Origin of the sequence: Streptomyces smyrnaeus (genome assembly GCF_017676345.1) — a bacterium.
GTDB classification, from domain to species: Bacteria; Actinomycetota; Actinomycetes; order Streptomycetales; family Streptomycetaceae; genus Streptomyces; species Streptomyces smyrnaeus.
In genome coordinates, this window is sequence record NZ_JAFFZM010000036.1 from 1 (window position 1) to 53,081 (window position 53,081).

Consider the following 53,081-nt stretch of genomic DNA (forward strand, 5'->3'; position numbering starts at 1 on the left):
ACTGTTCACAGCACTGTGGCCCCCGCAGGAGGCGGTACAGGAACTGTCCCGTGCCGTCGACGCCCTTGAGGAGCCGCCCGGCGCGGAAGCGCTCCGCTGGACCCGGCCGGAGGCCTGGCACTTCACGCTGAGCTTCTACGGGGAGGTGACCGAGGACCAGGCAGCAGACCTTCGAGCGCGGCTGGTCCGGGCGGCGCGGCGGGCGCCGGGCCCCCTCCCGATGCGCCTCCACCGCGCCGGCCGCTTCGGCGACCGCACGCTGTGGGTGGGGCTCCAGCAGGAGGAACCCCACCGTCAGGCCCTCAAGAAGCTGGCGGCGGCCACCACGGCGGCGGGCCGCCGCGCCGGTCTGCTCCCCGACGACAAGCACCCGTCGTTCCATCCGCATCTGACGCTGGCCCGGGCGAAGGGGCGGCGGACGGCCGACCTGCGCCCGTACGTCGAGCAGCTGGAGTCCTTCCAGGGGACCCCGTGGAGCGCCCGGGAGCTGCTGCTGGTCCGCAGTGTGCCGCCGCGCAGCGGCGTACCGGGGGAGCAGCCCCGGTACGAGCCGTTGGAGCGCTGGCCCCTGGGCCCGTGACGGAGCCGTTCCGGGTCCCGGCTACCGTTGTCGGCGTGAACGCCAAGACCAGAATGCGCATTGTGACCGGTGTGCTGGTGGTGCTCTTCCTCGTGGTCGTCCTGGCCTCGGCCCTCGGCGGCAGCTGACCGGGGGCCGGGCGCCGGCCGACGCCTACCAGGCGAAGGCCTCGGGCGACGGCCCGGGGCCGGGGAAGATCTCCTCCAGCGAGGCGAGCAGCTCGTCGCCGAGCTTCAGCTCGACGGCGCGCAGCGCGGAGTCGAGCTGGCCGGCCGTCCGGGGCCCGACGATGGGCCCGGTCACGCCCGGCCGGGACAGCAGCCAGGCGAGGGCGACCTCGCCGGGCTCCAGGCCGCGCTCGGCGACGAGGTTCTCGTACGCCTCGATCTGCCCGCGCACCGTCGGGTCCTCCAGCGCGGTGGCCGCGCGCCCGGAGGACGTACGGCCGCCGCCGCCCTCCCGGGCCTTCCGCAGCGCGCCGCCCAGCAGTCCGCCGTGCAGCGGGGACCAGGGGATGACCCCGAGCCCGTAGGCCTCGGCCGCCGGGACGACCTCCATCTCGGCGCGCCGCTCGGCCAGGTTGTAGAGGCACTGCTCGCTCACCAGTCCGAGCGAGCCACGGCGTGCGGCGGTCTCGTTGGCCTGGGCGATGTGCCAGCCGGCGTGGTTGCTGGAGCCGACGTAGAGCACCTTGCCCTGCTGCACGAGGACGTCCATGGCCTGCCAGATCTCGTCCCAGGGCGTGGCCCGGTCGACGTGGTGGAACTGGTACAGGTCGATGTGGTCGGTGCCCAGGCGGCGCAGGCTGGCCTCCACGGAGCGGCGGATGTTGAGCGCGGAGAGCTTGTCGTGGTTGGGCCAGGGCGTCTCACCGTCGGGGGCCATGTTGGCGTAGCCCTTGGTGGCCAGGACGGTCTTGTCGCGCCGCCCGTCGCCCTTGGCGAACCAGCTGCCGATGATCTCCTCGGTGCGGCCCTTGTTGACGCCCCAGCCGTAGGCGTTGGCGGTGTCGAAGAAGTTGACGCCTGCCGCCAGTGCGGCGTCCATGATCGCGTGGCTGTCGGCCTCGTCCGTCTGCGGGCCGAAGTTCATCGTTCCGAGGACGAGCCTGCTGACCTTCAGTCCTGTGCGTCCGAGCTGCGTGTACTCCATGCCGCCACGCTAGGCGGCTGGAGTGCACTCGAAGCAACCCGTCGTGCCGGTGGCGGGATCCGCGGGGCAAGCCCTACTCGGGGGCCGTCCCGGTGCGGAAGACGCCCTCGACCGCCCCGAGGTAGGCGGACTCGGCGCTGATGTGGGCGAGTCGGGAGTCGATGGGGCGGCGCGTGATCAGCAGTCGGTAGTAGAACGGTGCGCCGATGGCCGCGATGACCTCCTCCGCGTCCGTGTCGGAGGGGATCTCCCCCCGCTCGACGGCCCGTTCCAGCAGTACGGCGACCCGTCGGATGCGGTTCTTGAACACGGCGCGCATCACCTCGGCCGCTCCCGGCTCGCGTGCCGCGGAGGTGACGACGGCTTCGACCAGGCGCCGGTTGCGGGCGGAGGCGTAGAAGTCGGCGATGGACCGTGTCACCGTGTGCAGGTCCTGGCGCAGACTGCCGGTGTCCGGAATGGGGATCGTCCCGCTGTGCTGGCCCAGCATGTCGATGATGACGCCCTCGACCGTGCGCCAGCGGCGCCGGATCGTCGCGGCGTGCACCCCCGACCGGCGGGCGATCAGGTCGATGGTGAGTGCGGCGAAGTCCTGGCTGCCCAGTTCCTCCCAGGCCGCTCGCAGTACGGCGGCGCGGGTGCGTGCGGTCCGCCCGCCGGGCCGGGTCGCTCCGTGCGGTCGGTCGGATCCCTGCGGTCGGTCGGATTCGTGCGGTGGTGGCGCAGTCATGGTCCCGCGTTGCGTCGAGGCTCAGGTTCCGATTACTGTTCCCACACTTAGTGCGCGCACGCGCGCATTAGTCGGGGGATGCCGTGAGCGCCCCGCAGCGCGGTTGTCAACCGTGGTGAGCGGGGCGTTCGCGGCACAAGGCGACAGTCTGGCCCAGTGGCGTCCCCCCGCGGCAACTCCGGGCCGTGTTCCGGCGGGAAAAAGTCGGGACCTGGCCGGATCTGTTCATACTCGTCACACCTGAACCCCTTTGTGCGCCTCATCGCTCATGTCGGGTTCACCCTCCGGCCCGCCGACCGCGCTCACCCGCCGACGCGCTCATCGGCCGGCTCCGTCGGTACGGTCCGCCCACGCCCCACGCCTGATGCAGGGCGTCGGCGAAGGCGGCGGCCATCCGGTGCTCGCCCTCGGCCGAGGGATGGGTGCCGTCGTAGGTGTCCCGCTCCGGCGACCAGTCGTGCGGTACCGAGGCCAGCAGCAGCGGCGAACGCGGCTGGGACAGCTCGGCCACCGCCTTGGCCAGCAGGGTGTTGAACCGCGCGCACGCGTCGGCGAACGCCGGGTCGGTCACCGCGCGGATGTTGGGCATGACGGGCAGCAGCACCGCACGCAGCGTCGGGTTGCCGGCCCGCGCCTCCGCCAGGAAGAGCTCCACGTTCGCGAGCGTCTGCTCGGGATCGGTGTAGAAGCCGAGGTCTATCAGCCCCAGCGAGACCAGCAGCGTGTCCGCCCGGTACGACGCGACCGTCTCGCGGACGAGTGGCGCCATGTGCAGCCACCCCGCGCCCCAACCCGCCAGGTGCGCCCGCGCATGGTGGGGGAAGTGCGGGTCGGCGTAGGCGTGGCTGCCCTCGTGCAGTGCCGTGCGGGGGCCGACGATCTGCCAGTCCTCGTCGTCCGGAACGGTACGGCACAGGTGCTGCCACATCCGGTAGCGCCAGGTGTGATCTCCCCCGGCCCGGGGCCCGGAGCTCCCCCCACCAGCCGCTCCGATCGTCATGGAGTCGCCGACGAAGAGAACGCGCATCCGCACATCCTCGGGTATCCCGCGTTGAGCTGCACCGTGATGCTGGACACTGGAGCCTATGTCTGTGCGTACGCGTGGAGTCGGGGTCGGGGTCGGAGCGGTTGCCGTGATGCTGGGAGCGATGACGGCTGCCCCGCCCGCCGCCGTCGCCGAGGACGGCCCGGAGGGCTTCACCATCCGCGACTCCCGGATCACCGAGTCCAGCGGACTGGCCGCCTCCCGCGCCCACAAGGGCGTCTACTGGACGCACAACGACTCCGACGACGGCCCGTACGTCTACGCCGTCGACAGCCGCACCGGAAAGACCGTCAGCCGTGTGACGCTGAGCGGTATCGAGCCGCGGGATGTCGAAGGGATCTCCGTCGGCCCGGACGGCAACGTCTACGTCGGCGACATCGGCGACAACCTGGACGGCTCCTGGCCCGAGGTGTGGATCTACCGCTTCCCCGAACCGAAGCAGCTGCGCGGCGACGTCACCGTGACCCCCACCCGCTACACCGTCCGCTACGCCGACGGCCCGCGGAACGCCGAGTCGCTGATGGTGCACCCCAGGACCGGCCGGGTCTACATCGCCAGCAAGAGCTCCCAGGGGAAGGGCGGCCTGTACGCGGGTCCCCGGAAGTTGGATCCGGGCGGCGTCAACACCTTCTCGCGCGTCGCCGAGGTGGACTTCGAGGCGACCGACGGCGCGTTCTCGCCGGACGGCTCCCGACTGGTGCTGCGGGCCTACTTCGGCGCGACGGCGTACACCTGGCAGGACGGCGAGCCGAAGAAGATCGGCTCCGTTCCCGTACCGCTGCAACGGCAGGGCGAGTCGGTCACGTTCGCCCCCGACGGGCGGACACTGATGTACGGCTCCGAGGGGTCCGGCAGCGGTGTGGAGCCGACCCGGCTGAAGGGCGAGGCGGTACCCGACTCCGCGCGCGACAACGGCTCGGGCTCCTCGGACTCCGAGTCCTCCGACGACGGCGCCGGCGACAGCTCGTCCGAGGACGACAACCGGAACCTCACCCTGGGCGCCGGCACGTTCATCGCCGCCCTGGTCGTCTGGTTCGGTCTGCGCCGACTGTTCGCGCGGCGCCGGGACTGAGCCGGCCGTCGGAGCGCCGACGGGCCGCCGGCATCTCCCCCCTCCGTCCAGGGCCGGCTGTACGCCTGCGCATCACGGTGATCGGTAGGCGGCCCGGATCGTCTCCTTGCCGTCGTGCCGGGAGTCGTCGCTGACGGCCGGCGCGGTGCTCTCCGTGGCGCTCAGCTCCTGGGTCCCCACGACGGACAGCAGCTCCAGCTGCTCGGCTCCCCGGCTTCCGGGCGGCGCGGTGAACCACAGCAGGCGCTGGCGTCCGTCCTCGCTCAGGAGGTTGAAGCAGTCGAGTTCGATGACGCCGAGCAGCGGGTGGACGATCCTCTTGTGGTCCATGCGGCGCACCGCGACGTCGTGGGTGTCCCAGAGGGTCGCGAACTCCTGGCTGCGGCGGCGCAGTACGGCGACCATCTTCGTGACCTCCGCGTCCCGGCCGCGCCGGGCGGCTGCTGCCTGGAGGTCGGCAACGAACACCCGGGAGTGCTGCGGGCGGTCCTCGGCCGGGTAGATCTCGCGGGCCCGCGGGTCGGTGAACCAGCGGTACACGAAGCTCGCCGCCGGGCCGCGGTGTGCCGGGGACCTGCCCAGCAGGGTGCGGGCCAGATCGTTTTCGACCAGGGTCTCGTGCAGGTCGGTGATGACGCGCGCGGGAGTGTTGGACAGCCGATCCAGCAGTCCGAGGAGCGCGGGCTGCACATGGGCCGACGGTCCGCGTGCTGACGGCGGTATCGGCCGTTCGGCCAGGTGGAACAGGTGGTCGCGCTCGTCGCCGTTCAGCCGCAGGGCCCGGGCGAGGGCGGCCAGGGTCTGGGACGAGGGCTGTACGCCGTTCTTCGCTCCGCCGCGTTCCAACTCGGTGTAGTAGTCGGCCGACAGCCCGGCCAGCTGGGCGACCTCCTCGCGGCGCAGCCCGGGGACCCGCCGGCGCGGGCCCGAGGGGAGACCGACATCGGCGGGGCGGATGCGGTCGCGGCGTGTCCTGAGGAAGGCACCGAGTTGTGGAAGGTTCACCCCTCCATCGTCGCTCGCGCGCCGGGGCGTAGCCAGGGGGTGGCAACCCCTGGGTGGACGCAGCCCTGGCTAGGGGTGGCAGACCGGCCGACCGTTGAGGACGCAGCAGGGCGACGGCGAGGCCGCGGCCCGACCCGCAACCACCACAGGAGTCAGCAATGCCCCACACGTCCCCCGACCGGATGGCTGCCCCGGCCCAGCCCTCCGCCTCACCCCGGGTCGCGGTCGTCACCGGCGGCTCGCGCGGCATCGGCCGCCGGACCGTCGGCCGGCTGGCCGCCGACGGGTACGCCGTCGTGGTCGGCTACGGCGGCAACCGGAAGGAGGCCGAAGCCGCCGTCGAGGAGGCCGTCGCCGGCGGTGGCCGGGCCCTCGCCGTGCGCGCGGACGTCGCCGACGAACACGCGGTCGCGACCCTGTTCGACGCGGCCGAGGCGGAGTTCGGCGGCCTCGATGTCGTCGTGCACGCGGCCGGGCGGGCACACACGGCGCCGATCGCCGACCTGGACCTGAACCTCCTGGACGACCTGCACCGCACCAATATCCGCGGCACTTTTGTCGTCGTTCAGCAGGCCGCCCGGCGGGTGCGCCCCGGCGGGGCGATCGTGACGTTCTCCTCGTCGGTGGTGGGGCTGGCCTTCCCGGGCTACGGCGCGTACTCCGCCGGCAAGGGCGCGGTCGAGGCGCTGACGCTGATCCTGGCCAGGGAGCTGCGGGGCCGGGACGTGACCGCCAACGCGGTCGCGCCCGGCCCCACGGCCACCGACCTGTTCCTGGACGGCAAGGACGAGGAGACCATCGGCCGGCTGGCCGCCCAGCCCCCGCTGGAGCGACTCGGTACCCCGGCCGACATCGCCGAGGTCGTCGCGTTCCTCGCCTCCCCGGCCGGCCACTGGATCAACGGACAGGTCCTGCGCGCCAACGGCGGAATCATCTGAACCGTCGGCAGACACCCCCTCGTTCGACACGAAAGGCCTCGTCATGAGGAACGACGACACCGGGCAGGTCGTCCTGGTCACGGGCGCCTCCAGCGGCATCGGGGCGCTGTCCGTGCGCGCTCTGGCCCGCGCCGGGCACACCGTGTACGCGGGCATCCGCCGAACCGCGACCCGCAACGCGACCGCGGTGGCCGAGCTGACGCGCTACGGCACCGACCACCAGGTCGACGTGCACGCCGTCGAGCTGGATGTCACCTCCCAGGACTCCGTCGACGCCGCGGTCGACCGGGTCTTCGCCGAGCGCGGCCGACTGGACGTGGTCGTGCACAACGCCGGGCACATGGTCCTGGGCGCCGCCGAGGCGTTCACCGCCGAGCAGTTCGCGGACCTGTACGACGTGAACGTCCTGGGTACCCAGCGCGTCAACCGCGCCGCCCTGCCGAAGTTGCGCGAGCGGGGCTCGGGGCTGCTGGTGTGGATCGGCAGCTCCAGCACCCGCGGCGGCTGCCCCCCGTTCCTGGCCCCGTACTTCGCCGCCAAGGCCGCGATGGACGCTGTGGCCGTCAGCTACGCCGCCGAGGTGCTTCCGTTCGGCATCGACACCGCGATCGTGGTGCCCGGCGCGTTCACCACCGGCACCAACCACTTCGCCAACGCCGGCGCCCCCGCCGACACCGACCGTGCGGAGGCCTACGACCGGCGTCACCAACCCCTGAGGGACGATCTGGGCAGGCGCCTGGCCGCGCTCGTCCCTTCGGACGCCGATGTGTCCGAGGTCGCTGAAGCCGTCGCGCGCCTGGTCGCGATGGAGCACGGCACTCGGCCGCTGCGCACCCACATAGACCCCAGCCGGGACGGCAGCGAAGTCGTCTCCGCGGTCGCCGACCGCGTCCGCGCCGACTTCTTCCGTCGCATCGGACTGGACAGCCTGCTGACCGCGGGCAGCTCTCTGTAACTCCCACCGAGCAAAGGAACACTCAGCCATGCCCTTCGCGAACTTCAAGGTCCCCGAGAAGACCCTCACCCCGAAGCAGAAGGAGGAGATCGTCGCCCGCACCACCGAGTTGTACGTCGAGATCTACGGCGAGCGTGCCCGCGGCAACACCATGGTCCTGGTCGAAGAGGTCGCCGACGGCGGCTGGGGCGTCTCCGGCAATGTGCTGACCCTCGCCATGCTCGGTGAGGCGGCACCGGCCGACGCCGGCGACGCCTGAGCGCACCGGCCGTCGTCCGGCCGGGGCGGCACCGTACGGCCGAGAGCCGACGCCGCTCGCGCCCGGCGGTGCAGCGCCCGTGGCACGGCCCCCCGGGTCAGGGCGACGGCCGGCGCTCGTCCAGCAGGCGTTGGAGGCCGTCCAGAAGGGCGCGGACGGCGAAGCGGGTGCTCTCGGCGGGATCGGCGGCGAAGGCGTCGTCGGGGAGGGCGGCCAGGCGGGCGAGGCCGCCCTCTTCCATGCCGCGCACGATGTAGGGCTCTTGGGTGCGCCAGAACTCCTCGTCGCTGACGCCCGATTGCTGGGCCGCCTGCTGGTACAGGACGACGGAGCGGGCGGCGCCCATGACGAGGTTGTCGAGCGCGATCAGGATGGTCATCTTCTCCTGGCCGGTGAAGGGGAGGTCCTCCAGCGCTCCCAGTGCGAAGTCGAGGTTGGCCATGGAGTTGGGGCCCAGGACCGGGCGGGCCTGGTTGACCTGGAGCAGCCAGGTGTGGGTGGTGTAGAGCTCCCACGACGCCTCGGTGATCAGTTCCAGCGTCTCGCGCCAGCTCTTGCCGCGCCACTGCTCCAGGTCGCCCGGCGGCAGGGCGACCTGGTCGCACATCAGGGCGATGAGCTCGTCCTTGCCCGGTACGTAGCGGTACAGGGACATGGTGCCGACACCCAGTTCGGTGGCGACGCGGCGCATGGACAGGGCGGCCAGGCCCTCGCGGTCGGCGAGGTCGACGGCGGCGGCCACGATCTGCGCAAGGGTCAGCCCGGGTTTGGGTCCGCGCGCGGGGCGGTGCCGCCCGGTGCGGCCCCACAGCAGGTCGAGGCTGCGGACGAGGCGGGTGAGGCCTTCGCCGCCGTGGTCCGCCGGGTCCGTGCTCCGGTGCTTGGTCGTCATGGTCGGGCCATCGTAGGAAATCCCCTTGCAAACATCTGCGTAGGCTGTACGCTTTTCGATCTGGGTACACCGTACCCAGATTCGAGGAGGGGATGTATGTTCGCACCACCACCGGACCAGTGCTCCGTCGTCGCCGAGGGGCTCCGCAAGACGTACGGCGACAAACACGCGCTCGACGGCCTCGATCTGGCCGTGCCGCGCGGCACCGTCTTCGGACTGCTGGGACCGAACGGGGCCGGCAAGACCACCGCCGTACGCGCCCTGTCCACCCTCGTCCGGCTCGACTCCGGCCGCGCCACCGTCGGCGGATACGACGTGCGCCGCGACCCGCGCGCCGTGCGCCGCAGGATCGGTCTCACCGGTCAGCACGCCGCCGTGGACGAGATCATCACGGCACGGCAGAACCTGGAGATGTTCGGCCGCCTCTTCCACCTCGGTGCGGCCCACGCCCGGCGCCGGGCGTCCGAACTGCTCGACCAGTTCGGGCTCAGCGAAGCGGCGGACAAGCAACCGCAGGGCTTCAGCGGCGGGATGCGCCGCCGTCTCGACCTGGCCTCCAGCATGATCCTCGCCCCGGAGGTGCTCTTCCTGGACGAGCCGACCACCGGGCTCGACCCGCGCGGGCGCAGCGAGGTGTGGGACGCGGTGCGCGGACTGACCCGGCAGGGCACCACCGTCGTCCTGACGACCCACTACCTGGACGAGGCCGACAAGCTCTCCGACCGGATCGCCGTCATCGACCAGGGCCGCAACGTCACCGAGGACACCCCGGCCGGACTCAAGCGGGCCATCGGTGGCGACCGTATCGAGGTCGTCGCCGCCGAGGCCCGTGATCTGCCCGTCGTGACCGCCGCCGTCGCCCGCGTCGCGATGCAAGGTGCCGAGCCGGAGACCGACGCCGCCGAACTGCGCGTCCACGCGCCCGTCTCGGCGGGGGTTCCCGCGCTCACCGAGGTGGCGCGCGGCCTCCAGGACGAGGGCGTGATGGTGGCCGACATCGGCCTGCGCCGCCCCACGCTGGACGAGGTCTTCCTCGCCCTCACCGGCAGTCGCACGCAGCCGCCCGCAGCCGCGCAGGACATGGACCGTACCCAGCACGCGGAGGTCACCGCATGAACGCCGTGGAGACCGTGCGGAGCGCGGACCCGGAGCAGCAGAACGCCGGGCAGCGGCTGTACTGGGCGGTGGCCGACTGCTGGACGATCGTCCGCCGCGACCTGACCCACCTGGTGAAGCAGCCGTCCATCATCGCCTGGCAGCTCGGCTTCCCCATCGTGTCCGTGCTGCTGTTCGTCTATGTCTTCGGCAGCGCGATGGATGTCGGCGAGGGGGTGGATTACAAGGACTACGCCATGCCGGGGATGTTCGCCATGACCATGGCGTTCGGCTTCATGAACACGGCGATGGCCGTCGTCGTGGACAAGGAGCGCGGTGTCACCGACCGCTTCCGCTCCATGCCGATGGCGCCCTCCGCCGTGGTGACCGGGCGCGGGGTCTCCGACGTACTGCACGCGGCGCTCGACCTGGCCGTGATGGCGGTGATCGCGCTGGTCATCGGCTGGCGTTCGGACGGCAGCCTGCTCAGTACGCTCTGGGCGTTCGCGCTGCTGCTCCTGCTGCGCTTCTCACTCATCTGGATCGGTGTGCTGCTCGGCCTGCTCGCCAAGAACCAGGAGTCGGCGGGCAACCTGTTCGCCGTCGCCTTCCCCTTCGGCATGGTCTCCAGCGTCTTCACCCCGCCCTCGGTGATGCCGGACTGGCTGGGCACGGTCGCCATGTGGAACCCCGTCTCGGCCACCGCGAACGCCATCCGCGAGCTGTACGGCAACCCGCTGCCCACCGGAGGCAGCTGGATCGAGGAGCACTCGGAGCTGATGGCGGTGGTGTGGCCGCTGGTGCTGACGGCCATCTTCCTGCCGCTGGCCGTACGCAAGTTCCAGAACCTCAGCAAGTGACGGCTGCGCCGCTCATTCGCCGACCAACCGCAGCTCGTAGTGGACCGGCCGGTCGAACATCAACCGGTAGCCGAGCGGCACCAGGAAGCCCTGGGTCAGCGGGTGTCTGCGGGCCAGTCGCGCGGCGGCGTGCCGCGCCTCGCGGTCCCGCAGCTCCCGCACCCGCGCCTTCATCGGCGCCCCGTTCGGGGTGCCGGTGAGGGTGGCGGCCGAGAGTTCCACTTCCGGGTAGCGCTCGATGTGCTCCCGCTGCCTGGCGCGCGCATGGGTGCGTACGTACGCGCGGTCGCCCTCCACGGCGATCCGGGCGCCGTGCCCCACGGGAGTGCCTTCCCGCTCGTACGTCGTCAGCCGCACTCGGCGCTCCCGCGCGAACAGCTGCAAGCCAGTGGTGGGGGTGCTCATACGAGTGCCCGTACCCGGCTGGGCGGGACCGGATGCTACCCCGCATGGGGGGCTGCGCTTGCCCACCCTGCTCCCCCAGCCTCCGGCCGGGAGGTGCCCCCAAAGCCACAACGCGCCCGCAGCCTGCGGACGGCGGACCGGGGCACCCCCTCCCCAGCGTCAAGGCCTCACAGGCGCTCGATCACCCAGTCGATGCAACCCGTCAGCGCCTCGACGTCCGCCGGCTCGACGGCCGGGAACATGGCGACCCGCAACTGATTGCGCCCCAGCTTCCGATAGGGCTCGGTGTCCACGACACCGTTGGCCCGCAGCACCTTGGCCACGGCGGCGGCGTCCACCTCGTCGGCGAAGTCGATGGTGCCCACCACCTGCGAGCGCTGCGCCGGGTCGGCGACGAACGGCGACGCGTAGGACGCCTTCTCCGCCCAGCCGTAAAGCCTCCCGGAGGAGTCCGCGGTCCGGGAGACGGCCCACTCCAGCCCGCCCTGCCCGTTGATCCACTCCAGCTGGTCGTTGAGCAGGAAGAGCGTGGCCAGCGCCGGGGTGTTGTACGTCTGGTTCTTGCGCGAATTGTCGATCGCCGTCTGCAGGTCGAAGAAGGCCGGGACGTGGCGGTCCGAGGCGGCGATGCGCTCCGCGCGCTCGACGGCGGCGGGGGAGAAGACCGCGATCCACAGCCCGCCGTCGGCGGCGAACGACTTCTGCGGGGCGAAGTAGTAGACGTCCGTCTCGGTGATGTCGACCGGCAGCCCGCCGGCGCCCGAGGTGGCGTCCACCAGGACGAGTGCGCCGTCGTCGGAGCCCGGCACGCGCCGCAGCGGCATGGCGACACCGGTCGAGGTCTCGTTGTGGGTCAGCGCGTAGACGTCGATGCCCTGCTCGCCGCGCGCCTCGGGGTGGGTGCCCGGGTCGCTCTTGATGATGCTGGGGTCGCCGAGCCACGGCGCCTGCCCCGCTGCCTTGGCGAACTTGGAGGAGAACTCGCCGAAGGACAGATGCTGGGACCTGCTCTCGATCAGGCCGTGGGTCGCCACGTCCCAGAACGCGGTGGAGCCGCCGTTGCCGAGTACGACCTCGTACCCCTCGGGCAGCGAGAAGAGGCTCCGTACGCCCTCGCGCACCTTTCCGACCAGGTTTTTGACGGGCGCCTGCCGGTGGGAGGTGCCCATGAGAGAGGTACCGGTCGCAGCCAGGGCGCTGAGCGCCTCCGGACGCACCTTGCTGGGGCCCGAGCCGAAGCGACCGTCGGCGGGCTTGAGGTCAGCGGGAATCTGGAGATCAGCCACGGGGTCAGCCTAGTGCCGCCGTCCAGAGCGCCCCCGGAGCCGTCCAGCGCCTGAGACGAACGGTGGACACGCGGCTGTCGGTCCCGGTCCATAAGCTGGCCGTATGACAGCAGGTCACAGACGCGGTCACGGGCCCGGTCACCGTCCCGGCCCGGATGACGTACGGCGCCTCGCGCTCGCCCTCCCCGAGACCAAGGAGGTGGAGGCGTGGGCCATGCCCACCTTCCGGGTCGCGGGAAAGATGTTCCTCACCATGCCGGACGACCAGTCCTCGTTCGCGGTGCGCTGCCCGCGCCTGGAACGCGGAGAGCTGATCGCCGCCGAACCGGAGAAATTCTGGGTGCCGCCGCACGAGGCGGGCTCCAACTGGGTGCGGGCGCGGCTGGCGGCGCTGGAGGACATGACGGAGCTGCGGGACATCGTCGTCGACAGCTGGCAGCAGGCCGCGCCACCCCGGCTGCTGGAGACGTTCGCGGCGCCCGATCCGTACGCGGAGTGATCCGGGAGCGAAGGGCGCGGCAGCCGGCTGTTCAATGGCCGGGGTGGACAGCTCGGTGGGCCGTTGAGTCCAGATCGGCGGGCTGACAAAAAACCGTCTATCCGCAGGTAGGGCGCTTACGGATGGCCGATCGGCAGCGTGACGCGGACCACAGACACGAAAGATCTCGCAAGGGCAGCGGACGGCCCGGGTGAGCGTGCACCCTGTGCGCATGGGAGACGCACGTAGGGCAGACGCACGGGAGCTTCAGCGGGCACTGCGGGCCGCCGTGCCCGGTGGCGAGGTGGAGTTCGGGGCCCAGGACAGAGCGCTGATGACGATGGACGCCTCCAACTACCGGCGGGTTCCGCTGGGCGTGGTGGCGCCGAAGGACGACGACGATGTGGCGGCCGTGCTGGCCGTCTGCCGCGAGCGGGGTGTCCCCGTGGTGGCGCGGGGGGCCGGGACCTCCATCGCGGGACAGGCCACCGGGCTCGGTGTCGTCCTGGACTTCACCCGGCACCAGCGCACCATCGAGTATCTGGACCCGGACAGCCGTACCGCGGTCGTACGTCCCGGCGTCATCCTGGACGATCTGCGCAACGCCGCCGGTGCCTTCGGGCTCACGTTCGGGCCCGACCCCTCCACCCACGCCCGCTGCACCCTCGGCGGGATGATCGGCAACAACTCCTGCGGTTCCCACTCGGTCGCCTGGGGCACCACCGCCGACAATGTGCACGAGCTGGAGGTCCTCACCTACGGCGGCGAACGGGCGCGCCTGGCACGGGGCGGCTCCGGGGTGCCCGAGCGGCTGCGCAGCGGCGTCTCCTCCCTCGTCCAGGGCGAACTGGCCCGGCTGCGCACGGGGTTCCCCGAGCTGCCCCGGCGGATCTCCGGATACGCGCTGGATGAGCTTCTTCCCGAGAAGGGCGAGGACTGGGCGCGCGCCTTCACCGGCAGCGAGGGCACCCTGGGCGTGCTGACCCGTGCCACCGTCAAGCTGGTGCCCACCCCGGTCGCCCGGGTGCTGGCCGTACTCGGCTACGCGGACGAGTCCACGGCGGCCGAGGCGGCGGCGGGGCTGCTCCAGTACCGTCCGCTCACCGTCGAGGGCATGGCCAACGACCTGGTGGGCGATGCCGCACGCGCCTCCCTCCCCAAGGGCGGCGCCTGGCTGTTCGTGGAGGTCGGCGGCGACGACCCGGCGCAGGCCAGGGCCAACGCCGAACAGCTGTGCCGCGCGGCCCGCGAGGGCACCACCGACCATGCGCTGGTCACCGAACCGGCCGGGCAGCGCGCCCTGTGGCGGGTCCGCGAGGACGCCTCCGGCACGGCCACCCGCATGCCCGACGGCGCGGAGGCGTGGCCCGGCTGGGAGGACTGCGCCGTGCCACCGGCCCGGCTCGGCGCCTATCTGCGCGACTTCCGCAAGCTGCTGCGCGAGTACGGGCTGCGCGGGCTCCCGTACGGGCACTTCGGGGACGGCTGCATCCACGTACGGATCGACTTCGACCTGCTGGGCGAGGCGGGCATCGCCAAGTTCCGGGACTTCTCCACGGCGCTGGCCGATGTCGTCGTCGCCCACGGCGGCTCCCTCTCCGGCGAGCACGGCGACGGGCTGGCCCGCGCCGAGCTGCTGACCCGGATGTACGGCGAGGAGATGGTCGGTCTCTTCGGCCGGTTCAAGGATCTGTGGGACCCGGCCGACGGCCTCAACCCCGGCGTCCTTGTGCGGCCCGATCCGCTGGACGCCAACCTGCGCTTCGCGCCGCTGCCGCGCAAGCCGGTCGACGTGGAGTTCGGCTACCCGCACGACGGGGGCGACTTCTCCGCCGCCGTACGCCGCTGTGTGGGCGTCGCCAAGTGCCGCAACGAGACGGCCGGGGCGAGCGTCATGTGCCCGTCCTTCCGCGCCACCGGCGAGGAGAAGCACTCCACACGCGGACGCGCCCGGCTGCTGCACGAGATGCTCGCCGGCGAGGTCGTCACCGACGGCTGGCAGTCCGAGGAGGTGCACGACGCGCTCGATCTGTGCCTGTCGTGCAAGGGCTGCCGCAGCGACTGCCCGGTCGGGGTGGACATGGCCACCTACAAGGCCGAGTTCATGCACCACTACTACGAGGGGGACGCCGAGAGCGGCACTCCGGGCAAGCGCCGCCCGATGGCGCACTACTCGATGGGCTGGCTGCCGCGCTGGCTGCGGCTGGCGGCCGCCACCCGTACGGTGCCGCTGCTGAACGCGGGTGCCAAGGTGCCCCCGCTCGCGGCGCTCGCCAAGCGGCTGGGCGGGCTGGCCCCCGAGCGGGACATCCCGGCGCTGCCCCGCACCCCCTTCACCCACTGGTGGCGCAAGCAGCCCGGCCGCGCCTCCGCCACCGGCAAGCCGGTCGTCCTGTGGCCGGACACCTTCACCAACTACCTCTCTCCCGAAGCCGGGTCGGCGGCGGTGCGGGTCTTCCAGGATGCGGGGCTGAAGCCGGTCGTACCGCCGAAGCAGGTGTGCTGCGGCCTCACCTACGTCTCCACGGGCCAGCTCGACCGGGCCCGTACGGTGATGCGGCGCACGCTCGATGTGATGGAACCGGCCCTGGACGCGGGCCTGCCCGTCTCCGTCCTGGAGCCCCCGTGCGCCGCCGCGCTCCAGACGGACGTTCCCGAACTGCTGAGCGACGACCCGCGCGCGAAGCGGCTCGCCCAGGCCGTCCGCACCTTCGCGCAGACCTTGGAGGAGCATGCCCCCGACTGGGAGCCGCCCCGCATCGACCGCCCGGTCGCCGGCCAGACCCACTGCCACCAGCACGCCGTCATCGGGGACGCCGCCGAGCGCCGGCTGCGCGAGCGCGCCGGACTCACCGGAGACCTCAGCGGCGGCTGCTGCGGGCTGGCCGGCAACTTCGGCTTCGAGAAGGGCCACTACGAGGTCTCCGCCGCCTGCGCCGAGGACCAGCTGCTGCCGGCCCTGCGGGAGGCGGAGCCGGGCACCGAGCTGCTGGCCGACGGCTACTCGTGCCGTACCCAGATGGATCAGCTGGGCGGCTACCAGAGCCGGCATCTGGCGGAGGTGCTGGCGGAGGGCCTGGACCCGCGCAAGTGAGGGCCCCGGCGGGCCGGGCGGCAGGTGCGGCAGGCGCACCCGTGCCTCCCGGTCCCGCCGGACCCCGCGCGCTACACGTTCAGTACGAAGTCGAAGGAGCCGGCCTGTCCGCCTCCTTCCGGCCGTACGTTCATCAGCAGCCGCGCGTCGAAGATCGGGTCGGTCCGGTTGCGCGGCTCACCCGGGAAGTACAGCTGGGTGGTGAGCACGCGGCTGTAGGGCGCCTGCACCTTGACGTGCAGGTGCCGGGTGCGGCCCGGGTACAGCCCCGGCCGCAGGGTGGCCAGCCGGAAGGCGCCCTGCGCGTCGGTGTACTGGTGGCCGCGGAACCGGTACCCCGCGTTGTCGTAGGCGCCGTTGGGGTCGGCCTGCCACCAGTCCAGCAGTACATGCGCCAGCGGTGTGCAGTCCCGTCCGAAGACGAATCCGCTGACGGCCAGCGGCGTTCCCCAGGTGCCGGGCGGCACGATGGAGTCGCGTTCGGGCGAGTTGGGCTTGAAGTAGGGCCCCTCGGTCTGCGGAGGTGTCGGGTCGTCGCCGTCGTCGCAGGAGGGCGTCAACGCCGGCCGCTCCCCGCTTCCGCGCCGGTCGCGGGCGAGCGCCGGGGCCGCGCCGCTCGCACCGGTGCCCAGCAGGACCGCGGCGGGTCCAGCGGCCATCGCGGCGCGCAGCACGCTCTTGCGGCTCGGGCCCTGGCGCCGCCGGGCGGTGGGCTGTTCGTCGTCCGTTGCAGCCATCTGTCTGTGCCTCGCTCTCCAAAGGTGGGGGAAGTGCGGGGACGGACGCGTCCGGCCCTGGTCGGCCGAGTGGGGATGACGCTACGGGCCGGACGAGGGGGCGTCGATGGACGGATCTACCGGACCGTGGTGCTTTCGTCACCGTCCGGCAGTTCGTGCGCCTCCCGCCGGAACTCCCCGGGGCTGGCGCCGGTCTCGCGCCGGAAGAAGCGGCAGAAGTAGGCCGGGTCGGCGAACCCCACCTCCCTCGCCACCTGCCGCACCGTCATACCGGTGCCGCCCAGCAGCCGCTTGGCCTCCAGCACCTGTGCGTGCCGGATCAGCTGTCCGGGCGTACGCCCGGTGGCCGCGCGGACGGCGGCGGTCAGATAGCCGGTGGAGACGCCGAGTTCACCGGCGCACGCCGAGACGGTGCGCGCGGCGGCGGCGCCCGGCCGCTCCAGCAGGCGGACGAACTGTCCGGCCACAGCGGCGGGACGGGAGCAGGCGGCCTCCGGGTGTGGCATGCCGTCGGGGGGTTCCTGGGCCGGGAGGCGGTCGGCGTGCACGAGCAGGATGTGCACATAGGCCTGCAGCACCGAGCGCATCCCGCGCTGCGCCTCGCCGTACTCGGTCCGCATGGCGGACAGCAGGCCGTCGACGCGGGTTGCCGCCGGGCCGGACAGCGGAAGGGAGGGGTGCGTGCTCAACCGGCGCAGCAGCTCCCGGTCCTCCGGGTGGGCGAGCAGGAACGCCTCGTCGAAGAGGACCACGCAGCCGTGTACTTGTCGGCGCTGCTGCCAGTGGTGGGACTGGCCCGGGGCGATGAAGCACAGGTGCGGTGGCCGCAGCGGCCAGCGCCGTAGGTCGATCACATGGGTGCCGCTGCCGCGGGTGACGTAGGCGATCTCGTAGAAGGTGTGCCGGTGGGGGTAGGCGGCGCGGGAGAGCGGTCCGATCGTGTCGAACGTCCCGATGGCGAAGGGGAGCCGGCGGGGCGCCGGCACGTCCAGGCGGTGCAGCGGCATGGTGCGGGGCCCCTGCCGAGAGCTGTGTCCCGTCTCCACGCGCCGCTCCTCTCCCGTGGGTGCCGCCCGAGTCCCGTGGGCGTCCGCCCGAGGAGTTACCCGGGGCGGTGGACCGGGCACCGGGAAAAAGTCATGCAAGCACGCTTGCTTGTTTTTACCGAGGCTGCCACTCTCGGTGCGACGGACGGCGGTCGGGGCCTGCTGGGCGCGCACCGGCCCGCCGACGCCGCGACACAGGGGAGGGGCGGACGGTGGCCGTATCGCAGGGCGTGCTCGGCGAGTTGCTGGCGGAGCTGCGGGCCGAGAGCGCGGAGGTGGAGCGGCTGGTCGTCGATCTGCCGCCGGCCGCCTGGGCCGCGCCCACACCCGCGGCCGGATGGACCGTCGCACACCAGATCGCCCACCTGGCGTGGACCGACGAGCGGGCGCTGCTCGCCGCGACCGACGCGGAGGCCTTCCGCCGCGAGACCGAGGCGTACGCGGCCCGGCCCGAAGCGGCCGACTTCGTCGACGACGGCGCCGAGGCGGGCGCCCGGCTGCCGCACGGCGAGTCGCTGGAGCGCTGGCGGGCGGGGCGCGAGGCGCTGCAGGGAGCGCTGGCCGGGCTGGCCCCTGGTGTGCGGCTGCCCTGGTACGGCACGTCGATGAGCGCGGCGAGCATGGCGACGGCGCGGCTCATGGAGACCTGGGTGCACGGGACGGATGTCGCCGACGCCCTCGGCCTCGTACGGGAGCCGACCGCTCGGCTGCGGCACATAGTCCGCCTCGGCGTCCGTGCCCGTGACTTCGCGTACCTGGTGCACGGACTGGAGCCGCCCGCCGAAGCCTTCCGGGTGGAGACGACGGGCCCCGGCGGCGAACTGTGGACCCACGGCCCCGAGGAGGCGGCCCAGCGGGTGACCGGGGGCGCTGTCGACTTCTGCCGGCTGGTCACCCAGCGGGTGCACCGGGACGACACCGACCTGCGCGCCGAGGGGGCCGAGGCCGAGCGCTGGCTGAGCATCGCGCAGGCCTTCGCGGGCCCGCCCGGGAAGGGGCGGGCGCCGTCCCGCGGCCGTCAACCAGAGGTGTCCTCGGGCCGGATGCTGCGCGAGGGGGAGGCGTGAGCGTGCCCGGCCCCGCCACGGGCCGCCCCCGCGAACCCCTGCGGGTCGGGAACGCCTCCGGCTTCTACGGCGACCGCTTCGACGCGCTCACCGAGATGCTGACCGGCGGCCCGCTGGACGTCCTCACCGGCGACTACCTCGCCGAACTGACCATGCTCATCCTCGGCCGCGACCGGCTGAAGGACCCCGGGCGTGGCTGGGCCAAGACCTTTCTGCGGCAGCTGGAGGACGGCCTCGGGCTGGCACGGGAGCGCGGCGTCACCCTCGTCACCAACGCGGGCGGCCTCAACCCGGCCGCTCTCGCCGACGCCGTGCGGGAGTTGAGCGAGCGCGTCGGAGTCCCCGCGCGGGTCGCCCACGTGGAGGGCGACGACCTGCTCGGACGCGGGGGCTGGGGCGAGGGCGTGCTGACCGCCAACGCGTATCTGGGCGGCGCCGGGATCGCCGCCTGCCTGCGCGCCGGCGCCGATGTCGTGGTCACCGGGCGGGTGGCCGACGCGGCGCTGGTCAGCGGCTGCGCCGCCGCGCACTTCGGCTGGACCGACGACGACCGGGACCGGCTCGCCGGTGCCGTCGTCGCCGGGCACGTACTGGAGTGCGGGACGCAGGCGACGGGCGGCAACTACGCCTTCTTCGTCCGCGACGGCATCGATGTGCGCCACCCCGGGTTCCCCCTCGCCGAGATCGCGGCGGACGGCTCGTCGGTGGTGACCAAGCACCCGGGGACCGGCGGCGCGGTGACCGTGGGCACCGTCACGGCGCAGCTCCTCTACGAGACCGCCGGGCCGCGCTACCCGGGCCCCGATGTCACCGCCCGCCTGGACACCGTGCGGCTCGCACAGGAGGGCCCCGACCGGGTCCGGATCGAGGGGGCCCGCGGAGAGCCCCGCCCCGGCACCCTCAAGGTGGGGCTCACCCGGCTCGGCGGCTTCCGCAACGCGGTCACCTTCGTGCTGACCGGCCTCGATGTGGAGGCCAAGGCGGCCCTTGTACGGGAGCAGATGGAGGCCGCCTTCGCACGGGCCGGGACACGGCGCCCGCGAGAGGTGAGCTGGAATCTGGTCCGCACCGGCCGGCCGGACGCCGATGTGCAGGAGGAAGCCGGCGCGCTGCTGCGGCTGGTGGTGCGCGACGCGGACGAGAACGTCGTCGGCCGCGCCGTCTCCGCGCCCGCCGTCGAACTGGCCCTCGCGAGCTACCCGGGATTCCATGTGACGGCGCCACCCGCACGACCGGCGCCCTACGGGGTGTTCGAGGCGGCGTACGTACCCGCCGAGGGGGTGCCGCATGTCGCGGTGCTGCCGGACGGCACCCGGGCCGATGTCTCCTTCGCGGCCTGTGCGCCCACCACGGCCCCGGTGGACAGCACACCGGCCCCGCTGGCCAGCACACCGCGGGCCGGGCCGGGGTCCGGTCCCGGCCCGCACCTCGTCCCGTCGCCCACCCGGCGCGCCCCGCTCGGTCTCGTCGCCGGGGCCCGCAGCGGGGACAAGGGCGCAAGCGCCAACATCGGCGTATGGGCCCGCGACGCGGACCCGGAGATCCACGACTGGCTCCGCGCCACCCTCACCGTCGCCAGGCTGCGCCAACTCCTCCCCGAGACCGCCGGGCTGGAGATCACCCGGCACGAACTCCCCAACCTCGCGGCCCTCAACTTCATCGTCGACGGCATCCTCGGCGAAGGCGTGGCGTCGCAGCACCGGTTCGACCCGCAGGCCAAGGCGCTCGGCGAATGGCTGCGCTCGCGCCACCTCGACATACCGGAGGTGTTCCTCCCATGAGCGCCCTCAACAGCTCCCTCGATGTGGCGGCCCCCGAGTACGCGGACAACCGCGCCGCGATGCTCGGCAAGCTCGAAGAGCTGGACGCCGAGCAGGCCAAGGCCCTCGCGGGCGGCGGCGAGAAGTATCTGGCGCGGCACCGCTCACGCGGCAAGCTGCCGGCCCGGGAGCGGATCGAACTGCTCCTCGATCCGGACACCCCGTTCCTGGAGCTGTCCCCGCTCGCCGCGTGGGGCAGCGACTACACCACCGGGGCCTCGCTGGTGGCCGGTATCGGTGTCATCGAGGGCGTCGAGTGCCTGATCACCGCGAACGACCCCACCGTACGCGGCGGCGCCAGCAACCCGTGGACGCTGAAGAAGGCACTGCGGGCCAACGAGATCGCCTACGCCAACCGGCTGCCCTGTGTGAGCCTGGTGGAGAGCGGCGGCGCCGATCTGCCCAGCCAGAAGGAGATCTTCATTCCCGGAGGCGCTCTCTTCCGGGACATCACCAGGCTCTCGGAAGCGGGCATCCCGACCATCGCCGTCGTCTTCGGCAACTCGACGGCCGGCGGTGCCTACATCCCCGGGATGTCGGACCACGTGATCATGGTCAAGGAGCGCGCCAAGGTGTTCCTCGGCGGGCCGCCGCTGGTGAAGATGGCCACCGGCGAGGAGGCCGGCGACGAGGAGCTGGGCGGCGCCGACATGCATGCCCGCGTCTCGGGGCTCGCCGACCACTACGCGCTGGACGAACCCGACGCGCTGCGCCGGGCCCGCCGGGTGGTCGCCCGCCTCAACTGGCGCAAGGCGCACCCGGACCCGACCTGCGAGGTACGGGAGCCGCTGTACGACCCGGAGGAACTTCTCGGCATCGTCCCCGACGATCTGAAGGTGCCGTTCGATCCGCGCGAGGTGATCGCCCGGATCGTCGACGGCTCCGAGTTCGACGAGTTCAAGCCGCTGTACGGAGCCAGCCTGGTGACCGGGTGGGCGCGACTGCACGGCTACCCCGTCGGCATCCTCGCCAATGCGCAAGGCGTGTTGTTCAGCGAGGAGTCGCAGAAGGCCACCCAGTTCATCCAGCTCGCCAACCAGCGCGACATCCCGCTGCTGTTCCTGCACAACACCACCGGTTACATGGTCGGCAAGGAGTACGAGCAGGGCGGCATCGTCAAGCACGGCTCCATGATGATCAACGCCGTCTCCAACTCGAAGGTCCCGCACCTGTCCGTGCTGCTGGGCGCCAGCTACGGCGCCGGGCACTACGGGATGTGCGGCCGCGCCTACGAGCCCCGGTTCCTGTTCGCCTGGCCCAGCGCCAAGTCGGCCGTCATGGGACCGCAGCAGCTCGCCGGGGTGCTGTCGATGGTGATGCGCGAGTCGGCCGCCGCCAAGGGCAAGCCGTTCGACGAGGAGGCGGACGCCGGGCTGCGGGCCATGGTCGAGCAGCAGATCGAGAGCGAGTCGCTGCCGATGTTCCTGTCCGGGCGGCTCTACGACGACGGCGTCATCGACCCGCGCGACACCCGCACCGTCCTCGGCATCTGCCTGTCCGCCGTCCACACCGCGCCGGTACGCGGGGCCCGCGGTGGCTTCGGCATCTTCCGGATGTGAGCCGCGAACAGCGGGAGAGGGAGCAGCGAATGATCCGTTCCGTACTGGTCGCCAACCGCGGTGAGATCGCCCGGCGCGTCTTTCGCACCTGCCGGGAACTGGGCATCAGCACCGTCGCCGTGCACTCCGAGGCGGACGCCGGGCAGCCGCACGCCCACGAGGCCGACGCCGCCGTGCTGCTGCCGGGCAGCACACCCGCCGACACCTATCTGCGCGGGGACCTCGTGGTGCGGGCCGCGCTGGCGGCGGGTGCCGACGCCGTCCACCCCGGTTACGGCTTCCTCTCCGAGAACGCCGGCTTCGCCCGCGCCGTCCAGGCCGCGGGGCTGACCTGGATCGGGCCGCCGCCGGCCGCGATCGAGGCGATGGCCTCCAAGACCGCCGCCAAGAAGCTGCTGGCCGGGGCCGGGGTGCCGCTGCCCGAGTCGCTGGAGCCGCACCGGGTACGGGAGGCGGACCTGCCCGTGCTGGTCAAGGCGGCGGCCGGCGGCGGCGGACGCGGCATGCGCATCGTGCGCGACGTGGCGGCGCTGGACGGTGAACTCGCCGCCGCGCGGGCCGAGGCGACAGCCGCCTTCGGCGACGGGGAGGTGTTCGTCGAGCCGTACATCGAACGGGGACGACACGTCGAGGTGCAGGTGCTCGCGGACACCCGGGGCGCGGTCTGGGCGCTCGGCACCCGGGACTGCTCGCTGCAGCGGCGGCACCAGAAGGTCGTCGAGGAGGCACCGGCGCCGGGGCTGGACGCTCAGCTGCGGGACACGCTGGAGCGGGCCGCCGTGGCGGCGGCCCGCGCCGTGGACTACGTGGGCGCGGGCACCGTCGAGTTCCTCGTCTCGGCCGAGGGCCGGCCCTTCTTCCTGGAGATGAACACCCGCCTGCAGGTCGAGCACCCGGTCACCGAACTCGTCCACGGCCTGGACCTGGTCGCGCACCAGATCGCCGTCGCCGAAGGCGCCCCGCTGCCGTCCGAGGCACCACCCGCCGCCCAGGGCCACGCCGTGGAGGCCCGCCTCTACGCGGAGGACCCCGCCCGCGACTGGCAGCCGCAGACCGGTCGGCTGTGGCGGTTCCAGGTGCCGGGGGAGGTACGCGTGGACGCCGGTGTCACGGACGGCTGCGAGATCGGGATGCACTACGACCCGATGCTCGCCAAGGTCGTCGCCTGGGCGCCGACCCGTGCGGGTGCGATCCGGAAGCTGGCCCGCGCACTGGAGACCGCCACCGTGCACGGGCCGGTCACCAACCGGGACCTGCTGGTGCGCTCGCTGCGCCATCGCGACTTCTGCGACCTCGACGCGGGGCGCCTGGACACCGGGTTCTACGAACGGAACCTGGCGGAGCTGACCGCCCCCGAGGCCGCCCCCGACCGGGAGTCCGAGGGCGCTCGGTACGCGCTGGTGGCCGCCGCGCTGGCCGAGGCGGTGCGCGACGAGCCGGGTCAGGGGCGGCCCTCTCGGCCACGGGTCGCGGCCCGGTCGGGCGGCTGGCGCAATGTGCCCTCGGCGCCCGCGAGCCGGCGGTACGTGGCCGGGGACGGCACCGAGCACGAGGTGCGGTACGTCTGGACGCGGGGCGGCGTCGCCCCCGAGCCCGCCGCGTACCCGGGGCTGCGGGCCGTCGACGTGCGGCCCGACGCGGTGGTCCTGGAGGTGGCGGGGGTCCGGCGGCGGTTCCCGGTCGCCGTCTACGGCGACCGCGTCTTCGTCGGCCGGCACGCCTTCACGGCCCAGCCGCGCCTCGCCGAGCCCGAGGCCGCCGCCGCGCCGGGATCGCTGCTCGCCCCGATGCCGGGCACGGTGGTACGGCTGGGCCGGGGCGTCGCGGAGGGGGCCGAAGTCGTCGCGGGCCAGCCGCTGTTGTGGCTGGAGGCGATGAAGATGGAGCACCGCGTGGTGGCCCCCACCGACGGGAGGGTCACCGCCTTGCACGTCGCCGCCGGACACCAGGTGGAGGTGGGTGCGGTCCTGGCGGTGGTCACCGCCTGAACGCTCCGGGGGTGGCCCCGGCGCACAGCGTGAGCAGGGGCCTGAGGCCCGAGAAGTCGGAAGGGGACATCCATGACCGCGCTCATCGAGACCGACGAACAGACGGCGCTGCGCACCTCGGTCGCGGCACTGGGCAAACGCTACGGACGCGACTACTTCGCACAGGTCGTCGCGGACGGCACCCACACGGACGCCCTGTGGGAGGAGGCCGCGAAGCTCGGCTACCTCGGGGTCAACCTCCCGGAGGCCTACGGCGGTGGAGGCTCCGGCATCGCCGAGCTGTCCATCGTGCTGGAGGAACTCGGCGCAGCCGGCTGCCCCCTCCTGATGCTGGTGGTCTCACCGGCGATCTGCGGCACGGTGATAGCCCGCTTCGGTACGCAGGAGCAGAAGCGGACCTGGCTCCCCGGGCTGGCGGACGGCACCCGCAAGATGGCGTTCGGCATCACGGAGCCCGACGCCGGGTCCAACTCGCACCGCATCACGACGACGGCGCGTCGGGACCCGGCCACCGGCGAGTGGCTGCTGACCGGCCGGAAGGTCTTCATCTCGGGGGTCGACATCGCGGATGCGACCTTGATCGTGGGCCGTACCCAGGACGCCCGTACGGGAAAGCTGAAGCCCTGCCTGTTCATCGTCCCCCGCGACGCCCCCGGGTTCTCGCGCAACCCGATCGACATGGAGATCGACGCTCCGGAGAAGCAGTTCGAGCTGGTGCTGGACGAGGTGCGGCTGCCCGCCGACGCCCTCGTCGGGGAGGAGGACGCGGGGCTCCTGCAGCTGTTCGCCGGGCTGAATCCGGAGCGCATCATGACGGCGGCGTTCGCGCTCGGGATGGCGCGCTACGCGATCGGGCGGGCGCTGGAGTACGCGCGTACCCGGCAGGTGTGGAAGGAGGCGATCGGCGCCCACCAGGCGATCGCGCACCCGCTGGCCCAGGCGCACATCGAGGTGGAGTGCGCGCGGCTGATGACGCAGAAGGCGGCGCGGCTCTACGACGCGGGGGACGACGTCGGCGCGGGCGAGGCGGCGAACATGGCCAAGTACGCGGCGGGGGAGGCGTGCGTGCGTGCGGTGGACCAGTCGGTGCACACGCTGGGCGGCAACGGCCTCACCCGGGAGTACGGGCTGGCGGCGCTGATCACCGCCTCCCGGGTGGCGCGGATCGCCCCGGTGAGCCGGGAGATGATCCTCAACTACGTCTCCCACCAGACCCTCGGCCTCCCGAAGTCCTACTGATGGGCGGGGCGAAGAGGCTGCTGTCCACCGCGACCGGGGCGGGCGTGCGCACCCTCACCCTCGACTCCCCGCACAACCGCAACGCGCTCTCCGCCGACCTGGTGGGCCGGATGTACGCGGAGCTGGAACGCGCCCGTGCGGACAGCGACGTGCGGGCGGTGCTGCTCACCCACACCGGCAACACCTTCTGCGCGGGTGCGGATCTGAGCGAGGCGAGCGCGCACGACGCGCCGAGCGACGGGCCCCGGGAGCTGGCGCGGCTGCTGCGTACGCTCGTCGCCTTCCCCAAGCCGGTCGTCGCGCGGGTCACCGGGCACGTCCGCGCGGGCGGCACCGGGCTGCTGGCGGCCTGCGACATCTCCGTCGCGGGCCCGGAGGCGACCTTCGCCTTCACGGAGGCGCGGATCGGGGTGGCTCCGGCGGTCGTCTCGATGCCGGTGCTGCCCCGGACGGACCCCCGGGCGATGGCCCGGTACTACCTGACGGGCGAGCGGTTCGGTGCTCAGGAGGCGGCCCGGATCGGGCTGGTGACGCTGGCCGCCGACGATCCGGACGAGGTGCTGGCGCCGGTGCTCGACGGGCTGCGACGCGGCTCCCCGCAAGGGCTGGCGGAGTCGAAGCGGCTGGTCACCCGGGAGGTGCTGGCCGCGTTCGACCGGGACACCGGTACGCTCGCTGAACTGTCGGCGCGGCTGTTCGCGTCGGACGAGGCCCGCGAGGGCATGACGGCCTTCCTCGAACGACGGGAGCCCGAATGGACAGTGCGGCAGGCGCCCGTGCGGTGAACACGCGGGCGGGCGGCGACCGGCAGCCGGACAGCACCCGCGGCGGCCTGGCGGGCGCGCTCGGCGGTTCCGCGAACACACGTGGCGGTTCCGCGGGCGCGCGCGGTGCGGCAGGCACTCGTGGTGCCGCGCCCAAGCAGGACCGCAGCCGGGCCACCCGGCAGCGCCTGCTGGAGTCCGCCGTGACCTGCCTGGCGGAGCACGGCTGGTCGGGCAGCACGGTCACGGTGGTCGCCGAGCACGCGGGAGTCTCGCGGGGCGCGGCGCAGCACCACTTCCCCACCCGTGAGGACCTGTTCACGGCGGCGGTCGAGTACGTGGCGGAGGAGCGGTCCCGGGCCCTGCGCGAGCTGCCGGCCCCCGCCGGGACGCGTGCCGCCGTCGAGACGCTGGTCGGGCTCTACACCGGTCCGCTGTTCCGCGCCGCGCTGCAGCTGTGGGTCGCCGCGTCCAACGAGCCGCAGTTGGGCCCGCGGGTGACCGGGCTGGAGGCCCGTATCGGGCGGGAGACGCACCGGATGGCGGTGGAGCTGCTGGGCGTCGACGAGCGCCGGCCCGGCGTCCGGGAGACCGTGCAGGGGCTGCTGGACATGGCGCGCGGGCTCGGTCTCGCCAATCTGCTGACCGACGACAGCGCGCGGCGCGAGCGGGTCGTCGCGCAGTGGGCGCGGCTGCTGGAGAGCACGCTGCACGACTGACGGCACGCTGACGGGGACGGTGCGCTCTTTCACCCCGCCGGTTCACATTCATCGATATGGATGGCGAACCGGCGGGGTGCTGCTGTGTGTTCGGCGGTGTGCGCAGTCTTGACGCTCCTATAGGCCACTTCTAGGGTGACGCTCGTTCAGCAACCTGGCACATGTTCATGCACGTGAATCAATGGAGCGAACCGAACCAGGGGAGCCGCCATGTCCGGACTGGACTGGGGAGTTGTCGGCGCGTACTTCTTCGTGATGCTGGCGATCGGCCTGTACGCCACCCGCCGGGTCGACAACGTCGCCGACTTCTTCACCGCGCGCGGACGTATCCCCTGGTGGCTGTCGGGAATCTCGCACCATATGTCCGGCTACAGCGCCATCATGTTCGTCACCTTCGCCGCCGTCGCCTACGACTACGGCGTCACCGTGTACTTCTGGTGGCCGCTGACCATCGGGATCGGCGTCGGGATCGGCGCCTTCCTGTTCGCACCGCGCTGGAACCGGCTGCGCGCCAAGCACGGCGTCAACTCCCCGCTGGAATATCTGGCCGTGCGCTACAACCTGCCCACCCAGCAGGTCCTCGCCTACAGCGGTGCCGCCCTCAAGGTCGTCGACATCGCGGCCAAGTGGGTGGCCATCGCCGTACTGCTGCAGGGCTTCGCCGACATACCGCTGGCCTGGGGCATCACGCTCACCGGCGTCTGCACCATGATCTACATGGCCTTCGGCGGCCTGTGGGCCGACGTCCTCACCGACTTCGGCCAGTTCGTCATCCAGTTCGCCGCCGGCATCGCCATGCTGGTGGCCGTCATGGCGCACCTGAGCGGCTTCTCCACGCTGTGGACCATGTGGGACGACCTGCCCGCCGGGCACGGCGACCCGGTCGCCGGCCCGGTCACCACCACCCTGATCCTCGCGTTCCTCCTCGTCAAAACCTTCGAGTACAACGGCGGCATGTGGAACCTCGCCCAGCGCTACATGGCCGCACCCTCCGGCTCCCGGGCGAAGAAGTCCGCGCTGCTGTCCAGCGCGCTGTGGCTGATATGGCCGCTGATCCTCTTCATACCGATGATCGCGGCCCCGCTGATCGTGCCGGGCATCGAGAACGGTGAGGAGTCCTACATCAAGCTCGCCCAGGAACTGCTGCCCACCGGCATGATCGGACTGCTGCTGGCCGGGTTCTTCTCCCACACCATGGCCATGGTCGCCTCGGACTCCAACGTCATCACCGCCGTCATCACCCGGGACCTGGCCCCGGTGCTCGTACGCCGGGTGCGCACCTTCAGCGAGCGCGGCCAACTGCTCTTCGCCCGCATCACGACCGTCGCGTTCGTCACCTTCAGCATGGGCTTCGCACTCTTCTCCGACCCCGACGGCTTCATCATGACCGTGGTCGTCAGTATCGTCGCCGCCACCATGGGGCCCATCTCCATCCCGCTGATGCTCGGCCTGCTGCCCTGGTTCAAGCGCCACGGCTCCCTCGCCGCCATCAGCTCCTGGGCCGGCGGCATCGCGGTGTGGGCCGTCCTCTACTGGGGCGTCGACGACGCCTCCCAGCCCATGACGGTGGGCCTCCCCCTGTTGACCTCGCTCGCCCTCTATCTGGCCGTCGGCTTCCTGCGACCCGTCGAGACCACGGCGGGCAACGCGATCGTCGACTCTCTCGCCGAGGACCCGCCCACGCAGGTCCAGCCGACGACACCGGACGCCCCCACGCTCCCCCCGCTGGAGATCCGCTAGCAATCCGTGTCCCCCCCGGCCGGGGCGCCCGCCGCAGCGGGCGCCCCTCTTCCCCGTACGGCCCTGCGGCGGTGTCAGCTCCTCACCGGAAGGAGCCGGCCGTCAGACGGGTGGCGACGTTCACCCGATTCCAGGCGTTCACCGAGGCGATGGCCATCACCAGGGCGGCGAGAGCGTCCGGGGCGAAGTGGCGGGCGGCGGCGTCCCAGACGTCGTCGGGTACGCCCTCGGGGCTGTCCGCGATCCGGGTGACCGCCTCGGCGAGCGCCAGCGCGGCGCGTTCCCGCTCGGTGAAGAACGGAGTGTCCCGCCAGGCGGCGACCGACCACAGCCGCTCGTTCGTCTCTCCCGCGTCACCGGCCCGGTGCGAGTGCAGATCGACGCACACCGAGCAGCCGTTGATCTGGCTGACCCGCAATCTGACCAGTTCCAGGACGTCGTCGGGGGCCGGGCTGTCATGGAGGAACTCCTCCATCGCGGACAGGGCCTCATAGCCACGTCGGGCGACCTTGTACACGTTCGCCATACGAGGTTGCATCTCGCATCCTTCCCTTTCTGAACAGAGGATATCCAGGTTCACTCGCCGCGAAGACCGTGCTCACGGTGTCCGCGGTTCAACGGGCGGGGGTGTCCAGTTGGTTGCGCGCCACCCGTGGTGCGTCGGGGTGCCTGCTCTCGACCGAGTCCTTGATGTCGGCGAGCGTCTGGGTGGCAAGCTCACGCCGCCACGCCAGCTCCGCCCGGCGCATCGCCTGCGAGACCAGGCAGTGCTTGCGGTAGTCGACGTCCGAGCGCCCGCCGGGGCCGTCGCGCATGATCTGCTGACATCGGAAGGCGTCCTGCTCGCCCTCGATCGCGACCACGACGTCAAGGAGCGTGATCTGCTCCGGGCTCCGGGCCAGCCGGAAGCCGCCGCGCGGTCCGGAGGTCGAGGTGACGATCCCCGCCCGCGCCAGCGCCTGCAGTTGCCGGTTCAAATACGCGGGCGGCAGGTCGTAGAACGCCGCCAACTTCCGCGCCGGAACGGCCTGCTGCTCCGCCCAGGCGAGGTTGAGGCAGCTGTGCAGCGCCCATTCGACACCCTCGCTCATCTGCATACTGAATATTAAGCATCCAGGATCTCCAGTTTCAACAGCGGCGACCGGAAGTTCTCCCGGCCGCCGCCGCCTCCTCCTCCGGGCCCTCGCGCCGGGCCCCTACTCGCTCGATGTGATCCGCGCGAGAGCCACTCCGGCGATGATGAGGGACAGTGCGGCGATCCGGCCGACGCTCACCGGATCCTTGTGGACCACGACTCCGAGGCTGATCGCGCCGACCGCGCCGATTCCGGTGAAGACCGCGTACGCCGTGCCCACCGGCAGGCCCTTCATCGCCAGCGACAGCAGGTAGACCGCCCCGGCGGCGAGGAGGACGCAGATCGCGGTGGGCAGCGGCCGGGTGAAGCCCGCCGTGGGCTTGATGCTCTGCGACCAGGCCACCTCCACGGCGCCGGCGGCCAGCAGCAACAGCCAGCTCACAGCGTGCCCCCCAGTGTCCGGGCGGCGGCGCGGGCGGCGGCGCGGGATGCGTCGTGCTGGTCGCGGCGGGCCGCCAGTGCGGGGTCGACCAGGGAGTTGACCAGTTCGGTGCCGACGAAGGTGACGTCGTCGACGGCATAGTGCCCCCGGAAGAAGTCGCGCAGATACCGCTCCTGGTGGTCGTAGGCGTGCCGTGGTGTGTCGGGCCCGTATGCGCCGCCCCGGGCGGAAGCGACGACGAAGCGCCGAGGTGCCAAGGACATCTTCGGGAACGTCACCTGGTCGATCCACGCCTTGAGTGATGCGGGTATCGAGAAGTTGTACATCGGTGCGGCCATCAGCACCACGTCCGCGGCCAGCAGTTCGGCCAGCAGCGGCTCGACGACGGCCCACGCCTCGACCTGGGCCGGTGTGCGGGCCGCCTCCCGATACCGGTCGGGGTCGGTGATCCGGTGCTCCAGGACGTGGTCGCACAACTCGGTCCATGCCTCGTCGATGTGCGGGACGGGGTCGAGCGCGAGGTCGCGGTGCAGGTAGGTGCCACCCGGATGTGCCGCTCGCCAGGCGTCGGCGACGGTGTCACCGAGTTCACGGCTGAACGAGCGGCGGCGGGCACTCGCGTCGAGGTGCAGCAGGGTGGAGCTCATGGAGGGGCCTCCCAGGGCGACTGAACCGGACACGGTGTCCGGTTGCACGGTCGAAGAGTAGCAACCGGACGGTGCGTCCAGTTATTCCGGAGGAGGCCCTAGGCTGGCCCCGTGACCAAGGAACGTGCCGACGCCGCTCGCAACCGGGAGAAAGTGCTCGCCGCCGCGGCGGAGCTGTTCGCCGCGAAGGACCCCCGCGCCGTCACGATGGACAGCATCGCCCGTGCCGCCGGCGTCGGCCGGGGAACGCTGTACCGGCGGTACCCGGACGTCGCCTCCATCGCAACGGCGCTGTTGGACGAACACGAGAAGGCGCTGCAGCACGAACTGCTCCAGGGCCCACCGCCGCTGGGCCCGGGGGCGCCGCCGCACGAACGGCTGGCCGCCTTCTACACGGCCATGACCGGGCTGCTCGACCAGCACGTCCACCTGGCACTCGGCGCCGAGACCGGCGCCAGGAGGTACGCCACGGGCGCCTACGGCTTCTGGCGCGCCCACGTTCTGGCCCTCGCCCGCGAGGCCGACGTCGCCGACCCGGACGCCCTGGCCGATACCCTGCTGGCTCCGCTGGCGCCCGATGTCTTCGCCTATCAGCGTGAGCGCGGAGTCTCGCCCGCCCGCCTGGCCGCCGCACTCACCGAACTCGCCCGCGTCCTGGTCCGCTAGTCAGCCGGTCGGAGAGTTCAGGCCATCCGGCGTCGCCAGGTCGGTCGCACGGTCGGCCAGGTCCGCTTCGATGTTGGTGGCCATGACGGACAGGATCCGGACCGTTTCCGCGTACTGCTGCGAGGTCAGCCCGCATAGTACGCCGCGCCGCAGATCGTGCACCCGAGAGGCGACGGCGGCATGTTCGGCCCGGCCTTTCGCCGTCAGGGCCAGAAGACCCGTCTCCGGGCCCTGGTGCACCCATCCGCGAGCGATCAGCCCTTCGGGTGCGTCGAGGAGTTCGCCGAGGTCCGCGGGCCCGGCGCCGGCCGGTGCGGCCTCCCGCCAGAAGGGTGCGAGTGCTTCGGCGGCCCGGGCGCGGCTGTGCGGCTCACGGCCCAGCAGGCTGAGCACCTGCCATTGGCGTCGTGTCACACCGGAGTCCTCCAGGGCTGTACCGAACTGCTCCTCCAGAAGGTTGTGCAGATGCTTGAGCCAGTAGCCGATCGGCTTGTCCGTCGCGTCCACGCCAGCTCCATACTCATGTAAAAATACATGTACCTGCGGGGAGTATGGAGGAGGTCGCGATGGACGGCAACTGCGCAGGTGAGCCCCGAGAGGTGGCCGCGATCGAGCGCGCGGTGGTGGCACTGCGCCGACAGCAAAGAAGCCATGCCCTCGCGCGGTTGTCGGCACGCCGCGGGAGCCGGAGCGGTCCGTACGGTGCGTTGCCCGACGCGGTTTTCCAACTGCTCGACGTGGTGGACGAGGCAGCAGAGCACGGCCGTGCCCTGACGGTCACCGAGGCGGCAGCAGCCCTCGCCGTGGACCAGCCACGCGCCAGCCGTCTCGCCTCCCAGGCCCTCGAAGCGGGGCTGCTGTACCGCGGCACGGACCCGTCCGACGGCCGTCGCTCACTCCTCGGGCTCACCGCCGACGGGCGCGAGGCGCTCGATGAGATCCGCTCCTTCCGCCAGGAAGTGATCGCCGAAGCGCTCGAAGGCTGGCCCGCAGCGGACCGGGCCGCCTTGGCCCGCCTGCTCGCCCGCTTCGTCACCGACGTCGCAGCGATCACCGACGCATAGCGCCGCGAGCGCCTCCCCGCCCGCCGGCCGTGTACCTCGGTGCCCTCGTTCCGCAGGGGGAGCGGTCTCCCCCGCGAGGGGGAAGAGCGCTCGTGCGGGCGTCCGATCCCCGGCGGGAGAGGGCCGGACAGACTTGGACCGTCGCGAGCCGCCAGGCCCGCGGACGGCGGCAGGAAGAACGCGGAGGGACGGTCATGACCACGGCAACTGCACAGTGTGGACGGCGCGAGGGCTGGGCGGGGTACGTGGCCGCGGCAGCGGCACTCGCCTACGCGGCGCCGCACTTCTGGTGGGGCGCCGGGATCGGCGCCACCTTCCCCGGCGACTTCACCGAAGCCCCGCACGGCACCTGGGAAGCCGCGATCGGCTACTGGCTGATGGGCGGAGTGGCGGTGCTCGGCGCGGTCCTCGCACTCGCCCTCGTCCAGCCGTGGGGCCGACGGCTCCCCCTGCGGGTGCTCGCCGCTGTGTCGATGATCGCCTCGGTCGGTATGACGCTGTGGGGCTTCACCTACTTCGCGATGCAGTACCTGCTCGCCGCTGGCCGCGTCGTCTCCGCACCCGCCTTCGCCGCCAAGGACGCGCATCCGCAGGCCGCCTGGGGACTCTTCTGGTACGCGCTGTTCGTGGTGTGGGGTGTCATGCTGGGAGCAGCCGCCCGGAAGTCCCTGTTCGCCGACCGGCGTACGGCCCGAGCCGCGAACCCGCCGCACGGACGAGGCGGCCCGACCGTCGTCGCCGGGACGACCTGCCGGTGAACGGGCCGGACCCGCGCCGGGCCTCCCACGTCACGGCGTCCGTCGGCGGCCCTGCTTCACCTCGCGGTCGAGTGCCCAGGCGTCGGCGACCGGCCCGAGATGGCCGAGCTTGTCGGGGTTGATCACCGAGCGGATGGTCTGGATCCGCCCGCCCAGCACCTCCAGGACCAGGATGTGGAGCACCTTGCCGTCCCGGTCGCGGAAGACCGCTCCTGGCCGCCCGTTGATCTCCTGCGGCTCGAAGGTCACCTCGACCCGGGCCATCAGCTGGAGGACGGAGGCCAGCAGCCGGGCCACGTTCTCGGCGCCGACGACGGACCTGGCCAGCTGCGGCGCCTTGCCGCCGCCGTCCCCCGCCAGCGACACGTCGGCGGCGAGCAGCTCCCGCAGACCGACGACATCGCCGTCGCGGAAGGCGTCGAAGAACCGCGTCGCCAGCTCCTGCCGCTCCTGGCGGTCGGCCTCGAACCGTGGCCGCCCGGCCCGCATGTGCTGCCGCGCCCGCACCAGCAGCTGCCGGCACGCCGCCTCCGACCGCCCCACCGCCTCGGCGACCTCGTCGAAGCCGAAGCCGAACACCTCCCGCAGCACGAACACCGACCGCTCCAGCGGGCTGAGCCGCTCCAGCAGCAGCAGCGCCGCCATCGACACCGAGTCGGCCAGCTCCGCCGCCCGCGCCGGATCCTCGTAGGGATCGGACAGCAGCGGCTCGGGGAACCACGGCCCGACGTACTCCTCCCGCCTCACCCGCGCGGAGCGCAGCACGTCGATCGAGAGCCGCGTCACGGTGGCGGACAGAAAGGACTTGGTCGACGTGGGCCGGGTCGCCGAGCCGTCGAAGCGCAGCCACGTCTCCTGCACCACGTCCTCGGCCTCACTCACGCTGCCCAGGATCCGGTAGGCGATCGAGAACAGCAGCGGCCGCAACTCCTCGAACTCCTCGACCTTGCTCACGTCGACTCCCCCGTAAGTCCTCCCGCCCGACGGCTCAGTGGAACTGCCCGACCTCGTAGTCGCCGGCCGGCTGCTGGGCGATGATGTTCAGCCGGTTCACCGTGTTCATGAAGGCCACCAGCACCACCAGGGCGGTGAGCTGTTCCTCGTCGTAGTGCTCGGCTGCCCGTGCCCACACCTCGTCGCTGACCCCGCCGGCCGCGTCCGCGACCCGGGTCCCCTCCTCCGCCAGCTCCAGCGCGGCACGCTCGGCCTCGGTGAAGACCGTGGCCTCCCGCCACGCCGAGACCAGGTGCAACCGCACCGCGCTCTCTCCTGCGGCGGCGGCCTCCTTGGTGTGCATGTCGATGCAGACGGCGCAGCCGTTGATCTGGCTCACGCGCAGCTCCACCAACTCCTGCGTGGCGGCCGGCAGCGACGATTCCTTGAGTATCTTGCCCGCCGACAGGAAGTGCTTGAAGGCCTTGCCGGCCGTCGGGTCGGCGAAGTAGTTCAGCCGCGCGTCCATCGTGTGCTCCTCCGCGCTCTCGTCAGGGTGCCTACACCCCCTGGGACGAGACAGCCCTGCACCCTGTGACACGGACACGTGTGACCCGCGTCTCCCCTACTGGGGTTGTGCGGAGCTGTTACAGGAGAAGCCTGCGGGGTCAGGCGCCCGCAGGCGCTCGGTCGGCTGTCCCGGGCCGGGGCCCCGGGCTGGTCGTCATCGGATGGGGCGGCGATCGGAGCGCCGGGACCAGCGCACGGCGATGAACGCCAGAGCGGCCACGAGGACCGCGATGCCGACGAACAGCAGGTAGCCGAGCCCTTCCGCTACGGCTCCGATGATTCCCAGGGTCACGGCGACCAGAACGAGGAGCAGGAAGAGGACCATGTCGCGGATGCTTCCTTCGGGGTGAGCGCGGGCGGTCAGCGGCGTGCGAGTTGCCGCTCGCCGCCTGCGCCGGTCTGGTAGGACATGTCGTAGTGCTGGAAGATCGTTTTCTCTGCCTCGGCGGGCAGGATGTCGTCCATGCCAACTGCGGGTGCCTTTTTGACCAGCGCTTTTTGGTAGGCGACCCTGACGTAGTCCGGGCCCAGGGTCACGTCGTCGAGGGGTACGAAGGCCAACCGGTGGCGGGTGGGCAGTCCGGTGCGGACCGTGGCCATGGCCGGTTCGTCGGTGGTGGTGTCCACATAGATCGCCTCGAGGACGCCGATCTTGTGGTCATGGGAGTCGACGACGTTGCGGTTGCGCCACTCGCGGATGTCGGCTGCGTGGATCATGATGCGCCTCCTGGGCGGTTGATCCGGGCTGGTGCGGGCCTGTCCGTGGACAGCGGCAGCCCGCCGGACCGCGCCTTCCCCGGAACGGGGATGGGCGGGGTACCCGGAGCTGCCCGCAGCATCCCGCCGATCGACGGGATACGCGGCCGAGCTCTGCCGTGCCGCCGCCCGCCAGGTGAGGCCGTCCGGTCCCTCGTGCGTGCGACGCCCCGGCGCCGCGGGCGGAGATGTCCGCGGCCTCCGTCCCCGCGGCCGCGGTGGTCGCGGGTGGCGGCGGCCCGTTGTGGCCGCCGCGGAGCCAGGGGCGCCGCAGCGGCCGGGGAGGCGACGGCTGTACTGGTGCAGCGCGATCCGGTCGGCGTGCTGCGCGTTGAGACGGTGGATCACGAACGCTCCCAGGGCGATCATCGCGAGGACGACGGCGATGGTGAGGCCGGTGTCCAAGGCCGCGTCACCTCCCGCCGGCCGTCCGGGCGTGCGCGGTCATCGCCCCACCCTCCGCCTCCCATGCGTCTGCCTGCGTGCGGCCTGGCGGGTCCGCATCGGCCGGGTCGGCGAGACGGCCGGCCGACTCGGCCGCCATCAATGCGCTGCCTGTACAGGCGATCCGCGGATCGCAGGCGGCGGCCATGAGTCGTTCGGCGGCGGCCGCGCTGGTCCCCGGCGGGATGATCAGCAGGTCCCAGCGCCCGACGTGGTAGGAGCGCAGCATGAGTTGGTGCGGGTCCTGCTCCTGGCGGAACCAACCCACCTTGACCACATGGCCGTCGACGGCCACCTTGCGGGGCACCACGGGCCAGTGCGTCGGGTTGACGGTGACGCGAGTGATGCGGCCCCATCGCGGGTCCAACAGCTCGGTCAGAGCCGCCAGTTCGCGAGTGAGATCCCGGGAGTGCGGCCACCAGGCGCCGTCGAGCAGCCCGGAGGGCGGGCCCGGAGGCTTGAGGGAGAGCCGGACCGGCGGATAGCCGTCGGCCTGGGCGACCGGTGTGGTGGTCGGGGGGTGTTCGGTGATCACCTTCATGGTGTCGACCCGTCTCCGGGCCCGGCATTGCCGGCCCGGTACTGTCGAACCGAGAGAGAGACCGGCGCGGAAGCCGGTGAAGAATGCTCTCGATATTGCCAGCGTACTCCTGTCGCAGCCTCGACCACGTCCGCCCGAGAGACCGGCGGCCCAAATGAGGTATTTGTCCGCGACTTTGAGCCAGCTGGCGCTCCATCGGTCACCCGGGCAGTTCCAGTTCGGCCCACAGCGTTTTGGTGATCGGGTCGTTCACCCGGTGTCCCCAGCGGTTAGCCAGGGCGTCCACCAGGAGCAGCCCGCGCCCTGACTCGCCGTCGTCGTCGGGCGGCCACGGCGCCCCCGGCGGCAGCGGTTTGTCCGCCCGCGCGTCGGTGACCCCGCCCTCAGCCTCCTCCCGGCCGTCGGCTCGCTCGAGGTGAGGCGCGGCCGGAACGAGGGCGTACTGCGGTACGGAACAGTCGCGCTCGTCCAGCCACTGTGTCGTGAGCAGCCGCGCGAGGTGCGCCCCGCGCCGGGTGGAACCTCGTTGCACGGCGGGCCTGGTCGGCGTCGTGGCGAGACGGTCGGTCGACCGCGGCAGGAACCTCCGCCCTTCGAGGCGGGAAGCGGAGTCACTTTTCGCAACCCAGTTGCCCTGAGGCGTGCTTCGCGGTCCGCTTGGCGAGCCTGAGAACGTCCTTCTCGTGATTGCCGTCCGGTGGCGTGAAGACAGTTACGCTCATGCCTTCATTCGCCCCCATTGCTTCCGCCCGTCCCGGACAGGGCAGGAACAGTGCCGCCGCGTGGCCGTCGGAGAAGCCACCCCCGTACAGGTCCACGCTGTGCCGGTCGGAAGACCAGTCGATGCCGGTGCGCGTGATGTACTTCGCCCAGTCCTCCCGATCCCCCGCCGTCTCCTTCACCAAGAGCCTCACAGCGACCTCGTCGTCGGCGCGCACCTCGCACAGCAACTTGGCGGACTTCTTGTCGACAAGTGTCTCGGATTTCACTGAATAAAAAGAGGCTTCCGGGACGATGCGGCGAAGCTCGGCGGTATTGCTCGTTCCGGTTACCGCGGAACAGTCCGCTTCCGTGGACTCGAAAGACCTGGGCGGGTTGCCGTTTTCGCGAGAGAGCAGGACAACTGAAAGGACGGCAACTGCGGCAAGGAGCACAGCTACCACGACAGCCAGCCACGTCACCGGCTTTGTGAGTTCACGACGAACGTCCATCATCACTCCGATGACTTTAAGGTCTTCACCTGGTCGCCACTGGTGAGTTCGGTAGCCATTGTCTGCCCCGCGACCAGCGCATCATTGAATCCGTCCTTCGATCCCGCGCGTACCCAGGTGTCCCAATGGCCCGGGCCGTAATCGTCACCGCCATAGTCGTGGTACATCTTGTTGGTGGACGTGACGTCGTCAGCTTTGGCGTGCGACCAGTAATCCGATGTCAGCTGTGCCTTCTCGGCGCCCTCGTTGTGGTCGTTGGCCATGTTCCACTCACTCGGCCCGACGAAGAGCCCTGATCCGGTCAAGCCGGAGATGAGCGCGCTGGCGACGGGATGGACGCCCCCGCGTGCCAGCAGCACGTTGGTGACGGTGGCCCCAGCGCCGTAACCCCACGTCCCGACACGGGTCTGTGCCTTCTCATAAGCGGCGTCGTGAGCAAGACCCTCACTGACCACGGCTTCCTGTCGACCAAGTGTGAGCGCCCCTGTGACATATCCCGACTGTCGGCTGACGCGCTCCACGACATCCTCCGCGCGGTCCTTGGCGTCCGTGTCGGAGCCTTCGAACCGTTCGTACCATGGCAGTTGCGCCTGCACGTCGGGGTCCAGCTGGTGTTTCAAGACCGCATCGCCATAGAGCTTCTGCCCGGCGAGCACTTCCTGGTATCCCTCGGGACTCTGTCCGAGAGATATCAAGAATCTGGCCACATTTGACTCGGCCTCTCCGCTCTTTCCGAATACCGCAGGCTCCCCGGCAACTGGGAACAATTGCTCGATCGCATTCATCTGCTGATCCTTCGGCAGGTTGGCCATCGCAGGATCCATCGGCGGCTTACCACTCTCCAAGCCGCGATAGATATCGGGCATGTACTCCCGCGCCATCCGGCCCAGACTGTCACCCATCTCCTTGTTTCCCGTGAGGAGGGACGGCTCGTCCGACACGGCCTTGACGACGTCTTCCATGATGCGTGCCTGGGCGGGAGTGTGCACCAATGAGTCCGGTTTCGCGCCGGCGACGTGGCCGGTCGCCCCGGCTTCCAGCGCTTCGCCCATCGCGTCGCGTCCCGGCGTTCCGCCGTCCGAGCCCGGGAGCGATTCCCACTCTCGGTCTTTGAACAGATAGTCGAAGTGGGACTGCCCGCCCTTGCCGTCCTTACCGGTCTGTTCTTCCGGGTGGCCGAAAAAATCCGTGGAAGCTTCGGGATTGTGTGAGAGGGCCTTCATGAAGCCGGTCATCGGGTCCACACCGGCGTCCTTGTCGCTGCCGGGCCCGAAGTGCATCCGGTCCTGCTGGGCGTAGGAGGGAAGGCGGTCCCACGGCAGTACGTCCTCGCGCGTCCTGCCGCCCGGGCCAGGGTCCTTCACGTCACCCGTGTGCTTCTTCTCGTAGGCGACCAGCGCATCGCCGTAGTCGTTGAGGAAGGCACCGTCGTACTTGCCGTGTCGCATCAGATTGCTCATGGCTTGAAAGCCGTAGATCGGCTTGTGCGAGGCCGTGCCGGAGACCGGTTGGTCGCCGACCTGGATCGCGCCCTTCTTCCACGCCGCCATGTCGCCGGACTCGGAGCGGGACGCCGTCGCCAAGGTGGTACCGAGGCCGGTTTCCAACTCGCCCAGCAGTTTCTTCCGCGCGTCCAGCAGCTTCTTGTGTTCACTGAACGTCTTCGTGCCGCTCCCGGCGCCCGCAGACTCCCACCTGTCGATCTCCATCGCCTTGGCAAAGAATGCGAGGGATTTCTTCGGCCCCATCTCGCCGACGACTCGTTCCGCGAAGACAGGATCCCTACCACTGCGCTTCAGCCAGTCGTTGAGGTGATCGAGCTGGGTATTGCTCAGCTTGCTGGGGTCCTTCGAGGTCAGCTTGAGGACAGCGTCCGCGTCCTTGACAGCCTGACGTGTCTTCTCGAAGTCGGTGACGCGGGAGGAGAGGAAATTGTACTTGTCCTTCGCCTCATGCCGTAGCGCTTCGGCAGCACCCTTGTCGGTGGTGTGGGCGGCCTTGAGAACCTTTTCGATGTCCTCGACGACAGCGTCGATCTGCTTCTGAGTGGGCTTGGGATCGGCGCCTTCTCGTGGCTCCACGACCCCGTTCGCCGTGACGTGCACACTCTTGTCGGCGCTCGCCACCGCTTCCTTCAGGGCCTCCTTGTGGGCCTTCATCTTGGTGTAGAGACCGTTCAGGATCGTGTGCACGCTCCGGGCGGTCGCCAGTACGTCCTTGAACTCGCCCGCCGTTTTGGTCACGAACTTCTTCGTCACATCAGCGTTGTTCCCGGCCCAGTCCGCCCCGTTCGCCTTTTTCGTGAGCCCCGCGGCAGTCGTGCCTTGTCCGTGCCCGTCCTCGCCAACCAGCTCGACCAGATCGTCGACCATGTCCTTCCAGTCGTTGACCGCCTTCTTCAGCGTCCCCAACCGCAGGTCGTGGAGCTGACGGTAGGTGATCACGTGAATGCCCCCCTTTGTGCTTTCCCGTACGTTGGTCGACCTACGCTGGACTACTTGATGTAGTCGTAGATACGGGAAACCGTCATCGCCTTACCCGCGGCATTCTTCATGCCCGTCTGAATGTCATGCTCATCCTTCGCATGCTGCGCCTTCGAGTAGTCGAGGTGATTGGAGATGTGCGCGCATGCTTCCTTGAGCGTGCCCAGTTTGGTGTTCCACGCGTCATGCAGCACGGTGAGCGCCGAACCCGCCTCCAGTCCGTCGTTGAACAACTGGGTCGCCGCATCGAAGGTGTTCTGCCGAGCCAGATCCCCTGTGGTCGACAGCTGTGAGTGCAGATCGAAGGCCATGTTGCCGAGAGCCCCCAACTCGTCGTCACGAACGACGAGGTCACCCTCTTTACCGACAGGCTTGCCGTTCGCGCCGTCGGGCGGCAGCGCGTGGTTCAGCCGCATTTCGACGTGGCCGTCCCCGGTGGCGGCGTCCAGTCCAGTTGATCCGTCCATGTGAGCTGACACTGTTCCCCCTCCTGCAACCGGCTGTGTCGACACCGATCACAGGCCCCTACCCCGCCACCCGCGGGCTTATAACCTCCGGCATTCTGGATAGATGGTGCATCCATCGGTCATTCGGGCAGGTCCAGTTCGGCCCACAGGGTTTTGGTGATCGAATCGTTCACCCGGTCTCCCCAGCGGTGCGAGAGGGCGTCCACCAGGAGCAGCCCGCGACCTGACTCGCACTCGTCCTCGGGCGGCCACGGCGCCCCCGGCGGCAGCGGTTTGTCCGCCCGCGCGTCGGTGACCTCCACCCGCAGCACTCTTGCCGGTGGCGCCTCGGTCAGCGTCAGGCTCACCCGGAAGTCGCGGCCGATACTGCCGCAGTGCCGTACGGCGTTCGCCGCCAGCTCCGCCACGATCAGTGCCGCCGTGCGCGAGGCCGCACTGCGGTACGGAACCGCGTGCTCGTCCAGCCACTGTGTCGCGAGCAGCCGCGCGAGGCGCGCCCCGCGCCGGGTGGAACTGAGCTGTACGGCGAACGTGGCCGGCGCCGCGCCCACGTGCGGCGGCTCGGGATGGCGAATTCTGGCCGTTTGCGGATTCATAGGGTGACCGTCCCGCTACGCGGCTAGCGTGGCCCAGGTCAGGAGCGCGTCGCCCGCCCACGGGTACGGCGGCGCACACCTCCTGCGCGGGGATGTACGGGCCGCACGCCGTGACCGGATCACGGCGAACGGCGTTGACGCAGAGACCCGTTGAGGGCGCACGAGGACGTGAAGCGTATGACCAGCGCGAACGGAAGCAATCCCACCGACCGCAAGAAGGACGGCCGGTCCGTCCCCTCACCCCGTACGGCGGACACCGCCCAGCAGCGCAAACGCGAGGACGACCGCCCCGGCATCTGGGTCGGCTACGGCAAACTGCTGCGCAAGTTCCGCCTTGCGGCGGGGTACTCGCAAGAAGCCCTCGCCCCGCTGCTGGGCTACTCGGCGGAGCAGGTCGCCTCGGTCGAGCAGGGCCGCCGCCCGGCCAAGGCACCGTTCACGGAGGCCGCAGAACGGGTGCTGAACGCGGGCGGCGTCCTGGCCACCCTCCAGGACGACGTCGACTTCGCGAAGCTGCCCGCCTTCTTCCGGGACTTCGTCCTGCTGGAGATGGAGGCGGTCAGCCGGTTCGACTACGATCCGCTGCTCATTCCTGGTCTGTTGCAGACGGAGGAGTATGCGAGGGCCCTGTTCGAGGGCCACGTACCCATGCTCGACGAGGAGGCGATCGAGGACAACGTCGATGCGCGACTGAGCAGGCAGAAGATCCTCACGAAGAGCCCGCTGGTGGACTTCTCCTTCTTGATCGGAGAAGCCGCGCTACGCCAGGAACTCGGTGGCCCGAAGACGATGAGGGAGCAGTGCCGACATCTGTTGGCCACGGGCAAGCTCCGCAACGTAGCGCTTCAGGTGGTGCCGACCGGCGGTGGTTTCCACACTGGGCTGAACGGCGGCTTCGTTCTCGTTGAGACCTCCGAACACCAGCAGTACGGGTACTTCGAGTCACAGGGGATCGGCCATGTCGTCGCTGACACCAAACATGTGAGCACCTTCGCTCTGCGGTATGGCAAGCTGCGATCACAGGCGCTGAACGTCGAGGATTCAGCCGCATTCATCCGGCAGTTGGCAGGGGATCAATGACGAACGAGCAGGCGGCAGCCCGGCTCCACGAGCTGTCCTGGTTCAAGAGCAGCTACAGCGGCTCGGACGGTGGCAACTGCGTCGAGGTTGCGCATGCTGTCGCCACCGTGCACGTGCGTGACTCCAAGGAGCAGCGCGGTCCCGTCCTGTCCGTACCGTCCGGCCAGTGGGCGGCGTTCATCGGGCACGTGGCGGGCCAGGGATGAACGAGCTGTCCTGGTTCAAGAGCAGTTACAGCGGTTCGGGCGGCGGCGAGTGTGTGGAGGTTGCGCATGCTGTCGCCACCGTGCACGTGCGTGACTCCAAGGAGCAGCGCGGTCCCGTCCTGTCCGTACCGTCCGGCCAGTGGGCGGCGTTCATCGGGCACGTGGGGCAGTCGCACAGTTGAGGCCGTTCACTTCGTCCCCGCCACCGGTCCCGGTGGCGGGGACCACGTGTGTCGGGTCCTGACGGGGTGGATGGCTGTTACAGGTTCCGGACAATCTTTCCGGCCAGGGTCGTGAACTTTCGCAGGAGGGGTCGCATCACACCTCCCGTAAGACGCACTCGACCAGACGGGGAGCGCCGGGCGGAGAGGCCCGGCGCCGGAAAAGAGGAACCATGACTGGCAAGCTCACTCGCGCCGTTCGCTGCACTGCCGCCGTGCTGGCCGTTGTCGCGGTCGGCGCGGGTGCCACCGCGTGCAACTCGTCCAGCGACAGGTCCTCCGCCAAGACGGGCACACACGCCGACGCGGCGAAGGGCGAGAACACCTCGGGCGTCGAGGTGAAGGAGACCGCCCAGCAGGGTTCGCGGACCGACGCGGTGAACGCCTCCGCCGCCAACACCAGCAAGCGCTGCCACACCGGTGAGCTGGACTTCACCTGGGGCGGCCCGCATGGTGGCGCCCCGGACATGGAAGCCGACCAGCAGCAGGTCGCGACCGTCCAGCTGAAGAACGACGGCGGGCGCACCTGCACCCTGCGCGGCTTCCCGGGCGTCCAGCTGATCAGCGAGTCCGGGGAGACCTGGGACCTGCGCCGCTCCGGGGACACGCCCAGCACCCTCACCCTGAAGCCCGGTGAGAGCACTGCCGCGGTCAGCATGAACATCCTGCCGGTGCCCAGTGACATGAAGGGCCCCGAGCGCTTCGTGCCGAGCAAGGTCCTGATCACCCCGCCCGACGAGACGACCCACGTCACCCTCGACTGGCCCTACGGCGGCGCCATTCTGGACCAGTCCGGCGCCACCCGCCCCGGCACCTTCGTGAACCCGATCGTCCTGGGCTGACCCCACCGCGTGCACCGCGTGCACCGTCGGCGGGGCCGGCCGCCCCGGACGGAGCTGAACGCTTCCGGCCCCGCTTTCGTGTATTTCTCGGATCACCGAGAAGGAGGACGGGATGGCTCACCTGTCGCAGCCCCGGTCCGTTACGCCCCGTGCGCACGAGCCGGGGGTGTCGCGGCGGTGTCTGCTGCTCGGCGCGTCCGCCGCCGCGCTCTCGGCGGCAGGGTGCAGTGGGGGGAAGGACGCGGGGGAGGGCCAGGCGCCGGATGGGTCGGGAGCCGGGCCCTCGGGCCGTGGGTCGGCTCCGAGCGGTGCGCTGGGCGCCAACTTCAACGAGGACCCTCGCGACCTGCGCTTCGCGCAGCTGCGTGAACTGTCCACGAGCTGGCTGCGCGGCTTCCTGCCGATGCCGGAGGTCGGCAAGGGCGCACCGGGCAGCCAGCGGGCCGTGGCCACGCTGCTGGACGCGCACAACCGGGGGTACGGCACCGTCCTGTCGTTGAAGTTCCCCTACCACAAGCGTGCGTTGCCCGCAGTGGGCAGCGCGCTCATGGAGGCTGAACTCGCGCGGGTGGACAAGGTGGCGCGTGCCGTGCTGGGCAAGGTCGACATTCTGGTGATCGGCAACGAGCCGTTCCTGGAGAGCCGACGCGTCGACCGCGACGGCCCGGCCCTCAACCGCTTCTACGAGCAGCTGGCCGAGCACGTCGTCGCGTACCGCGAGAAGCATTTCCCGGGCGGTTGCCCGACCCGCCTGTACATGGGGGCGCTCAATCGTCTCGACGACCCCGCCGAGCAGACTGCCGCCACCCGCCGATGGCTGGATTTCGTCCATAGCACACGGGAGATCGAAGGCGTCGACATCCATCCGCACGTGGACTCCCTCGACGCCGCCCAGGAGTACCTGGACCACGTCGTCCCGCACCTGCGCTCCGACCAGAAGTTCCTCGCGACCGAGTTCTCCCTCGTGCACAACTGGCGGGCGCACATGCGGGACAGGATTCCGCCCGGCTTCGCCCGGCGCTACGGCATCGAGCCGGAGACGCGGGTGTGGCAGCTTCTGAGGAGGGCGGTGGACAATCCGTTCCCCCAGGAGAAGTGGGACGCCTTCTTGGCCATGAGCCCCTGGTTCCACAAGAACCGGCACTACCTCCGGGAACAGGTACAGCGGTTCCGCGACACCGGGAAGCTGGCCGTGGCCACCTACGGCGTGGCCCAGGCCGACGCGATGGTCCGCGACATCGGCCCCGCCAAGCAGCCGTGGCTCCTCAACAGCCTGTACGCCACCCGTACTGTGCGGGCGCGTCAGGACGGGGGACCCGGGCGCACCACGGCGTGGTTCGAGGACTTCAGGGAGTTGCAGCGGGACCGCGACCGGCGCCGACTTGAGCACCGGGCGGATCCGCCGTGAACCTTTTCGTCCAGCCCGGCATCGAACTTTCTGCAAGCCCCGTACCGGCGCTGCCGCCATCCGGTACGGGGCTTCTCACCCCCTACTACAAGGACTGACGCTCCGCACCGGCGTCAGCCGGTGTAGCCGTCCACCTCGCGGGGGTTGCGAGGCCCCGGCCCCACATAGCGGGCCGAGGGGCGCACCAGGCGGCCGGTGCGCTTCTGCTCCAGGATGTGCGCCGACCAGCCCGCGGTGCGGGCGCAGGTGAACATCGAGGTGAACATGTGCGCCGGGACCTCGGCGAAGTCGAGGACGATGGCGGCCCAGAACTCGACGTTGGTCTCCAGCACCCGGTCGGGGCGGCGGGCGCGCAGCTCGGCGAGGGCGGCCTTCTCCAGAGCGAGGGCCACCTCGTAGCGGGGGGCGCCCAGTTCCTTGGCCGTACGCCGCAGCACGCGGGCGCGCGGGTCCTCGGCGCGGTAGACGCGGTGGCCGAAGCCCATCAGCCGCTCACCGCGGTCGAGCTGGCGCTTCACATAGGCGTCGGCGTCGCCGGTGCGTTCGATCTCCTCGATCATGCCCAGGACCCGGGACGGGGCGCCACCGTGCAGGGGCCCCGACATGGCGCCCACCGCGCCGGAGAGCGCCGCCGCGACATCCGCGCCGGTGGAGGCGATGACACGGGCGGTGAACGTGGAGGCGTTCATCCCGTGCTCGGCGGCGGAGGTCCAGTAGGCGTCGACGGCGGCCACGTGCTTGGGGTCGGGTTCGCCGCGCCAACGGCGCATGAAGCGCTCGACGACGGTGTCGGCCTTGTCGATCTCCTTCTGCGGCACCATCGGCAGGCCCTGCCCGCGCGCGGACTGCGCGACGTAGGAGAGCGCCATGACGGCGGCCCGCGCGAGGTCGTCGCGGGCGGTCTGCTCGTCGATGTCGAGCAGCGGCCGCAGGCCCCAGACGGGAGCGAGCATGGCGAGCGCCGACTGGACGTCCACCCGGATGTCTCCGGAGTGCACCGGGATGGGGAACGGTTCGGCGGGCGGCAGGCCGGGGTTGAAGCCCCCGTCGACGAGCAGTCCCCACACGTTGCCGAACGACACCTGGCCGACCAGGTCCTCGATGTCCACCCCTCGGTAGCGGAGCGAGCCGCCTTCCTTGTCAGGTTCGGCGATCTCCGTCTCGAACGCGACGACTCCCTCGAGCCCGGGTACGAAGTCGGACATCTGGCGGCTCCCTCGTGATGTGCCGTCAGAGCGGTGCCTGACGGGCGGAACGACCTGCTGGCGGTGGGCTGCGCGGGGCAGCGTGGTCTGCTGTGCATGCTGCGCATGCTGTGTGGGCGCGGCGAACGGTTCCGCTGCCGGCTGCTCGCGGCTCACGGACCGGGCCGTCACCTCGGTCATGCCCGCCCCGGTCGGTGGTCACGCTCCGCTGCCTGTGGCCTGGAGCACGCTGTCGGGCGGAGCGGCAACGATAGCCGCTGGTGTACGGCTGCCACAGCTCTCGGGGTCAGATTCTGTCGGTTCCGGCACCTGCACGGGAGGGTGAGATGAGGCACAGCGGCCGATTGCGGGCCCGCAGGTGTGCGCAGGGGGTCCACCGGGCAGACTGTCCGACCGGGACCGGGGCGGATGCTGCAAGATGGCTGCGTGCCTCACGCCGATGACGTTGACGACGCTGCTGCCGGGACCGCTGAAACCGCCGCTGCCGCCACCCCCACGGACCCGACCACTCTCGACCCCGCCGCGATGCGTGCCCACTACCGGGACGAAGGACTCGGTGAGAGCGGGCTGGCGCCCGACCCCTTCGCCCAGTTCGCGCTCTGGTTCGCCCAGGCGACCGCCAGCGGACTGCACGAGCCGAACGCCATGGTCTGTTCCACCGCCGACGAGCGGGGCCGCCCCAGCTCCCGTACCGTCCTGCTGAAGCGCTACGACGAGCGGGGCTTCGTCTTCTTCACCAATTACGGCTCCCGCAAGGGCCGGGAGATCGAGGCGAACCCGTACGTCTCGCTGCTCTTCCCCTGGCACGGCATCGCCCGCCAGGTGATCGTCTCCGGTACGGCGGAGCGCACCGGGCGCGACGAGACGGCCGCCTACTTCCGGACCCGCCCGCACGGCTCCCAGCTCGGCGCCTGGGCGAGCGAGCAGTCCTCCAAGGTGGCCTCCCGGGAAGAGCTGGACAGGCTGTACGCACAGCTGGCGGAGCGCTACCCGGAGGGGGAGGACGTTCCGGCGCCCGCCCAGTGGGGCGGCTACCGGGTGCGGCCGGAGACGGTGGAGTTCTGGCAGGGCCGGGAGAACCGGCTGCACGACCGGCTGCGCTACCGCCTCGCGGCGAGCGGCGACTGGGAGATCGAACGGCTCTGCCCCTGAGCTGACCGCGCCCGTCAGGGCGCGAACAGGAAACGGCCCGTGGGCGACTCCCTCCGCCGGAGGCGGACGGCGTCGGTCGGACGAGTCCGACGAGCCCACGGGCCGGGTGACTGCTGTGGATTGGCCGGCGAACCGGCGTCACGCTAGTGGCGTCGGCCTCAGGCCGCAGCCACCTCACACGTCCGGTGATTGATCATCAGCCGGATCACCTCCTTTCCTGTGTGCTCCTCACCGTAGGCACCGCCCCGGTGGGCGGCAAACGAATTTCGGCGAATTTCGGGGCGACAACGATTTCGGGGAACTCGCTGTGTGCTGTGTCACGTTCGAGTTGAATGATCCGTACACGCTCCGTGGCGCTCAGCGACGATCGTGATGCGGACAGCACGGCAACAGACGGGCACAGCAACAAGGGCTACGCACAGCAACAAGCACAAGCACAAGAAGCACAAACAGGACAACAAGGCCTACGAGGCAACAAGGCAACAAGGCCTACAGGGCAACAGGGGCTACGAGGCAACAAGGGGGGTGCCGAGGTGGCGGCTCGATCCGAAACCCATTCCGCGTCGTCCTCGGACGGTGACGGCGGGCCCGACGACGAACTCCTGCTCGCCGCGCTGCTCGACGGCATGGACGCCGCGTTGTGCGCCTTCGACGCCGACGGCGTGGTCACCCACTGGAACCGCGAGGCCGAGCGGATGCTGGGCTGGACGCAGGAGGAGGCAGTCGGCCGCAAGGGTCTGGCCGGCTGGGCGGTGCGCCCGGCCGACGCCGAGGAGGTGGAGGGCCGGCTGCTCGACGCGATGCGTTCGCCCGGCCGGCAGGTCCACGAGTTCGCGCTGCTGACCAAGGACGGCGGGCGGGTGCTGGTGCGCATCCAGTCCTCGGGAGTCAGCGGCGCCGACGGTCGCCCCAAGGGCGTCTACTGCGCGTTCAGCGAAGTGCACGCCCAGATCGACCTGGAGCGCTGCATCGCGCTGAGCGAGGCACTGCTGGAGGACGCCTCCTGGGGGGTGGTCCTGGTCGACGCCGATCTGCGGCCCACCGTCGTGAACGCCTACGCGGCCCGGGCCTTCCGGGTGCCGGCCCGTGCCACCATGCTCGGCCGCCCGCTGGGCGAACTGCTGGAGCAGGGCATGGAGGAGCTGGAGGGCGCGCTCCAGCACGTGCTCGGCGAAGGAGCACCACCCGCGCCCGCCGAGATATGGGTGACGCTGCGCCCGCACGGCGACCGCATGGCTGCGGGCCGCGCGCCCGCCGACACCGCGCCCGCCGACCGCGCCGACAGCGACCGGGCGGACGCCGACCCCGGGGCCGTCGACCCCAACGGCCGGAGCCGCCCCGCAGCCGGTGCGGGAGCGGGCCCCGACGAGGTCGAGGCGACCTCCGCCGGCACCGAGTCGGCGCGCCGCCGCTGCTGGCGCAGCGGCTTCCTGCGGCTGGCGTCACCGCTGGCGGAGGAGCCCGTGCCGTTGGGGGTCGCCTGGCTCTTCCAGGACGTCACCGCGCAGAAGCGGGCCGAGCGGGAGGCGGCCCGGCTGCGCTTCCGCGACGGCCAGTTGCACCGCGCGGCGCGCGCAGCGGCGGAGTGCGCGGACCCGATGGAGGCCGCATGCCTCCACCTGGAGTTCGCGCTGGCCGGTTTCGCCGACCACGCGCTGCTCGATCTGGTGGCCGAGCCCGGCCCCGAGCCCTCACGCACCCGGGACGCCTCGCTGGACGCGCTACCGCCCCGCGACCCCCGGCTGGTGCGGGCAGCGCTGGCCCCCGCCGTCGAGCGCGGTCGGCCGCCGTTCATCGAACCGGGCACCGCCAGCGGCATCCCCGTCGCCTACCCGGAGGGCCATCCGGCACTCCAGGCGTACCAGCGCTGCACATCCGTGCGCGCCAGCAGCGGCGAGCAGCGCGGGCCGGACGCCGTGGAGTGGGCACGGACCCGCAAGTGGCCGCAGGGCACCGTGCACGGGCTGTGCACGGTGCTGCGCTGCCGGGGCCGCTCGCTCGGCGTCGTCACCTTCCTGCGGGACGCGGGCCGCCGCCCCTTCGACAGGGAGGACGCGGACTACGCGGAGCAGATCGCCGCACACGTCGCGGCGGCAGCCGACCTGGCGGTCGCGCTGCAGGGAGATCAGCGGTAGAAGATCCGGTCCGCGTACTCGTCCATCACGTGCGCGTTCCAGTCGTGTCCGCCGTCCACGTTGCCCGAGCGCAGCATGGGCGGCTCGACGCCCCGGCGTACCAGCTCGTGCGTGGCGGTGGCGACGATCGCCTGCATCACCGCGCTCGCCACCACCGTGGAGGCGGGCGCGAACGGCGCTCCGACGCCCTCGGCGGTCAGTTCGGCGTCACCGACGGCGATCCGGCTGTCCACGACGATGTCGCAGTGGTCCTTGAGGAAGGTGCCGGTGGTGTGCCGTGACCGGGTCTGCGCCGCGTACGCGACCGAGGTGACGCCGATGACCTTCAGGCCGAGCGCCCGTGCGTTGAGGGCCAGCTCCACGGGGAGCGCGTTGCGGCCGGAGAGGGAGATGACGATCAGTACGTCGCCGGCGCGCGCCGGGCTGGAGTCGAGCGCTGCCGCCGCCAGCCCGGAGACCCGCTCCAGCGCACTGCCGAGCGTGACGGGGGTGACGTCGACCCCGACGGCGCCGGGGACGTTCAGCAGGTTCATCACCGCGAGCCCGCCCGCCCGGTAGACGGTGTCCTGCGCCGGGAGGGAGGAGTGGCCCGCGCCGAAGGCGAAGATCCGGCCGCCGTCGGCGATGGTCTCGGCGAGCAGCTTGCCCGCCGCCTCGATGCCGGCCGCCTCGCCGTCCCGGACCTCCTTCAGCAGTGCGACAGCCGCGTCGAAGAATTCCCCGGCCGGCGTCCTGTCCGCACTCCTGTCCTGCCCAGCCCCCTCGACCTGCTCAGCTCCCTCAGCCTGCTCAGCCCTCCCGGCCTGCCCATCCCTCTCGGCCTGCTCGCCCATCGCGTGCCCTTCGCATCCGTCACCGCGGACCGGGTGACGCCCACGGACATGCGCCGCACCCGATTCCGTTCCGTAGTACCGCGCTCACGGTGGGGTCCGGACCCTCTTCTGTCAACCGGCGGGCCGCAGCCGCGGCCACCGGCTCGCGGTCGGGACGGGGCGGTTGTCGGTGCGATGCGTCAGAATTGCTTCCAGGGCCACCGCACAACTGACTAGGGGCTACGCAATGTCAGGACTCATCGACACCACGGAGATGTATCTCCGCACCATCCTGGAGCTTGAGGAGGAAGGTGTGGTCCCGATGCGAGCCCGCATCGCCGAGCGCCTGGACCAGAGCGGTCCGACGGTCAGCCAGACCGTGGCCCGGATGGAGCGGGACGGACTGGTGACGGTCGCCGGGGACCGGCATCTGGAGCTGACCGAGGACGGCAGGCAGCTCGCCACCCGCGTGATGCGCAAGCACCGGCTGGCCGAGTGCCTGCTGGTCGACGTCATCGGACTGGAGTGGGAGCAGGTGCACGCCGAGGCGTGCCGCTGGGAGCACGTGATGAGCGAGGCGGTCGAGCGCCGCGTGCTGGACCTGCTGCGCCACCCCACGGAGTCGCCCTACGGCAACCCCATCCCCGGCCTCGAAGAGCTGGGCGAGAAGGCGGAGGCCGACCCGTTCCTGGGCGAAGGCCTCGTCAGCCTCAACGACGTGGAGACGGACGGCGACGGCAAGACCGTCGTGGTCCGCAGGATCGGCGAGCCGATCCAGATGGACGCCCAACTGATGTACACCCTGCGGCGCGCCGGTGTGCAGCCGGGCGCGGTCGTCAGCGTCAACGCGGGCGCCGCGGGCGGCGTCCAGGTGGGCAGCAGCGGCGAGGCGGCGGAGCTCGGCACGGAGATCGCCGCGCACGTCTTCGTGGCCAAGCGCTGACGCCCGCGGCGACCGGCCGGCCCGCCCCCGACAGATCGGGGAACCGCGCGGCCGGCCAGGACGTTCCGTACCCGGGGACGGCCGAGTGCGCCCCGGCGTGCCGACGGCCGCCCCGGCGCCCGGAGGCGCGCCGCGGCCTTCGGTGAGCGCCCACGCGCGTGGGCGTCTTCCCAAATTCTTCAGGCCGTACCAGAGTTGCCGGAACACGAGCGGCCATGTGCGTGCCGTGCGACGCTGCTGCCGGCGGAAGGGGAGCCATCGATGCTGTGTTCCGCGGGCCCCGCACCGCCCCACGTCGGGTGGGTGAGCAGCCGGGGCTCCGGCGCGTTCGGCCGCCGGAGCCCCGACTCCCCATGTCCCCCCGCGGCGACCCGGAGCCCCGAGCTCTCAAGGTCTGCCGCCCTCCCGGTTCCTGTCTCCCCCGGGGGACGGCGGGCAACCCCGCAGCGTTGTCACTCGAAGGTGGGGTATTCGCCGTGAGGACCGGCTGTTCGAATAAAGGTTCGATAGTCTGACGCGGCGGTCACAGGAGTGGGGGTGTCACGACGCATGGTGCGACGGATCGATGTGACGGGGGCGGACGGAATCGGGCTCGCCGCCTGGGAGTTCGCCGACCCGCCCAAGGCCGGTCCCGAAGCCCTGGCCGGCGTCGCCGCGCCAGGCGCGACGGAGCAGGCCCCCGGCTCCGGACGGCGGACCGACACACAGCGCCGCAAGCCCCCCGGAGTGCTTTTACTGCACGGACTCATGGGCCGCGCCTCGCACTGGGCAGGCACGGCCCGCTGGCTCGCCGACCGCTACCGCGCCGTCGCCCTCGACCAACGCGGCCACGGCCGCAGCGACAAGCCACAGGAAGGACGCTACGACCGCGAGGCGTTCGTCGCCGACGCGGAGGCCGCACTCGAACAGCTCGAACTGGCCCCGGTGGCGCTCGTCGGCCATGCGATGGGCGCACTCACCGCCTGGCAACTCGCCGCCAAACGCCCCGACCTCGTCCAGGCCCTGGTGATCAGCGACATGCGCGCCTCGGCACTCGGCGAGCAGTCCCAGCGCGAATGGGAGGAGTGGTTCAAGTCCTGGCCCGTCCCCTTCGCGACCCTCGCCGACGTACGCAGGTGGTTCGGCGAGGACGACCCCGCGCTGGAGCGCTCCCGCCCCTCGCGCGGTGAGTTCTTCGCCGAGGTGATGTCCGAACGCGAGGACGGCTGGCGGCCCACGTTCTCACCCGAAGTGATGATGCGGGTCCGCGAGGCGTGGGTGCACGACGCGCACTGGGACGAGTTGGCCCAGGTCCGCTGCCCCACCCTCGTCGTCCGCGGACTCGACGGCGAACTGGGCCGCGCCGAGGCCCAGGAGATGGTGCGGGTGCTGCCGCGGGGGATCTACGCGGAGGTGACCGAGGCCGGTCATCTCATCCACTACGACCAGCCCGACGACTGGCGCCGCGTCGTAGAACCCTTCCTCCAAGCCACCCTCACCCTCCCGGCGGGTACGCCGCCCCCCGGGGCAACCCCATGAGGGCCGGTGCCCCCGCCTGCTTGTGGGGGCACGCCCCCTGACCCCCTCCGGCTGTCGCCGCCCCTGTTGTGGGGGCACGCCCTCGCTCCGCGGGGTGCGCCGCCCCTTGTTGTGGGGGCACGCCCCCTTGCGTTTTCGGCTGCCGCCGAGGGGTCGTGTCGGGGGGCTCCGCCCCCAACCTTCGGCCGGGGGGACCCCCACCCAACGGCCCCCCGCTAGGTGGGCTTCGCCCCCCTAGGACCCCCCTGCCCCCGAATGATCTGTCCTTTCTTTCGAGCGATCGGCGTGCTTGTTGCTGTCCATGGTTCGGCCGGTGACGACCCTGCGGGTCGAGTGTTGGTGCCACTCCGCCCGCACCGGCGTTACCGGTAACGCCGGGCG

At 71.3% G+C, this 53,081-nt stretch carries 55 protein-coding genes; 29 read left to right on the forward strand and 26 right to left on the reverse strand.

The window, feature by feature from the left end; translation table 11 throughout:
- Position 1: 1 nt before the first annotated feature.
- Entirely contained in the window at positions 2 to 580 is a 579-nt protein-coding gene (thpR, locus tag JW613_RS33650; RefSeq protein ID WP_245226776.1) for an RNA 2',3'-cyclic phosphodiesterase, read from the forward strand.
- A gap of 153 nt (positions 581 to 733) precedes the next feature.
- Here thpR and JW613_RS33655 read toward each other — a convergent pair whose 3' ends face one another.
- From JW613_RS33655 to JW613_RS33665, 3 genes are all read right to left on the reverse strand, one after another.
- Complete coding sequence (locus JW613_RS33655; protein ID WP_209214722.1) at positions 734 to 1,732, reverse strand: aldo/keto reductase; 999 nt, start codon at positions 1,730 to 1,732, stop codon at positions 734 to 736.
- A gap of 73 nt (positions 1,733 to 1,805) precedes the next feature.
- On the reverse strand, positions 1,806 to 2,462 hold the full coding sequence (locus tag JW613_RS33660; RefSeq protein WP_209214724.1) for a TetR-like C-terminal domain-containing protein: 657 nt from the start codon (positions 2,460 to 2,462) through the stop codon (positions 1,806 to 1,808).
- Between the two features lie 277 nt (positions 2,463 to 2,739).
- A complete protein-coding gene (locus JW613_RS33665) occupies positions 2,740 to 3,489 on the reverse strand; it encodes a GDSL-type esterase/lipase family protein (protein WP_209214726.1) in 750 nt (249 codons plus the stop codon).
- 121 nt (positions 3,490 to 3,610) lie between these two features.
- On the opposite strand from JW613_RS33665, the gene JW613_RS33670 reads away from it, so the two are divergent.
- Positions 3,611 to 4,579 (forward strand): hypothetical protein, encoded by a 969-nt coding sequence (locus JW613_RS33670; protein WP_209214728.1) that lies wholly within the window; start codon positions 3,611 to 3,613, stop codon positions 4,577 to 4,579.
- Between the two features lie 72 nt (positions 4,580 to 4,651).
- Here JW613_RS33670 and JW613_RS33675 read toward each other — a convergent pair whose 3' ends face one another.
- Entirely contained in the window at positions 4,652 to 5,584 is a 933-nt protein-coding gene (locus JW613_RS33675) for an MmyB family transcriptional regulator (RefSeq protein ID WP_307866147.1), read from the reverse strand.
- A gap of 158 nt (positions 5,585 to 5,742) precedes the next feature.
- Here JW613_RS33675 and JW613_RS33680 point away from each other — a divergent pair, with 158 nt between their 5' ends.
- From JW613_RS33680 to JW613_RS33690, 3 genes are read left to right on the forward strand one after another with little or no spacing between them, the layout of a single operon-like run.
- Positions 5,743 to 6,522 carry an SDR family oxidoreductase gene (locus tag JW613_RS33680; RefSeq protein WP_209214730.1) on the forward strand — a complete coding sequence of 260 codons (780 nt, stop codon included), beginning with the start codon at positions 5,743 to 5,745 and terminating at the stop codon, positions 6,520 to 6,522.
- A 43-nt stretch (positions 6,523 to 6,565) separates the two neighbouring features.
- Entirely contained in the window at positions 6,566 to 7,477 is a 912-nt protein-coding gene (locus tag JW613_RS33685) for an SDR family oxidoreductase (protein WP_209214732.1), read from the forward strand.
- A gap of 28 nt (positions 7,478 to 7,505) precedes the next feature.
- Positions 7,506 to 7,736: a tautomerase family protein gene (locus JW613_RS33690; protein WP_099882158.1), complete on the forward strand. Its 231-nt coding sequence runs from the start codon at positions 7,506 to 7,508 to the stop codon at positions 7,734 to 7,736.
- Between the two features lie 97 nt (positions 7,737 to 7,833).
- Here JW613_RS33690 and JW613_RS33695 read toward each other — a convergent pair whose 3' ends face one another.
- Entirely contained in the window at positions 7,834 to 8,628 is a 795-nt protein-coding gene (locus tag JW613_RS33695; RefSeq protein WP_209214734.1) for a TetR/AcrR family transcriptional regulator, read from the reverse strand.
- A 96-nt stretch (positions 8,629 to 8,724) separates the two neighbouring features.
- Between JW613_RS33695 and JW613_RS33700 the strand changes: the two genes are divergently transcribed.
- Together JW613_RS33700 and JW613_RS33705 are read left to right on the forward strand one after the other, a co-directional pair.
- On the forward strand, positions 8,725 to 9,744 hold the full coding sequence (locus JW613_RS33700) for an ATP-binding cassette domain-containing protein (protein WP_209214736.1): 1,020 nt from the start codon (positions 8,725 to 8,727) through the stop codon (positions 9,742 to 9,744).
- Positions 9,741 to 10,583 carry an ABC transporter permease gene (locus JW613_RS33705; RefSeq protein WP_209214738.1) on the forward strand — a complete coding sequence of 281 codons (843 nt, stop codon included), beginning with the start codon at positions 9,741 to 9,743 and terminating at the stop codon, positions 10,581 to 10,583. Before JW613_RS33700 ends, JW613_RS33705 begins: the two co-directional genes overlap by 4 nt.
- A 12-nt stretch (positions 10,584 to 10,595) precedes the next feature.
- On the opposite strand, the gene JW613_RS33710 is transcribed toward JW613_RS33705, so the two are convergent.
- On the reverse strand, positions 10,596 to 10,988 hold the full coding sequence (locus tag JW613_RS33710) for a PNPOx family protein (protein ID WP_209214740.1): 393 nt from the start codon (positions 10,986 to 10,988) through the stop codon (positions 10,596 to 10,598).
- 167 nt (positions 10,989 to 11,155) lie between these two features.
- A complete protein-coding gene (gene serC / locus JW613_RS33715; RefSeq protein ID WP_209214742.1) occupies positions 11,156 to 12,274 on the reverse strand; it encodes a phosphoserine transaminase in 1,119 nt (372 codons plus the stop codon).
- A gap of 103 nt (positions 12,275 to 12,377) precedes the next feature.
- On the opposite strand from serC, the gene JW613_RS33720 reads away from it, so the two are divergent.
- Both JW613_RS33720 and JW613_RS33725 read left to right on the forward strand, forming a co-directional pair.
- Positions 12,378 to 12,773 carry an MmcQ/YjbR family DNA-binding protein gene (locus JW613_RS33720; protein ID WP_099882146.1) on the forward strand — a complete coding sequence of 132 codons (396 nt, stop codon included), beginning with the start codon at positions 12,378 to 12,380 and terminating at the stop codon, positions 12,771 to 12,773.
- 211 nt (positions 12,774 to 12,984) lie between these two features.
- Positions 12,985 to 15,846, forward strand: a complete 2,862-nt coding sequence (locus JW613_RS33725) for an FAD-binding and (Fe-S)-binding domain-containing protein (RefSeq protein WP_209214744.1) — start codon at positions 12,985 to 12,987, stop codon at positions 15,844 to 15,846.
- A gap of 71 nt (positions 15,847 to 15,917) precedes the next feature.
- On the opposite strand, the gene JW613_RS33730 is transcribed toward JW613_RS33725, so the two are convergent.
- Both JW613_RS33730 and JW613_RS33735 read right to left on the reverse strand, forming a co-directional pair.
- Positions 15,918 to 16,583: a dioxygenase family protein gene (locus JW613_RS33730; RefSeq protein WP_209214746.1), complete on the reverse strand. Its 666-nt coding sequence runs from the start codon at positions 16,581 to 16,583 to the stop codon at positions 15,918 to 15,920.
- 116 nt (positions 16,584 to 16,699) lie between these two features.
- On the reverse strand, positions 16,700 to 17,629 hold the full coding sequence (locus JW613_RS33735) for a helix-turn-helix domain-containing protein (protein ID WP_307866148.1): 930 nt from the start codon (positions 17,627 to 17,629) through the stop codon (positions 16,700 to 16,702).
- 212 nt (positions 17,630 to 17,841) lie between these two features.
- Between JW613_RS33735 and JW613_RS33740 the strand changes: the two genes are divergently transcribed.
- The 8 genes from JW613_RS33740 to JW613_RS33775 all read left to right on the forward strand — a co-directional run bounded on the left by JW613_RS33740 (position 17,842) and on the right by JW613_RS33775 (position 28,525).
- The gene (locus tag JW613_RS33740; RefSeq protein ID WP_209214748.1) at positions 17,842 to 18,696 is read left to right on the forward strand and encodes a TIGR03084 family metal-binding protein; all 855 of its coding nucleotides are present in this window, start codon (positions 17,842 to 17,844) and stop codon (positions 18,694 to 18,696) included.
- Positions 18,693 to 20,477, forward strand: a complete 1,785-nt coding sequence (locus JW613_RS33745; RefSeq protein WP_209214750.1) for an acyclic terpene utilization AtuA family protein — start codon at positions 18,693 to 18,695, stop codon at positions 20,475 to 20,477. Before JW613_RS33740 ends, JW613_RS33745 begins: the two co-directional genes overlap by 4 nt.
- Positions 20,474 to 22,075: an acyl-CoA carboxylase subunit beta gene (locus JW613_RS33750; protein WP_209214752.1), complete on the forward strand. Its 1,602-nt coding sequence runs from the start codon at positions 20,474 to 20,476 to the stop codon at positions 22,073 to 22,075. Before JW613_RS33745 ends, JW613_RS33750 begins: the two co-directional genes overlap by 4 nt.
- 29 nt (positions 22,076 to 22,104) lie before the next feature.
- On the forward strand, positions 22,105 to 24,063 hold the full coding sequence (locus tag JW613_RS33755) for an acetyl/propionyl/methylcrotonyl-CoA carboxylase subunit alpha (RefSeq protein ID WP_209214754.1): 1,959 nt from the start codon (positions 22,105 to 22,107) through the stop codon (positions 24,061 to 24,063).
- 72 nt (positions 24,064 to 24,135) lie between these two features.
- Positions 24,136 to 25,302, forward strand: a complete 1,167-nt coding sequence (locus JW613_RS33760; protein WP_209214756.1) for an acyl-CoA dehydrogenase family protein — start codon at positions 24,136 to 24,138, stop codon at positions 25,300 to 25,302.
- A complete protein-coding gene (locus tag JW613_RS33765) occupies positions 25,302 to 26,087 on the forward strand; it encodes an enoyl-CoA hydratase family protein (protein WP_209214758.1) in 786 nt (261 codons plus the stop codon). Before JW613_RS33760 ends, JW613_RS33765 begins: the two co-directional genes overlap by 1 nt.
- Positions 26,057 to 26,785: a TetR/AcrR family transcriptional regulator gene (locus JW613_RS33770; protein ID WP_209214760.1), complete on the forward strand. Its 729-nt coding sequence runs from the start codon at positions 26,057 to 26,059 to the stop codon at positions 26,783 to 26,785. Before JW613_RS33765 ends, JW613_RS33770 begins: the two co-directional genes overlap by 31 nt.
- 210 nt (positions 26,786 to 26,995) lie before the next feature.
- Positions 26,996 to 28,525 (forward strand): sodium:solute symporter family protein, encoded by a 1,530-nt coding sequence (locus tag JW613_RS33775; RefSeq protein WP_099882128.1) that lies wholly within the window; start codon positions 26,996 to 26,998, stop codon positions 28,523 to 28,525.
- Between the two features lie 82 nt (positions 28,526 to 28,607).
- Here the strand turns inward: JW613_RS33775 and JW613_RS33780 are convergent, their stop codons facing one another.
- From JW613_RS33780 to JW613_RS33795, 4 genes are all read right to left on the reverse strand, one after another.
- Positions 28,608 to 29,063 carry a carboxymuconolactone decarboxylase family protein gene (locus JW613_RS33780; RefSeq protein WP_209214762.1) on the reverse strand — a complete coding sequence of 152 codons (456 nt, stop codon included), beginning with the start codon at positions 29,061 to 29,063 and terminating at the stop codon, positions 28,608 to 28,610.
- Positions 29,064 to 29,139: 76 nt separating this feature from the next.
- Positions 29,140 to 29,622: an RrF2 family transcriptional regulator gene (locus tag JW613_RS33785; RefSeq protein WP_372448040.1), complete on the reverse strand. Its 483-nt coding sequence runs from the start codon at positions 29,620 to 29,622 to the stop codon at positions 29,140 to 29,142.
- 99 nt (positions 29,623 to 29,721) lie between these two features.
- Positions 29,722 to 30,042 (reverse strand): DMT family transporter, encoded by a 321-nt coding sequence (locus JW613_RS33790; protein WP_209214766.1) that lies wholly within the window; start codon positions 30,040 to 30,042, stop codon positions 29,722 to 29,724.
- Entirely contained in the window at positions 30,039 to 30,689 is a 651-nt protein-coding gene (locus tag JW613_RS33795; RefSeq protein ID WP_209214768.1) for an FMN-dependent NADH-azoreductase, read from the reverse strand. The genes JW613_RS33790 and JW613_RS33795 overlap by 4 nt, the downstream gene beginning before the upstream one ends.
- A 111-nt stretch (positions 30,690 to 30,800) precedes the next feature.
- Between JW613_RS33795 and JW613_RS33800 the strand changes: the two genes are divergently transcribed.
- On the forward strand, positions 30,801 to 31,355 hold the full coding sequence (locus JW613_RS33800) for a TetR/AcrR family transcriptional regulator (RefSeq protein ID WP_209214770.1): 555 nt from the start codon (positions 30,801 to 30,803) through the stop codon (positions 31,353 to 31,355).
- Here the strand turns inward: JW613_RS33800 and JW613_RS33805 are convergent, their stop codons facing one another.
- On the reverse strand, positions 31,356 to 31,862 hold the full coding sequence (locus JW613_RS33805; protein WP_209214772.1) for a MarR family winged helix-turn-helix transcriptional regulator: 507 nt from the start codon (positions 31,860 to 31,862) through the stop codon (positions 31,356 to 31,358).
- A 59-nt stretch (positions 31,863 to 31,921) separates the two neighbouring features.
- Between JW613_RS33805 and JW613_RS33810 the strand changes: the two genes are divergently transcribed.
- Positions 31,922 to 32,419: a MarR family winged helix-turn-helix transcriptional regulator gene (locus JW613_RS33810; protein WP_209214780.1), complete on the forward strand. Its 498-nt coding sequence runs from the start codon at positions 31,922 to 31,924 to the stop codon at positions 32,417 to 32,419.
- Positions 32,420 to 32,613: 194 nt separating this feature from the next.
- A complete protein-coding gene (locus tag JW613_RS33815) occupies positions 32,614 to 33,177 on the forward strand; it encodes a DUF3995 domain-containing protein (protein WP_209214782.1) in 564 nt (187 codons plus the stop codon).
- A 30-nt stretch (positions 33,178 to 33,207) separates the two neighbouring features.
- Here JW613_RS33815 and JW613_RS33820 read toward each other — a convergent pair whose 3' ends face one another.
- The 10 genes from JW613_RS33820 to JW613_RS33865 form a co-directional block, all read right to left on the reverse strand.
- Positions 33,208 to 34,131, reverse strand: coding sequence for an RNA polymerase sigma-70 factor (locus tag JW613_RS33820; protein ID WP_209214783.1), 924 nt, complete (start codon positions 34,129 to 34,131; stop codon positions 33,208 to 33,210).
- A gap of 34 nt (positions 34,132 to 34,165) precedes the next feature.
- On the reverse strand, positions 34,166 to 34,639 hold the full coding sequence (locus JW613_RS33825) for a carboxymuconolactone decarboxylase family protein (RefSeq protein ID WP_209214785.1): 474 nt from the start codon (positions 34,637 to 34,639) through the stop codon (positions 34,166 to 34,168).
- A 195-nt stretch (positions 34,640 to 34,834) separates the two neighbouring features.
- On the reverse strand, positions 34,835 to 35,005 hold the full coding sequence (locus JW613_RS33830) for a hypothetical protein (protein ID WP_209214787.1): 171 nt from the start codon (positions 35,003 to 35,005) through the stop codon (positions 34,835 to 34,837).
- A 35-nt stretch (positions 35,006 to 35,040) separates the two neighbouring features.
- On the reverse strand, positions 35,041 to 35,397 hold the full coding sequence (locus JW613_RS33835) for a PRC-barrel domain-containing protein (RefSeq protein ID WP_209214788.1): 357 nt from the start codon (positions 35,395 to 35,397) through the stop codon (positions 35,041 to 35,043).
- A gap of 451 nt (positions 35,398 to 35,848) precedes the next feature.
- Complete coding sequence (locus JW613_RS33840; RefSeq protein ID WP_209214790.1) at positions 35,849 to 36,421, reverse strand: DUF5994 family protein; 573 nt, start codon at positions 36,419 to 36,421, stop codon at positions 35,849 to 35,851.
- A 199-nt stretch (positions 36,422 to 36,620) separates the two neighbouring features.
- Positions 36,621 to 36,953 (reverse strand): ATP-binding protein, encoded by a 333-nt coding sequence (locus tag JW613_RS33845; RefSeq protein WP_307866149.1) that lies wholly within the window; start codon positions 36,951 to 36,953, stop codon positions 36,621 to 36,623.
- Positions 36,954 to 37,032: 79 nt separating this feature from the next.
- Entirely contained in the window at positions 37,033 to 37,638 is a 606-nt protein-coding gene (locus JW613_RS33850; RefSeq protein ID WP_209214792.1) for a hypothetical protein, read from the reverse strand.
- On the reverse strand, positions 37,635 to 40,076 hold the full coding sequence (locus JW613_RS33855; RefSeq protein ID WP_209214794.1) for a DUF6571 family protein: 2,442 nt from the start codon (positions 40,074 to 40,076) through the stop codon (positions 37,635 to 37,637). The genes JW613_RS33850 and JW613_RS33855 overlap by 4 nt, the downstream gene beginning before the upstream one ends.
- A 50-nt stretch (positions 40,077 to 40,126) precedes the next feature.
- A complete protein-coding gene (locus JW613_RS33860) occupies positions 40,127 to 40,582 on the reverse strand; it encodes a hypothetical protein (RefSeq protein ID WP_372448041.1) in 456 nt (151 codons plus the stop codon).
- 119 nt (positions 40,583 to 40,701) lie between these two features.
- Positions 40,702 to 41,178, reverse strand: coding sequence for an ATP-binding protein (locus tag JW613_RS33865; RefSeq protein ID WP_209214796.1), 477 nt, complete (start codon positions 41,176 to 41,178; stop codon positions 40,702 to 40,704).
- Positions 41,179 to 41,355: 177 nt separating this feature from the next.
- On the opposite strand from JW613_RS33865, the gene JW613_RS33870 reads away from it, so the two are divergent.
- The 5 genes from JW613_RS33870 (at position 41,356) to JW613_RS33890 (ending at position 44,935) form a co-directional block, all read left to right on the forward strand.
- Entirely contained in the window at positions 41,356 to 42,258 is a 903-nt protein-coding gene (locus JW613_RS33870; protein WP_209214798.1) for a helix-turn-helix domain-containing protein, read from the forward strand.
- Entirely contained in the window at positions 42,255 to 42,464 is a 210-nt protein-coding gene (locus tag JW613_RS33875; RefSeq protein WP_209214800.1) for a DUF397 domain-containing protein, read from the forward strand. The genes JW613_RS33870 and JW613_RS33875 overlap by 4 nt, the downstream gene beginning before the upstream one ends.
- Positions 42,461 to 42,646, forward strand: coding sequence for a DUF397 domain-containing protein (locus JW613_RS33880; protein ID WP_209214802.1), 186 nt, complete (start codon positions 42,461 to 42,463; stop codon positions 42,644 to 42,646). Before JW613_RS33875 ends, JW613_RS33880 begins: the two co-directional genes overlap by 4 nt.
- A gap of 212 nt (positions 42,647 to 42,858) precedes the next feature.
- On the forward strand, positions 42,859 to 43,527 hold the full coding sequence (locus tag JW613_RS33885) for a DUF4232 domain-containing protein (protein ID WP_209214804.1): 669 nt from the start codon (positions 42,859 to 42,861) through the stop codon (positions 43,525 to 43,527).
- A gap of 112 nt (positions 43,528 to 43,639) precedes the next feature.
- Positions 43,640 to 44,935 (forward strand): hypothetical protein, encoded by a 1,296-nt coding sequence (locus tag JW613_RS33890; protein ID WP_245226778.1) that lies wholly within the window; start codon positions 43,640 to 43,642, stop codon positions 44,933 to 44,935.
- Positions 44,936 to 45,048: 113 nt separating this feature from the next.
- On the opposite strand, the gene JW613_RS33895 is transcribed toward JW613_RS33890, so the two are convergent.
- On the reverse strand, positions 45,049 to 46,140 hold the full coding sequence (locus tag JW613_RS33895; protein WP_209214806.1) for a citrate synthase 2: 1,092 nt from the start codon (positions 46,138 to 46,140) through the stop codon (positions 45,049 to 45,051).
- A gap of 525 nt (positions 46,141 to 46,665) precedes the next feature.
- Here JW613_RS33895 and pdxH point away from each other — a divergent pair.
- Entirely contained in the window at positions 46,666 to 47,292 is a 627-nt protein-coding gene (gene pdxH / locus JW613_RS33900; protein WP_209214833.1) for a pyridoxamine 5'-phosphate oxidase, read from the forward strand.
- 533 nt (positions 47,293 to 47,825) lie between these two features.
- On the forward strand, positions 47,826 to 49,427 hold the full coding sequence (locus JW613_RS33905) for a PAS domain-containing protein (RefSeq protein ID WP_209214822.1): 1,602 nt from the start codon (positions 47,826 to 47,828) through the stop codon (positions 49,425 to 49,427).
- On the opposite strand, the gene JW613_RS33910 is transcribed toward JW613_RS33905, so the two are convergent.
- On the reverse strand, positions 49,418 to 50,260 hold the full coding sequence (locus tag JW613_RS33910; RefSeq protein ID WP_209214824.1) for an SIS domain-containing protein: 843 nt from the start codon (positions 50,258 to 50,260) through the stop codon (positions 49,418 to 49,420). The genes JW613_RS33905 and JW613_RS33910 overlap by 10 nt on opposite strands.
- A 226-nt stretch (positions 50,261 to 50,486) precedes the next feature.
- Here JW613_RS33910 and JW613_RS33915 point away from each other — a divergent pair, with 226 nt between their 5' ends.
- Entirely contained in the window at positions 50,487 to 51,182 is a 696-nt protein-coding gene (locus JW613_RS33915; RefSeq protein ID WP_099882083.1) for an iron-dependent transcriptional repressor DtxR, read from the forward strand.
- A 549-nt stretch (positions 51,183 to 51,731) separates the two neighbouring features.
- The gene (locus JW613_RS33920; protein WP_209214835.1) at positions 51,732 to 52,700 is read left to right on the forward strand and encodes an alpha/beta fold hydrolase; all 969 of its coding nucleotides are present in this window, start codon (positions 51,732 to 51,734) and stop codon (positions 52,698 to 52,700) included.
- Positions 52,701 to 53,081: the final 381 nt, after the last annotated feature.

Bases quoted from the DNA above. Each gene is read 5' to 3' on its own strand.
- JW613_RS33655 (WP_209214722.1), bottom strand. From the start codon at position 1,732: ATGGAGTACACGCAGCTCGGACGCACAGGACTGAAGGTCAGCAGGCTC.
- JW613_RS33660 (WP_209214724.1), bottom strand. From the start codon at position 2,462: ATGACTGCGCCACCACCGCACGAATCCGACCGACCGCAGGGATCCGAC.
- JW613_RS33665 (WP_209214726.1), bottom strand. From the start codon at position 3,489: ATGCGCGTTCTCTTCGTCGGCGACTCCATGACGATCGGAGCGGCTGGT.
- JW613_RS33670 (WP_209214728.1), top strand. From the start codon at position 3,611: ATGACGGCTGCCCCGCCCGCCGCCGTCGCCGAGGACGGCCCGGAGGGC.
- JW613_RS33680 (WP_209214730.1), top strand. From the start codon at position 5,743: ATGCCCCACACGTCCCCCGACCGGATGGCTGCCCCGGCCCAGCCCTCC.
- JW613_RS33685 (WP_209214732.1), top strand. From the start codon at position 6,566: ATGAGGAACGACGACACCGGGCAGGTCGTCCTGGTCACGGGCGCCTCC.
- JW613_RS33690 (WP_099882158.1), top strand. From the start codon at position 7,506: ATGCCCTTCGCGAACTTCAAGGTCCCCGAGAAGACCCTCACCCCGAAG.
- JW613_RS33695 (WP_209214734.1), bottom strand. From the start codon at position 8,628: ATGACGACCAAGCACCGGAGCACGGACCCGGCGGACCACGGCGGCGAA.
- JW613_RS33700 (WP_209214736.1), top strand. From the start codon at position 8,725: ATGTTCGCACCACCACCGGACCAGTGCTCCGTCGTCGCCGAGGGGCTC.
- JW613_RS33705 (WP_209214738.1), top strand. From the start codon at position 9,741: ATGAACGCCGTGGAGACCGTGCGGAGCGCGGACCCGGAGCAGCAGAAC.
- JW613_RS33710 (WP_209214740.1), bottom strand. From the start codon at position 10,988: ATGAGCACCCCCACCACTGGCTTGCAGCTGTTCGCGCGGGAGCGCCGA.
- JW613_RS33720 (WP_099882146.1), top strand. From the start codon at position 12,378: ATGACAGCAGGTCACAGACGCGGTCACGGGCCCGGTCACCGTCCCGGC.
- JW613_RS33725 (WP_209214744.1), top strand. From the start codon at position 12,985: ATGGGAGACGCACGTAGGGCAGACGCACGGGAGCTTCAGCGGGCACTG.
- JW613_RS33730 (WP_209214746.1), bottom strand. From the start codon at position 16,583: ATGGCTGCAACGGACGACGAACAGCCCACCGCCCGGCGGCGCCAGGGC.
- JW613_RS33750 (WP_209214752.1), top strand. From the start codon at position 20,474: ATGAGCGCCCTCAACAGCTCCCTCGATGTGGCGGCCCCCGAGTACGCG.
- JW613_RS33755 (WP_209214754.1), top strand. From the start codon at position 22,105: ATGATCCGTTCCGTACTGGTCGCCAACCGCGGTGAGATCGCCCGGCGC.
- JW613_RS33760 (WP_209214756.1), top strand. From the start codon at position 24,136: ATGACCGCGCTCATCGAGACCGACGAACAGACGGCGCTGCGCACCTCG.
- JW613_RS33765 (WP_209214758.1), top strand. From the start codon at position 25,302: ATGGGCGGGGCGAAGAGGCTGCTGTCCACCGCGACCGGGGCGGGCGTG.
- JW613_RS33770 (WP_209214760.1), top strand. From the start codon at position 26,057: ATGGACAGTGCGGCAGGCGCCCGTGCGGTGAACACGCGGGCGGGCGGC.
- JW613_RS33775 (WP_099882128.1), top strand. From the start codon at position 26,996: ATGTCCGGACTGGACTGGGGAGTTGTCGGCGCGTACTTCTTCGTGATG.
- JW613_RS33780 (WP_209214762.1), bottom strand. From the start codon at position 29,063: ATGCAACCTCGTATGGCGAACGTGTACAAGGTCGCCCGACGTGGCTAT.
- JW613_RS33785 (WP_372448040.1), bottom strand. From the start codon at position 29,622: ATGCAGATGAGCGAGGGTGTCGAATGGGCGCTGCACAGCTGCCTCAAC.
- JW613_RS33795 (WP_209214768.1), bottom strand. From the start codon at position 30,689: ATGAGCTCCACCCTGCTGCACCTCGACGCGAGTGCCCGCCGCCGCTCG.
- JW613_RS33810 (WP_209214780.1), top strand. From the start codon at position 31,922: ATGGACGGCAACTGCGCAGGTGAGCCCCGAGAGGTGGCCGCGATCGAG.
- JW613_RS33815 (WP_209214782.1), top strand. From the start codon at position 32,614: ATGACCACGGCAACTGCACAGTGTGGACGGCGCGAGGGCTGGGCGGGG.
- JW613_RS33825 (WP_209214785.1), bottom strand. From the start codon at position 34,639: ATGGACGCGCGGCTGAACTACTTCGCCGACCCGACGGCCGGCAAGGCC.
- JW613_RS33830 (WP_209214787.1), bottom strand. From the start codon at position 35,005: ATGGTCCTCTTCCTGCTCCTCGTTCTGGTCGCCGTGACCCTGGGAATC.
- JW613_RS33835 (WP_209214788.1), bottom strand. From the start codon at position 35,397: ATGATCCACGCAGCCGACATCCGCGAGTGGCGCAACCGCAACGTCGTC.
- JW613_RS33840 (WP_209214790.1), bottom strand. From the start codon at position 36,421: ATGAAGGTGATCACCGAACACCCCCCGACCACCACACCGGTCGCCCAG.
- JW613_RS33860 (WP_372448041.1), bottom strand. From the start codon at position 40,582: ATGGACGGATCAACTGGACTGGACGCCGCCACCGGGGACGGCCACGTC.
- JW613_RS33865 (WP_209214796.1), bottom strand. From the start codon at position 41,178: ATGAATCCGCAAACGGCCAGAATTCGCCATCCCGAGCCGCCGCACGTG.
- JW613_RS33870 (WP_209214798.1), top strand. From the start codon at position 41,356: ATGACCAGCGCGAACGGAAGCAATCCCACCGACCGCAAGAAGGACGGC.
- JW613_RS33875 (WP_209214800.1), top strand. From the start codon at position 42,255: ATGACGAACGAGCAGGCGGCAGCCCGGCTCCACGAGCTGTCCTGGTTC.
- JW613_RS33880 (WP_209214802.1), top strand. From the start codon at position 42,461: ATGAACGAGCTGTCCTGGTTCAAGAGCAGTTACAGCGGTTCGGGCGGC.
- JW613_RS33885 (WP_209214804.1), top strand. From the start codon at position 42,859: ATGACTGGCAAGCTCACTCGCGCCGTTCGCTGCACTGCCGCCGTGCTG.
- JW613_RS33890 (WP_245226778.1), top strand. From the start codon at position 43,640: ATGGCTCACCTGTCGCAGCCCCGGTCCGTTACGCCCCGTGCGCACGAG.
- JW613_RS33895 (WP_209214806.1), bottom strand. From the start codon at position 46,140: ATGTCCGACTTCGTACCCGGGCTCGAGGGAGTCGTCGCGTTCGAGACG.
- pdxH (WP_209214833.1), top strand. From the start codon at position 46,666: ATGCGTGCCCACTACCGGGACGAAGGACTCGGTGAGAGCGGGCTGGCG.
- JW613_RS33910 (WP_209214824.1), bottom strand. From the start codon at position 50,260: ATGGGCGAGCAGGCCGAGAGGGATGGGCAGGCCGGGAGGGCTGAGCAG.
- JW613_RS33915 (WP_099882083.1), top strand. From the start codon at position 50,487: ATGTCAGGACTCATCGACACCACGGAGATGTATCTCCGCACCATCCTG.
- JW613_RS33920 (WP_209214835.1), top strand. From the start codon at position 51,732: ATGGTGCGACGGATCGATGTGACGGGGGCGGACGGAATCGGGCTCGCC.